Raw genomic sequence first — 49,645 nt, 5'->3', positions numbered from 1 at the left:
TCGTGCGCGTTTTCGTGTTTACCTCCCACCCCCCCCCACCCCCCCACAACCACCGACCCCCCCGCCCCCCCCCCACCCCCCCGCACCCCGGGCGGACTTTTTGGGGGCCCCGGCTCGCCGGGGACCAGGAATCCGGTCCCCGGTGAAGCGGTCGCCGGCAGACCGGGTTCCGGCGGACTGGGCCCCTTTAGTAACAAGATCAAGCAGCATCATTAAGTAGGTTCCGATGCCTTCGCTTCGCTCAGGCATCGGCGCGTACCAAGCTTCCCGAAACTCTGACCGTGGACGCGGCCGCGCCGCCGTGGACCATTGACCCGCGTCCTGCGGCGGCAGGGACGGCCTGAAGGGCCTCGTGCGAGCCCCGAACCGCCGGTTCAACAACATGCGGATGGAGGTCTGGGGCATGAAGCCGCCCATCGGCCCCGGGGGTGTAACGGATTCGGCGCCCTGACGTACTACAGGGTGCGAATGGCCCGCTGACTCCGACATTGCCCAGGGGAAAGCACTCCGGCCGTACCCCGGTCGGAGTGATGGCCCTGCTTCACCTCCCCGGTGCAGGGCCTCACCCCGGCAACGAGCTCCGGTACAGACTCCCCAACACCTATGTTCCCCGGGTGCCTCGTCTGGTCAGTGCCGGAACCCCGCGGTCTGGCCGATGGTCTGGGCATGAGCCCCGGCCAGGCCGCGACAGTAGATTCCCGCAGGCGGCACTTTCCCCGCCATGTCCCGCACGCAGCCTCCGTCTTCGCGCCTCCGCGTGGCCCCCTCTGTCCAGGAGTTGCAGCACGCCCGCCAGCCCGGCACCGTCTCCCGCGACGCCTCCAATGTCGCGGATATCCTGCTGCGCGCCCCCGTCGCCGCCCGCCGCCGTGCCTTCAAGCACGACATCAGCGCCCGCGAGCGCCCGTATGTCATGCGGGAAATCGAGCGGGCCACGGGCTCCATGTATGGCCTTTGGCGGGACAGTCCCTCGGGCTTCGTGGAGGACGTCCTGGGCGAGTCCATATGGAGCAAGCAGCGGGCCGTCCTCGATGCGATCGTCGACCACAAGCGCGTCGCCGTCCCAGCCGGTTTCGGCGTCGGGAAGACCCACCTCGCCGCGCGCGCCGCGGTCTGGTTCGTCAACGTCTACCCGGTCGGCACCGCCCTGTGTATCACCACCGCGACCCGCTTCCGCCAGGTGCAGCGTCAGCTCTGGCCCCATATCCGTAAGGTCGTCCCCCGTGCTGGCCTGCCAGGCCATTGCGACACCGTCCAGTACAAGATGCCGACACCGCAAGGGCACGACTTCGTCGCTGCGTACGGCTTCTCGGCGCCCGCGAACGACGAGGCCGCTATGCAGGGCATCCACATGGCCCACATCCTTCTCATCGTCGACGAGGCCGGCGGTATCGCCCCGACAATCGGCCACGGTACGAACAACCTCCTGACTGGCGGACATGCCGCGATGCTCGCCATCGGCAACCCCGCGATGGACGACCCGGCGAGTTGGTTCGAGGATCTGTGCGTCGAGGGCGACGATCCGGAGGAGCCGACCACCGTCACCCTGTCGATCTCCTCCCTGGACTCTCCGGCGATCACGGGAGAGCGGACGGCATACTGCACCGACTGCCCCGACAGCACCCACGACCGGCACACCCTCACCCGGCACATGCCGGACCAGGACTGGGTGGACCGCACGATCCGCTCGTACGGACCTGATCACCCATACGTCATCGCCAAGGTCTACGCGAAGTTCCCGAAGGGCGGCGGAGGCCTCGTCATCCCGCCCACCTGGGTCGAGGACGCCACGAACGAAGAAGACCCCGCCGGGCACGGCTGGCACCGCCTGTGCGACCTCAGGCTTCAGGAGGAGACCGCCACGCACACCGTGAAGCAAGGGGCCTGGGTACGCCTCGGCGTCGACGTCGCCGCGGACGGCGGCGATGAATTCACCATCGCCCGGTCCGTCGGCGACGTCATCGAGAACCGGCACGCCTCCGCAGGCTCCGCCAACGACAATCAGGTCAAGGTCGCCGAGCGGGTCCTGGAGGAGATCCACGCCGCGCAGCGCCTGGCCGACGCCCTCGGCTCCCCGCACCCCGTCCGCATCAAAGTCGACAAAAACGGCATCGGCCACGGCGTTACCAGCATGCTCGAGCGGTGGGGCGAGAACGGGCGGCACCGGGCGCAGATCGTCGGCGTCATGGTGTCCGAGAACCCATCCCAGGACGACCCGGGCGCGGTCATGCGGCCCTACCGCAAGCGCGACGAGATGTGGCTCGCTACCAGAAGCCTCCTGCAGCCCGACCCGTCCACGGGCCGCGGCCGCATCCGGTTCCGTATCGACAAGAAGTCCGCAGCCCAGCTCTCCACTCCGAAGCTGCTGTCGAACGCCGGCGGCTACTCCGTCGTCGAGTCAAAGAAGGCGATGAAGGCGCGCGGCATGAAGTCGCCGGACCGTGCGGAAGCTCTTCTGCTTGCCCTGTACGAGCCGGAGCCCCTGCACAAGCCACGTCGCCGTGGTCTCCTCAACTGAAGGATGACCGTATGACTCAGCGCTCCGACCTGAAAGACCTGCGGCATGCGCCGCGTGACGGTGTGTAACAAACACACCAGCGTTCGGCCTCAGAGCCGCAACAGCCGCTCAGTCTTCTGGCGACAAACAGGACGCTGCCCGCGTGGACAAGATTGAAGACCTCGCGGTCGCAGCCGCCGTCGCCGTCCTGACCTGGTGGCTGACCAACCTCTCCCGTAAGCGCGCCGATCGCGAAGCCGAGAGAAGCGCTCTCCAGATCCAGGCTGACGCCCTGGTCGTCGCCGTGGCGGACGTACGGGGCGCTGCCGCCTCCGCCCATATCCTGTACGAGGGCTGGCCTGAACGTGCCCGCTCCGGGCTCTTGGCTGCACTCGCCTGCGTCGGAGCAGCGGCCCGCACACGGGTTGCTGGCGGCCCTGACCGGCTGGCGTTCGTCGCTGGACTCGGGGCAGCGGCCCACCTCCTTGGCGCTGACCGACGAGCGAGCAAGCGGCACGCCGCCACCGTGCAAGGGCCGATACTGCGCCTCGCCACCGCCGCGGCCCCGCTGATCCGCCACCCCGACGATGGTGTGGCAACCGCCGCCGACGACCTGTTGTCCGCAGCATCAAGAGTGGAGGATGCGACCCGCCTGGATGCCGCCCTCGACCGATTCGGCCGAGAGGTCTCCCGAGCACTCCAGCCGATGAGGTCCCGCCTCCGGCCCCGGGTTCAGGATCCCCACGGCAACCGCGAATGAGCGCCGTCAGAGAACGGCGAAGGGCCGCCGGAACGCATGCTCCGGCGGCCCCTCATCGGCTGGACTAGGCCACCGGGTATGACCCGGACACCGTGATGATCTCCGCGTACTTCGCGCCCTCGGTATCGCCATAGAAATGGTTGACGTTCTGGAGGGCAGCACCGTTGGACGTGCCGGTCACGCGCAGCCGGTCGATCTGCGAGCCGTCCGACCCAGCGTAGATCTGCGCCTCGCCCGTCCAGACCCCGTGGTCGGCGTCGCGGCCGTCGAAGCTGAGCTGGAAGGTGTAGCGAACCCCTGCCGCGGCCGGTACGGGAAGGGTGAGACCGAATCCGGCGTTCGACGCCGCGTTCGTCTCCTCCTTCGCCACGATCATCGCGGTGAAGGCGCAGATGCCGTTCGAGATGGCGTAGCGGCCGGAGCCGACGGTCCCGTCGGTGCCGGCGACGTTGGTGAGATTCGGGTTCCAAGAAGTGGCAGTCATGCGCTTCCGTTCATTAGAGGAAGCTGCCCCAATCGGGGCAGCCGCCGAACAGTGCGCGCCCCGTGCCGTTACTGTCGCGTCCTCATGCATATGCCTTCTTGCCCTGGGATTTCGGTACCCAGCGGTACACCTGCTGGCCGTCCTCTTCGATGCCAAGGTGAGGCTCCGCATCTGGAGCTCGCCGATGCAGCGAGCCGGCTTGGAATCGCCGTTGAACGGACCGCCCGGTCAGCGAGTGGAGATGGCCAGCCACTGGACTCCACAGGGACCCCTGCCTGCTCCGGTCAGTGACTACGAGGTTGGGTGTTCGCCGAGCCAGTCCGACAGTTTGTGGGCGGAGCCGAGGACGTCGGGCCGATTCGTGCCGACGGCTGTGGCTCCCTTGTCCTCCCCCACAGCGATGCCGTCCTCCATGGAGTCGATCAGCGCGTACGCCTGCGACCAGAACTCGGGCTCCGTGCCCTTGTGCGCATTCATCGCCTTCCGCAAGGTGCGCGCGGGCTCCATGAGTCCCTGCATCTGCTTCCAGCACGTCCCCGGGTCCTTCTTGAGGCAGCCGCCGTCTGTATCGAACTTCATCACCGCGTTCTGGAACGTGGTAGTTGCGTTCTCCAGGCTCACCGTCCTCGCCTTCGCGGCGGGCTTCGTGGTGTCCTCTTCGCTTGAGCTGCTGCAGCCGGCCGCGGCCGCCACGGTCAGGACTAGCATGCCGACCGTCTGCCCCCATATGCGTCTCCCCATGACGGGGGATCATTCCACGAGCCGCAGACACGGACACGACAAGGCCCCGGCCGACTGGCCACGGCCCGCCCTCTGAAGCGTCCGCATCCCAGACTTCTTGCCGTAGCCTCGCGCGGCAGGCGATTGCCGAGGTCACTCGACCGTCTCGTTGTAGACGCGGATGATCTCGGCGGCCTTCTCCTTGCACGTGCCGCAGGCGTTGTGCTCAGAGCCGCATATCACCGCGGCGAGCAGGTCGACAGCGCCCAGAGAGGCGGCGTCAAGCAGGACGCGGCACTTCTTCTGACAGCAGTCACAGGCCTTGGTCTTCCCGGGGCGCGAGCCGCAGGCGATCAGCGCGAGTTGTTGCTCGATTTGGGCGTCGGTATCGGGGTTGATCAACGGTTGCAGTCCTTCAAGGCTCGCGACTTGTGGTGGGCGATGGTACGCAGGTCGCTGCCGACCTGCTCGTACGCGGTCATCAGCTGGCAGGCGGTGCAGCGGCGAGCCAGGTAGATCCGCGGAGGAGCGGTCTTCGACGCCGAGTCTCCCTGACGACCGCTGGTCAACTCGCCGTGCCCGGGGTCACCACACCACTCACACGACGGGTCGTAGTGGGAGATGACAGGGGCTGGTTTCCACGCCGACCAGGTGATCGGGCAGCCCGCGTGCTCGGCGGGCAGGGGCGCCTCAGCGTACGTCTGTTGGTCTGAGACGGCCCAGAGGTGGCGGCCGTGGCGGTCGGGTTCGGGCTCCGGCAGTGTCTCGGCGACGCCAGCGGGAATGAGCCGGGGCTGCTCGAGCTCCGGCTCCCCACGCAGAGACCGGAGGCAGACCGGGCAGATGCTCGACTCGGTAGCGGGCCCGTCCCAGGGCCGCACTCCCAGCGGCCGCTCGGCGTCCGGCTCGCATTCCAGGGGCACGGTAAACACTGGCACCGGCGGGGCCGTGATGCCTTCCTTCGCGATGTGTAGAAGAGGGCGGCCTGCGGCGCGCACGACCAGGCGGTCGGCCCACTCGGGTGCGACCGGGGCCTCGACAGCGAGGGCGCTCATCGGGCCCGAGCCACGAGAAGGGGCACGAGGCCGGTGGACTTTGGGCTCTGCCGGTATAGGTCCCGGCGGGCGGCGTGCACGCTGCGCCGGGTAAGGCACAGCACGCCAGGCGGAACGTGGCACGTCGTGCACGGCACGGAGTAGACGCCGTGCCGGAACCGGGCCGCGGTCTCGTGCGCAGCGTCGTGTGCGGCGTCAGCGGCCAGGGTGGAGATGACGACGGATAGGGCGGGTATCACGCGTGACCACCCTTTTGGTGGTGGCGGTCCCAGATCGGAGCCTCAGACATTCCGAGGTGGTCGTAGTGCGACAGGGAGAGTGGCTGTTCGGTGCTCATGGAGGGGCATCTCCTTGATCTGGCGAGGGCGGGCCAGCCGTCAATTCCTGTACGTCGGAGTGCCGATTCTTGTTACGATTTGCACGTTTCCGCTGGTCAGCTGCTGGCAGGTTCAATGGTGACGAGGGACGTACGGGCGAAATGAAAGCGGTGGTGACAGGGTTGCCCGCGGCGGGGATCGGGCCCATTTGCACCAACCCATGCCCTGAGAGCGAGGTCACCGCGTGGAAAATGCAGGTACGAGGGCTTCTGGTGGCCTCCGCCAGCAGGAGTTGCACTTCCCACCCCTTCTCAACGGGGCCGATTACCTCGTCAGCGTCGTCGACCACCTGACCAAGGACGAGGTGGGCCCCCGCGACCTCAAGTACGCGGTGCTTCACCTGCAGGCCGCCATCGAAGTCCTCCTCAAGGAGCGCCTCCACCGGGAGCACTGGGCCCTCGTGTTCTCCGACCCCGGCCAGGCCAACCTTCGGCGCTTCCATGAGGGCGACTTCGAGAGCTGCACAACCAAGCAGGCGGTGCAGCGACTTCGGAGCATCGTCGGCTGCGACATCACCGATGATGAACGCAGCGCACTGATCGCCCTGGCTGCAGACCGTAACGCGCTGCAGCACTACGGGCTGACCCAGAACGCCCACGCCGTCGAGGCGCGCGCCGGTCGAGTGCTGGACTTCCTTTACCGCTTCATCCACACGGAGTTGATCAACCCGACAATCGGCACAGCCGACGAGAGTCTGTCGGCTGAGCTCAACCTGGTGAGCAGAGGCGTGCGTTCCATCGACGCGTTCGTGAAACAGCGTATGCGGCGCCTACGTGGTGGCCTCAAGGGCTACGAACCCCGCACCATCGATTGCCCGGCGTGTGGCCAGAACGCGCTGGTCCTCGCCGCCTCGCAATTGCAGCATCGCTGCCTCTTCTGCGAGAAGATCAACCACCGCGCACCGATCATGCGATTCCACCTGAGGCGCGGCGAGAGAGGCTTCCGGAGAGAGTGCCCGAGATGCCATGACCACGCCCTCATCGACGGCATCCACGTAGCGAGCGAGACGGCGCCAGCACCGGTCTGCTTCACCTGCAACTGTGTGATCCCCGAGGCCCGCCACACACTCATCGATCACCCAGCAGAGCGGGACGTGTGATGGTCCTCGCGCCGACCGCACCATCCACTGAACTTGTCAGCGCATAGTCGGAAGACGCTGCGGTGGGCGCAAGTCGCGGTGCTGGAGGAGGTCGGATTCGAGGTCGCGCAGTATGCTCCGATCTAGGGCGGCGGTCGCCCCCGAATTCGGGATGCGCACGGCCCCCTTCCCCGGCCCCTATGCATTCAAGGGCATTCCGGCGTTACCAGAGCCACGGCACACCGCCCGAACTGTGGCTCGGGCCTCCCACCTGCGGGAGGCCCGAGTTGCGGCTGGTCAACAGGCTGGCGAATCCCGCTGCACGGTACTGGCCTTGAAACGCGCCGTGTAGGCCGAGAGGTGACGTGCTGCGAAGTGGTCCGCTCGCCAATCGTGAGGAAGCACTTCCTCGCCCGGCCAGATGTAAGCCCAACCCGTGGACTCCTCAGCGAGTGAGATTCGCCGGAGGTCGTATCGGGCGTCCTCGAAGTCGTCGAGGACCTTCCATTCGGCTTCGCTCAGGTCTTCAAGGAGAAGCCCGGTCGCAGTCCGCCCGGGGGCTGGGACAAGACCGGGGTAGACGCGGTGTTCGAGAGCCGCGGCTCTCCATCCCCGGGCCGTTGTGGGCTTACCAACCGGTATTCGGCCGATCAAGCCTTCCAAGACCGTAGGGAATTGCAGCGTCCCGTACACAAACAGGACATCAGGGCGAGCGGCTAGACGGTGCCGGTGACTGGTTGTCAGCGGGGCCTGGCTCTCGGTGGTGAGACAATGGTGCATAGCGTGCGTCTTTCTTGATCAGTTCGAGGGAAGGAACATCGCATCGTAGACGGGGCTTTCCGGTGCGTGCTTGATCTGTCCCATGATGCTGTAGCCCCAGCGTAGGTACGCATCGTGGGCTGGCTGGTTGTCGATGATGCACGTCAATGTCGTGGCGCTCTCCGCCCGCCCAGCAATGACCGTGTCGTGGATCTGCCGTCCAAGCCCGCGGCTCTGGCACTCGGGAAGGACCATCAGCTCGCGCAACCAGAAGACTTGGCGGTCATCGGCCAGCTTCCGTAGCTTCTTCGGCCTTTGATCACCGAGGGAGAGCCACCATGGCTTATCAGCCGGCAGTGTGGCGCCGTGCACGTATCCGACGATCTGTCCGTCTTGCCAAGCGGTCACTGTCTCGAACCCTTCGGAGCCGAAGGCGGCCACAAGGCGGTCGCGGAACATGTCGACCGAGAAGAACGGGTCACCGACATACGGGGGCTTGTCGTACACCCTGGCATACACGCTGATCAGCTCATCTGCGATGCCCTTGGCCGACGGCCCATCATGCCGCTGGAAATGCACATCCACGCTGAACGACTTCCCTTCTTTTTGGAGATCAGGCGATGCACTCGCTGATCTGCTCCAACAGGTCCCGTACCTCTCGGCTGCGATGGTGCGGGGCCAGCCCTCGATGGACGATCCTCAACTGCTGGGCAGTACGTGTCGAGGACATGCCGCTCTCGATCAGGCGCAAGGATTCTGTGGCGGCGTCCACGCTGTGGTTCAGGTCACCGTTCTCCAGTGCAGCGGCAGAGAGCCGCCCGAGGCACATGCCCCGGTTTCGGGAGTGCTCGATGTCTTGTAATTTCTCTGATCGCGCGAGGAGTTTTTGTGCGCGAGCACCTTGACCAAGATCAAGGCGGCACATGCCTTCAAGGCAGACCATTTCGGCCTCGTTAAGGAAGGTCGTCCAGTCCGGATCGCGGTCGTCGCGCCCGCGCTCCCATGCCTGCCAGGCGTCCCGAATGCTCTTCTCGCAGGAGATGGCGTCACCCAGAGTGGCGTGACCTTGCGCTTCCCTGATAGCTAGGAGAGCCGCGACGCGAGGAGGCGCAGCCCATTCCTTCGCGTGGGCCTGCGCAAGCCGGGAGAAACGTACGGCCTCCCTACCCTTATTGAGGTCAACGGCTTGTCGTGCCATGTTGCTGAGGGTGCGGCTCGCTAGTTTGTCATCGCCGGTGAAGTTGGCAGTATTCAGTGCTTCGGAGAAGTAATACCGGGCTTCAGCTTGCAGACCGGCGTCATAAGAGAACCAACCGAGGCTCGTAGTGAACATGCCAGCAAGGCCGTGGAGCTGTCGGCCAAGTGCGTCGTCATAAATGCCACGGTCAATCATCTGATGAACCCACATGAGATGAGCCCGTGTCGGGCGCCACAGCCGATTGGCCCCAAACCGCTGGTCTGTTGCATCCAAATCGTTGGCAGACTCACGAAGAAATTCAACTTCGGCCTCCTCAATGCGCCACTCCATCGCATGGGCCGGGCCAGTACCTGGGGGCGTGAGCCACGGAAGACTCTGCCCGACAGTGGGGCCCCCGGGGGCGGCGACCGGACGTGGCGAGGGAACCTCGACCACGGGTGTAGGAGGGAGCGCAGGCACCACCGCGAGGTCCGGCTGCTGCACGTCATGACCTGGGGTGAACCCGAGGGTGTCCACTGGTCGTTGAAAGTACTCCTCAAGGACCTTTCGCGCGGGGGGATGTGGCCACGGAGGATTTTTACCCTCCCACTTGCTGTACTGCCGGACGCTGACCTCCACGAGCGTGTCGAGCTTGCCGTCCGCATGCATACGGGCTGCACACTCCGCCAGCTTGCCGACGATCTCCTTCTGAGTGAGGTTTGCCGCCACGCGCAGTCGCTTCAGTGGGCTGCTGGCTGGCGTTGACTCGGCCATGGATGCCTCTCACGGTCGCTTTCCTGTGCCTCACCGTAGTGCTTGCCTGACGCGCAGGGGGAGTTGTCCTCCTGCAATCGGCCTGCCAAGGGGCAGAAGGGCGGGGAAAGGGCGGGGAAAGGGCGAGCCGAGGGCGGGTCAAGGGCGGCGAAGATTCCGGTTAAAAGACCTGGTCATAGCCGCCAATGTTCGCTGCACTAGGTGACCCGCCCAGCACGCACAGTGCGTGCTGGCAACAAGCGGTAGAGACCGGGAGTGCATGATGGCGACACCGATGGCGATGCCACCGATCGGGGCCGACATGCTCAGCGCCTGGCTCGCCAAGGCAGCGCCTCAACCAGACCTCGCCGCGGACCTATGGCGTCTCAACCCGACACTTCCCCGACGGCTTCGCTGCGGGGTCGTCTTCGACGTGATCCTTGGCAGCCAGGAACTCGTTGAGGCAGCCTTCCGACTCCTCGCGGAGTATGAGCAACCTCTGGGTCCGGCCGTCGCCTTCCCTCCACTGAGCGCCGCGGCGGTGTTCGTTCCGCGGGGCACCGATGCTCGGTGGCGTGAGCTGGTCGCTGCCACCCAGTGGCCGGAGCGGACACGTCGCCCTATATGCCTGGGACGGGGACACGCCCTCCAGGTACCCCCACCGGAGCCGGGGGCTTCCTCGACGTCCATGTGGCTGAGGGCCCCGGAAGTCCCGGACAGGTTCCCCCCACATCTGACCAGCCCAGTCCCGCTCGCCCGCTGCCTTGCTGATGCCCGTGCCACGCTCGATGAACAGAAACCGACATGCCGCCACGCCGGTGGCCGGACGGTACTGCGCAGCCCTTGGGGGGCTCGATGATGACGACTTCTGCGTGGCCTCCAAGGACCCGCGACCGCTCTGCCCTCATGTACGCCTACGCGGACCTGCTCAGGTGGCCCTTATTCATCGGCACAGAGCTGATGCGGCCAGGCGAAGTAGAAGCCCACTTCGTACACAATCCCAGCACCGTCGTGCTGACTGCCTGCGACGAGTTCGACGCGGTCTCCGTCCCGCGCATAGCCGCCACGGATGCACTCGTCAGACTCGACAGGAAGGGGAAGGCCGTGCCCTGCCTCCTGCACGGTGACACGGGCACCTTCTTGACCGCGCGCGGCACCGGACCGTATGCCTCCACGCTCCCCAACGTCCAGGTCAAGGTCGGCCGGGATGCGCGAATTATCCTCCCGCCGACCATAGGGGCCCGCTGGGACACTCCGCCTTGGCACCTCACCGAACGGGCCCCACTGGAACTGCCCAGCGCCCGTCTCCTCCACTCCTACCTTGGCGAGGGACTGCGTTTCTACGGTCTCGGCGAGACGGGGGCCAGGCCGTGATGGCGGCAAGCAGGAAACCCATGGAAACGGGAGCAGTTGGGCTGGTCAAGCGCGGCAGACCCCTGTGCTTCGCAGAGCTGCCCGACATATGCCGGGAGGTATTCGGCAAGGTGGGCTGGTATCCCCCATGGCCTGGCACATCGGTGCCGCTTCCCGACCGTGTCAACCAGACGCACGTCTGGTGAGGGCCGCCGCCCCTGCTCCAACTGCCAGGAAGGGAGGGGCGGCGGCAAAACCAGGCGTGACGTGAACCCTCTACTCCCTCTTCGGCACCTTCTTCCCGTTCCCCCGCGGAGTCACAAGGCCGCCGAAGAGGGGCTCTACTCGCAAAGCACATTCCGAAAGGATTGAACATGCGTCGGGACCAGCACCTTTCGTCTGTTGGTGGGATGCTGCCGGACTACTCCACTGCTGTCCTTCGGCGTCCACGACCGCGTCAGTACTTCGCGGGCACCGTGCGCGTGCCGTATATCGCTCCCTGGACGGGAGAAAACGCGCCACCGGCCACGATCACGACGCGACTCGGCCGCGGCGGAATGGGGATCGGCTACGCGGACGAATACGGCATTGCTGAGCGAAGGCGGGGCGCGCTGTGGATCCGGGTGCCGGTCAAGCCTGGGGCTGGTGCACCACTGCTCGACCGTGTGCACGCCTTGCGCCAGCGGCAGGCGATGAATTTCATGCTGTGTCAGTACTGCGGCCGGCCCACTGACGACCGACGCGATGGACGGCGTCTCTTCCTGCTGCACGCAGGGACCGGCAGGCCGATCACAGATGGAGAGAAGACCACCACGCCACCTGTCTGCGAAGGCTGCGCGGTCGAGGCACGGGGCCGTCCCTCGGCACGGAGGGGGTGCGTAGCGGTGTTGGTGGAGGAGGCCACGGCCTGGGGCGTGGCTGGTCTTGGGTACGCACCCGCGACCCTCAGGCCGGTGCCCGGCGAGCACGGCGAGCGGTTCACGTTCGTGGCCTACGGCGACCCGCGGCTTCGTTGGACACTCGCCTGCCGCGAAGTCGTCGCGCTCCACGGCTGCACGGTCGTGGACCTTGAAGACCTGAGGGAACGCACCGCCGCCTGAGCCGTCCATCCCCCGTGCCATCGAGCCCATACGTATCCGAAACGGGAAGGGTCATGGTGACCAGCCAACCGCGTAAATCGCCGGGCCGTTTGAGGTTGTCTGCTCGCGAGCGGGAAGCCCTCCAACTCACAGCGAGCGGTATGACACCGGCGGAAGCGGCCGCGGAAATGGGTGTGTGTACCTCCAGGGTGAACGACTGCCTGCGGTACGCCTCAGCGAAGCTCTGCTCACCCGAGCGGCCGGGTACCGTACATCGGGCCTACCTGCTGGAAGAAATCCGCCCGCCCGAGCACACAAACGACGGTGTGAACCTCGTGCTGAGTATGGGGCAGCTCGATGTTCTCCGCGGTTTGGCGGGAGGCCAGGATCCGGGATGGATCGCTGCGAACGGCGGAGTGTCCGCGGACATCGTGCGTAGGGATGTGCGCGAGCTAATGGCGCTGATGGACGCCAGAACCACGGTGCATCTTATTCGCCGTGGCTGGGAGCTCGGCCTGCTTGGACCGGCACGGGATGAAGTATCCAGGCCCGCGCCTGTCCGGAGTCCTGGGTGAAATCCGGGCAGGACTAGTGCGCGCAGCCACTCACAGGTAGTTCGCCCTCGACTCTTAGAAACTCGACTCAGCCGCTCATCCATCACCATCGTAGCCGGAGCTTCTTCGGCGACCGTCATTAAGTATGAGACAGCGTCTTTTAGGAATTCAGCCATGACTGCCAAGTTGGAAGGCATCCCTCGTGTGCCGCGAGGGAAGAGACTTCTCGGGAATGACCGTGAACGCGTCCGCGAGATCGTTAGCGTCGTCTATAAAAGCAACCCCAACGTGAGTATTCGGGATATAAGTGAGGCTACGGGACGCTCATTCGGGTTTATTCACGAGCTACTCATCGAAGCAGGTGTAGAGCTGCGCTCACGCGGCGGATCATACGCTTTGCAAAAAGGTGCTGGAGATTGAGAAAGTCGGCAAACCGAGAGCAATGCGGTCATGAGACCGAGGGCACTCCGCACGCTCGAATGGCTGGCCTGTCGAGGGGAGATGGTGACGATTACTGCTCCGAGTATGGTGCAGAGCCGAGTCGGTGTGCTCAACAAGGCTTGTGCGATTCTCGCTGTGCTGGAAGAGGGGCCGACGTGTCTGGGGACTGTGGTTTCAGAAACCGGCCTGAAGCGTTCCACGGTGCACCGACTGGTTCTCGCTATGGAGGAGCTGGGCCTGGTCGAAGTCGACCCGCAGGGGCAGTTCATCGTCGGTCCGAGGCTGATCCGTCTGGCAATGGCGGCGCAACGGGCGATTGCTGACCTTGAACTGCGGCAGGAACTCAGTGCACTGCGGGCCACAACCGGCGTGCGGTCCGTTCGCCTTGAACAGCGTTGCGGCGATCGGCGGATCTGCATCGCCGACGACCAGCAGCTCAAGTCGGCAGCCAGTGGGCGCAATCCATCCAGGGCGGTGGCGATGTGGGAAGACCCCGTCTCGCGTGTCTTCCTCGCGTGGCAGGGGCTCAGCCGGGGCCAGGCAGCGTGGAGCGATGCCGCTGCGTGCTCCGGTACAAGGCGCCGAGGCTGGGTGCAGGGTGTTGCCGACGAGGTTCTGGTGCTGGCGGTGGCGGTGGGAGACGGCGATGGGGGCCTGTCCGCTGTCCTGTCGCTATCCAGCCCCTTGCGGCGGACACGCCGCGAAGTCTCATACGGCCGCGAGGTGGTCACGGCCGCGATAGAGGCTGCTGCCCGCATCTCTGACCGCCTTCGTGTCCAGGAGTCGACCGGTCTGGTCAAGGGGCTGGAGGACCACACCCGGCGAGTCGGACCACAGTCCGTCGAATAGACCCCGCTCGGGGCACCGGTCGACACCGGTCCCGGTGCCTCGAGCGGTATCGCACTCCCGGCGCGGAATAGGTGGAGCACGACTATCGCGCTGGGTTCATTAAGAGATCAGGCACTCACAGAAGGAGAAGAAGTGACAGTTCTCGCCTCCGAACCGCTGGTGGAGCAGCAGGCGAACCTGATACGGCACCTGGCCGAGGTGCTCAAACAGCATGAGATCGGCGGGTCCTTCCGGCTCATGTTCGTGCCGTCGGAGCTGGAGATCTCCGAGGACGAGGTCCTGGTCCAGGACGTGAATCAGGAGAAGCGCGTGGTCGAGATTCGTCCTCGCGCCCTGACCGAACTCAGCACGAGCGACGTCCTTCACGCAACGCAGGTCATCGATCCCGCTGACGAATCGCTCACCGCCCGTGGCCCAGGACCTTTTGGGAAGGATTGCAAGGTGTCGCTCAGGCTGAATGGATCCAGGGGACACCTGTACGCGACTTAGGAGCATGGGGTCGGTGGACACTCATTCGTACCACGAAGTGGCATTCGGCTTCCTCGCCCGCCTTGGCGCGGTAATGTGGCCGAGGCTCACGGCAAGTCGGCCCGTACACGTCCAGCAGGTATTTGATGCTGCGTGGATCGAGAGCGTACCTCTGCCTTTGGCGGAACAGAAGGCGGCAGGTCAAACAGTTGCGCTAGTCGATGGCATGGACTTCCACCGTAAATTGGATCAGGAGGCGGTTGCCCGTGCTTATCGGGAGCGGCAACGTACTCGGGTCTATGAGAGCCTGGATGTCCGCAGTGACGGATGGTTCAGCCTCGTCACGCACCGACTGACCGTGTTGATAGGTCGCTGTGTGGTCTGTACCGCCTATGAGTCACATGCTGGAGACCGAAATCTCGGCGCACACGATGACGAATGGCTCGGCGTGATCACTCAAATGCACGGCGCGAAACGCTGGCTCGTCTGGCCGGAAACCACTGGTGCACCCGAGGAGATAGTCACCAGGGCTGGAGATGTACTGATCCTGCCCCAAGGGGTGAAGCATGAGGTGAGCACCCCAGAATCACCCGGCTATTCGGTGCATCTGGTGTTCGCCATTACAGACGAACCGGTGTGACATCCCAAAGGCAAGGTAGCTCCTAGTGCTCCGTGGGTGCCGATAGATAGGCCGCCCCGGCCGAGCCCCGGCTGGCCGGGGCGACCGACAGATGGCCCTCTCGCAGCCACCCTGACCGAGCGTCAGCAGCTCACTCAGCTGGCCAAATTCCTATATCGCTTCCGTAGGGAAAACCCGAATGGGCTGCGGGGCGGGCTTTCCACAGCAGATCACTACGAAGGGTGTGGGATGAAGACCTCATACGTCGTTCTCGCGGCCGCAGCAGTCGGCATTGCCCGGCTGGTGCAATCCGAGAGGCACAACCGGCAGCGGCTCGCCCTGCACGCCGAGGAGATGCACCAGGTGTGGATCTCCGAGGTGGCTTCCGATCCCGAGCTGAGGGCAATGTGGACGGCCCCCGGCGAGCCGCCCGCCGAAGAGTACTCCAAGCTTCTGCACTGCAACCGGCTGATCAGTTTCTTGTCGGTCAAGTACCGGGCGGGCCTGCTCGACACCGCCTCCTTAAGGATCCAGGCGCGGTGGGTGATGGAACGCGAGGTCGGCCGGACGTACTGGACGACGTTCGGAGCCTTCCGGGAGGAGGAGGCGATGGACCGGACCGATCGCACCTTCAACGCGATCATGGCCGACGAGCACGCCGCCCTCGTTGACGCGGACGCAGCCGCCACCTGACGGAATTCCCTGCGCTGCCGCACTGATAGCAGTGCGGCAGCGCTCCCAGGACTGGGGCTTCCTCCCGGTCGTGAGGACCACTCCCGTGCGTTGGAAGGTCCCCGGCCGTGCCTCTCGGAGGAGGCGGCGCATGAGCGCCCCGGCCGCGGCTCGTGGGGAAGCTGCGGTCGGCCCTCCATCCCCGTATCCGGTTCCACCAACCACCCGTCCGGGGCCACTGTCCCCGGCCGAATCACCCTGGACAGGTCGAGCGGCCGGGGACACGCATCACCCGGGCGGGCGAAACCAGCGAACAGCTTCCTGACCCCTTACCGGCCTCGCCCGCCCCACGAGACAACAGCAAACACACGATGAACCGACCGACAGCAGAAGACTGATTCTCACCCTTGTCCCCGGAACCGGATGGCGCGGCCGATGGGGCATCGACATCATCACGGGTTCACGTACACGCACTGCAAGGAGACCAGCACATGACCGAACTCCCCGACGAGAACCGCGCGACTGAGCTGCGGAACAAGGTCGTGGACCAGCTTGCCGAAGACGGCACGATCGCCTCACCTCGTGTCGACGCGGCCATGCGTAAGGTGCCCCGGCACCTGGCTGTGCCGGAAGCCTCTCTGGATGAGGCGTACAGCACCTACGACCCGGTCATCACCAAGCGCAGCGAGAACGGCACCCACATGAGTTCCGTGTCCGCCCCGCAGGTCCAGGCGATGCAGCTGGAACAAGCCGACATCCGCCCCGGCGACAACGTCGTGGAGTACGGCACGAACGGGCCCAACGCCGCCTACATCGCCGAGTTGGTGGGCGACTCGGGTCAGGTCACAACGGTCGACATCGACGCCGACGCCGTCGCCCGGGCCACGCGCTTCCTTGCCGAGACCGGCTACTCCCACGTTCGTGTCCTGACGGCTGACGCATCAGGCGGCGTGCCCGAGCACGCTCCGTACGACGCCATCGTGGTAACCATCGGGGCATGGGACATCGCCCCCGCCTGGCGCGATCAGCTGTCCGAGGGTGGCCGGCTCGTCGTTCCCCTGCGCATCCGGAGTCTGACACGCGCGTACGGCTTCGTCCGCCAGGGCGACCACCTGGTCAGCTCCAGCGCGCACGTGTGCGGCTTCGTCCCCATGCAGGGCGAGGACGCCCACGACGAGCAGCAGCTGCCCTTGGGCGATGGGGTCAGTCTTCGGTTCGACGACGGGCCTACCGTGGCCCCCTCCCCACTGGACGAAGTGCTGCGCACCGCGCGCGCGGAGACATGGACCGGGGTGACCGTCGGCCGCACCGAGAACATCGGCACGCTCCAGATGTACCTGGCGACCATGGCGCCCGGATTCTGCATCATGTCCGTCGACCCCGACTCGAACACCACCGTGGTCGAACCCAGCAACCGGGGCTTTTCCCCGGCCGCGGTCCATGGCCCGAACTTCGCCTACGTACTGGTGCGCCGGACGCCGGACGAGAAGAACGTCGAGTACGGCGTCCACGCCTTCGGCCCCGACGGCGCGTCGTTCGCCGACGAGATTGCCGACTGCATCCGCGCCTGGGGCAAGGAGCACCGTGGGGGCCCCGGCCCGCGCATCGCCATCTACCCGGCCGACACCCCTGATGACCAGATTCCCGGCGATCGGGTCATCGATAAGAAGCACAGCCGGATCTCAGTCACCTGGTCGGCCGCCTAGTACACGGTGCCGAGCCAGGACGTCATGCACCAACCCATCGAGAAAGGGAGAGTGATCACATGACCACTGCCATGCTGGTCGACAGGTCGCCCGTGCTGGCCGAGCCGCTGGTTGCGGAACTGCTCGACGACGACTTCGAGCTGGACGTGCGTGTCGTCATCGCCGAGCACCCGGGCCACAAGCTCATGTGCTCCACGAGCGACGGCTGCGGCAACACCTGCGCCAACGGCGCCAGCTCTTGCAACTCCTTCATCGAGGACCCTTCCTGACGGGTCCTCCCGCCGCCGGGGCGACAGCCAAATTCGGCTGTCGCCCTGGCGGCACACGTATGCGCGTCCCATACGAGCAGGAGAACCTGTGGCATACCGATCACCCATCGGCTACGAGTGGCAGCACGGCGTACTGCTACGCGCGTCCACTGCTGCCGATGCAATACCCCTGCCCGACCTGGACCTGTACGGCGACGACGCGGCCACAGCGGGCCGGGCATGGCTGGCCACGGTGTGGCGCGACCAGGTGCCCGACGCGCTAGCTGCCGCCAGCCCCATCCTGTTTCAGCAGGTCGCCGCAATCCTGGACGGCAAACACGCCGACGCCCGGCGTGTACGCCGAGCCGTCCTGTCGCTGGTCTCGTACCTGTTGCGCTGGAGCCACCGGCCCACACCGTTCGGTGTGTTCGCCGGGGTCGTCCCCGCGCAGGTCGGCCAGGCCACGCATGTGGCGTGGAGAGACAAGCAGCGGACCGTGCTCCGCGCAGACGCCGACTGGCTCACCGACGTCATCACCCGACTCGAACGGTCTCCCGGGCTGCTTGCCCGACTGGACGTCGTTGCCAACAACACGGGCCAACAGCGCGGGAACCGGCACGTGGTGCCCGGTCTGCCGTCCGACGCGCACGCAAAGCTCCTGGCCCCGGTCGAGGTGTCCATACGCCGCACCCGTCCTGTGGCCGCCGCCCTCACCGCGGCCGCAACGCCCGTACCGTACGGCTCCCTGCTGCGCGGCTTAGCTGAGCTGTTCCCGGCCGCCCGCCCGGATCAGCTCTCCAACCTTCTCCACGACCTTCTGTCCAAGCACATCCTGATCAGCAGCCTGTGGCCGCCGATGACGTGCACCGACACACTCGCTCACGTGTGCGATCAGCTGGAGAAAGCGGACGCCGCCAGCATCTCCGACATCGCAGACCTGGCGTCCCAGCTCGCGTCGATCCGTGACGGTGTGAACCATCCGGACACCGCTGCCCCGTGGACGCCCAGCGCCCGGCTGACGCAGAGCATGCAGCACGTGAGTGCCGCCGCCCGCGTGCCGCTGCTGGTGGACACCGTCCTGGATTGCGACGTCCAAATCCTCGAGCACCTAATGCGTGAAGCGGCCGAAGCCGCCACCGTCATGTACCGGCTGACGCCGCACCCGTACGGCTATCCGCAGTGGCAGGACTACCACCAACGGTTCCGTACCCGATACGGGGCCGGAGCGACGGTGCCCGTCCTGGACCTGGTGGCCGACAGCGGTCTCGGACTCCCCGCTGACTACCTCGGCGCGGATCGCACCCGCGCCCCACGCCAACTGGTCGAGCGGGACGAGACCATCCTCGCCCTGCTCCAGCAGGCCATGCTCGACGACAGCCCCGAGATCGTCCTCACCAAAGCGACGGTCTCCAAACTCGCGGCCGGCGACACCGAACTCTTCCTCCCGGTTCCGCGGGCGGAGGTCGCGGTGGAGATCCACGCCGCATCGCTGGACGCCATCCAGCGCGCCGACTACCGGTTGCTGATCACCGGGGCGCCCCGTCCGGGCAGCAGCATGCTCGGGCGCTTCGTCCATCTGTTGCCACCCGAGGCACAGTCCGCCCTTGCGTCCAGCTACGCGATTGCCAGCCCCGGAGCGATCCCCGCGCAGCTGTCGTTCCCTCCACGCCGCCGCCGCAACGAGAACGTCACCCGCACCATGCAGCTGCTGCCGCATGTCATCCCGCTGGGTGAGCACGCTACGCCCGGTCCGGGCGTCATCCCGCTGACCGACCTGGCAGTCACCGCAGACGCCCGTCAGTTCTACCTCGTGCAGATGTCCACAGGCCGCCGCATCGAGCCCCGCGTCCCGCACGCCCTGGAAGCCTCGGTCCACACACCGCCCCTCGCCCGGTTCCTGGCGGAGATCACCACCAGCCGCTGCGCCGTCTACAAGGCATTCAACTTCGGCGCCACCGCACGCCTGCCGTACTTGCCGCGCGTGCGCTACAAGCGGACCGTCCTCGCACCCGCACGGTGGCTGCTGGCTGCCGAAGACCTGCCCGGACGCAGTGTCCCGATGCCCGCTTGGGAGACCGCCCTCCACCGCTGGCGGGACAAGTTCCGCGTGCCCGACCGCGTAGCACTGGTCGAGTACGACCAGCAGCTGCCCATCGACCTGTCTCAGCGGTTGCACCGCACGGCGCTCCGGGCCCACCTGGACAGCACCCGCCGTATCGAGCTCCGCGAAACCCCCGGCCCGGAGGACCGCGCCTGGATCGGCCGCCCGCACGAACTGCTGATCCCCCTGAAGCTGACGAACCCCGCTCTCCTCCTCTCCAGCCCACCCGTATTCACGGCACCGGCCGCAACCACCAGGGCTCTGATGCCGGGGCGGTCGCCGATCCTGCACGCTCGACTCCACGCACACCCACAGCGCTTCGACGAGATCCTGACCGAACACCTGCCCGGCCTGCTCACCACGTTCACCGACCCGCCACTGTGGTGGTTCCGCCGTCACCGCGACACCACACGGCCCGACTCCGACCAGCACCTGGCGCTGTACCTGCACCTGCCGACTCCGGACGACTACGGCGCGGTCTCCGCCATCCTCCACGACTGGGCCGACGCCCTGCACGACCAGCGCCTGGCCTCACGCCTGGAACTGGCCACCTACCGCCCGCAGACCGGCCGCTACGGGCACGCCCCCGCCCTGGACGCCGCCCACCTGATGTTCGCCGCGGACTCAGCCGCCAGCGTGGCGCAGATCCGTGCCGCCGCGGATGACCCCGCCACCGGGCAGGCCCTGACCGCCGCGAGCATGTTCGACCTGACTGTGCAGTTCATCGGCAATGCGGACCAGGCCGCCGACTGGCTGATCCACACCCTGCCCCAGGAACACGGCCCCCTCACCCGCGACCGAACCGCGCTGGCCCTCGCACTGGCCGATCCCGAGCACACTGCCCTCCTGGCCCTACCCGGCGGCACCGATGTCGCCGCCGCTTGGCAGAACCGCGCTGCCGCCCTGACCGCCTACCGAGAGCAATTGGCCACCCAGCGCGCCCCCGAGAGCGTGCTCCGGTCACTACTCCACCAGCACTACATCCGGGCGCTGCCCGTCGACCCCGACCACGAACGCGTCACCGGCCGGCTCGCCCGAGCCTGCGCCCTCCGACACCGGGAGCGCCAGCCATGACCCCCACAACCAGCCCGGCCCTGCTAGCAAACGCCTTCGCCCGGCACCTGGCCGTCCCCGCCCCGCCGCCCGAAGACCAGCCCTGGGCAGCGCAGACCCTGGCCTCAGGCGCCACCGGAACCGCGCTCCTCCACATCGAGCGCGCCCGCTCCGGTCACGGCAACTGGCAGCAAGCACACGCCTGGATCAAGACAGCCGTCGCCACCGACATAAGCGCCGCCGACACCAGCGGCCTGTACCTGGGGGCGCCCGCTGTCGCATTCATGCTCGACTGCGCCGTCACCCCCGACGCGCCCAGATACCAAGACGCACTGTCAGCCGTGGACCGGCACGTCATCGAACTCGCCCACCGGAGGCTCGACGCGGCCCAGGCTCGCATGCACAGCGGGCGGCCAACCAACTTCCACGAGTACGACATCTTCTACGGGCTGACAGGTATCGGCGCCTACCTGCTGCGCCGGTCCCCATCTGGCTCCGCGATGGCCCGCGTCCTGGCCTACCTTGTGCAGCTGACCCACCCGATCCGGCACGGCGACCAAGGCGTTCTGCCCGGCTGGTGGGTCGGCCACCGGCCCGACCTCACCCCGTCCGCAGCCCCCGCCGGGCACGCCAACTTCGGTACAGCCCACGGCATCACCGGCCCACTGCTACTCCTGGCCCGTGCCCTGCACCAAGGCGTGAGCGTCGACGGTCACGAAGACGCCATCGACACCATCCTCCACTGGCTTGATGCATGGCGACAGGACGGGCCCGCCGGACCCTGGTGGCCCGAACACCTCCACCTCGGCGAACTCCGCGCTGGCCGTCCCGCCCAGAGCGGCCCGGCCCGGCCCAGCTGGTGCTATGGCACCCCCGGCATAGCCCGCGCCGGACAGCTCGCCGCCCTCGCCCGCCGCGACCCGGCACGCCAGCACTTGTACGAGGACGCCATGGCCCGCTGCCTGACCGACCCCGGCCAGCTGTCCACCATCGCCGACGCGGGCCTCTGTCACGGCTGGGCGGGCCTCTACCAGACCGCCTGGCGCGCGGCCCACGACGCCGCCATCCCGACCTTGCGCACTGCTCTGCCCAGCTTGGCCGCCGCCCTGACCCGGCACGCCCACCCGGGCCCCGATCCTGGCCTCCTGCAAGGTGATGCGGGCACCGCCCTCGCCCTGACCACCGCAGCCCACGACGCTGCGCCGACCTCGGGATGGGACGCATGTCTACTGATCGACTGAACCAACCCACCCGCCTGGATGCCACCCTGCATGCCGTGCTGGAGGTCCTGGCCGGTGCCAGCACCCACACCGCCGCTGCCCATGCCGGACTCGAACCCTCCGACCTGCATGCTGCCGTCGCCGTCTACCAGCAGGCCGGGCAGCACGCACTCGCCCAGCAGGCGGGGCCCCCGGAGTGGTGTCAGCTGTACGTCCAGTTCACCGACTGGGACAAGGCCGAACAGACCGCCGCTGACCACATCGTCCCCGTCCTGGACCTCGCCCAACGGGACAGACTGATCACGGGCTGGTGGTTCATACGGAAGCACCCATGCTGGAGGATGCGACTGCTCCCAGCTTGTGGCACACAGCTCCCCCCGATACTGAAGGACACGCTGGACGAACTCACCGCTGGCGGACGAGTCCGCCGCTGGTGGCCCGGCATCTACGAACCCGAAGCCGCCGCATTCGGCGGCGACACCAGCATGACCATCGCCCACACACTGTTCCACGCCGACAGCCGCGCCATCCTCACCACAACCCATGGCGAACTGGGCCGCCGGGAGTTGTCGCTGCTGCTGTGCGCCACCCTGATGCGCGCCGCCGGACTGGAGTGGTACGAACAGGGCGACGTCTGGCACCGCGTCACCCAGGAACGTCCCCTTCCCCCGGACGTACCGGAGGCCAAAGCCCACGCCATGGCCGGGAGCCTGCGGAAACTGCTCCTCGCCGACACCAGCCCCACCGGCCCCATGCTCCAGTCGGACCGCACGCTCAAGCCCGCCGCCGACTGGGTCAGCGCTTTCCGGCACGCGGGAAGAGAGCTCGGCACAGCAGCCCGGGACGGAACCCTCGACCGCGGACTGCGCGAAGTCATCTCCTACCACGTGATCTTCCACTGGAACCGGATCGGCCTGCACGCCCACGCCCAGAGCGTCCTCGCTCACGCGGCACGTACCGCGATCCTGAACCCCATCGACTCCACGGAAAGGCCGATGCCGTGACTGCGCCACACCCGCAGGCACAGCTTCACCGGCTCGTCCGGCGGTTCCCGCTGGTCAGCCGGCCCCACCTTGTCTACCCCAGCCTCGCCGCCCGGGTCGAAGAGGTACACACCTGTGCGGAGAAGTCAGCGCAGGACGGGCTACTCCTCGACCGGATCAATCTCTCGTGCGCCACCTGGAACCTGTCTGCACTGATCGCCTCTGACTGCGGTTTGACCGACCTGGCGACAGACTTGTGCCTGCGTCAGCTCCGCCTCTTCCAGGCAGCATGGCCCGTCACCGGGGACATCGCTATCGCCTGTCTCCAGCCGATCGTCAACCTCGTACGCCTGACCGCCCGAGCGGGAGACACGCGTGCTGCCTATCAGCAGCTGATGGGCGTGCACCGCGCCGTACACGACGGCGGCACCGTGACCGTCCACGGCCATCCCATCGACTTCACAGGCTTCACTACCAGGGCAACCCTGGACCACATCCAGCCCTGGCTACACACCCTCCTGCTGGAGGACGGCACCCGGCTCCTTGCCGCCACCGGCCAATGGCCCCAAGCGGCAGAGCACGCGACCACCTACGACAAGGCCCCCGAGCGGCTGCACGACAGCAGACAAGCGCACGTCATGGCAAGCCTGCACACCGACGACCCGGACACAGCCAACTCCCTGATCGACAAGGCCACGATCACCGAACCGTGGGAGAGAGCCGTCGCACAGATCCTCCGCCACTACGCCGACCACGTTGCGGGCCGCGCCACTGTAGATGGCTTCACCGCTATGGCGGACGCCGTGCGGGATGCCTTGGAGCCGACCCCGCCGCACCTACGCATGTTCCGGGTGAGGTTGGTCCTGGCGGCGATCGAACTGGCATCAGAAGGCTGCGAAGCCCAGGCACAACCCCTGCACAACGCGATCGTCCGCGACATCACACAGGCAGGCGACGCGTACGCTGCGCGCGAGATCCTGCGCCACCCCGTCCTATCAGCCAGCGGGCGCTCACGCCGTGAGCTGGAAGCGATCGTCCGCGACGGCGGCCTTGGTCAGCGGGCCCTGCCGGAGTCGGTGCTGTCCTCGATGCTGCAGGCCGTCAGCACAGCGGGAGCGAACCTCGTTCACTGCCTCGCCGAGGAAGGGGCGGCGTCGCCGCATGCGAGGCGGCCAGGCATCAGCTGAGGCAACTTCCCAATCTCGATGTCAAGCCGGAGTCTGGTACGGGTGGCTGGCTGACGAGGCATCGCCGGATTTCCCGTCGTGGCAGCGGTATTGGTCTCTACAGTTACCCCATGGCTTCTGATGACCTGCTCGGGATGATCCGGGATCTAATGGTGGTTGAGCGTCCGGCCGGAACGCATCTCTCGCAGTCGAGCACTCCCGGAGGAAGCAGCGCCCTCGTACGGAATGACGACAACGCGCTCGTCACACAGGCCGTGCTCTACCCGGCCGACGACGAACTCGGGGCGGTCAGAGCCGCAGGCATCAGGGTAGGCGTCGCTGTGGGGGTGACGGTCGGTATCGCGGCGACCGTCGCGGTGGGGGCCGTTGCTGTGAAGGTCGTGCCGCACGTCAAAAACAAGTTCAACGACCTCAAGTCGAAGCTGAACCGCGTGCCGGAGGACACCGTCGAGGCCGCCGATCAAGGGGCAAGGCCGAAGCAGTGCGATGGTGAACGGACCGCTCGCCGGATGCTCACAGAGCAGTCGGCGAGCAGCATCTGATCACTGCGGTTTGGCTCACGCGCCACGTCCCGGCTCGCGCACGGCCCTGCTCATCAGCTTGATCCAGCCGTTGCCGCACGAGATGGTGCGGCTTGGAACGACGCCTGCGATGCCAGTGTTGATGTCCACGGCCTCGACACCGCCGACATGCGCTGCTCGGCTGACGGTGGCCAGTCGGCCTTCATCTGGGGACATGCTGGCGGCAGCGTGAACGCGTTCGAGCAGGTCACGGTGACGGACGCCCATGCCCATGCGCACCGCCGCGGTCCGCAATTCGAATTCGTCCGAGTCGCGTCTGGTGCGAGATTCCCGCACTGGACGCCACCGGGCGCCCTGGGGCCAGGGTGTAACAGAACACTGCCGTGCACGTTCCGGCAGTGAAGGGAATTGCGCTTTACGCAATCCCCCGCAGTGATCCGGAGGAACGGTGAAAACCGCGACGACTTCCCTTTTGCCCCCCATCGACCGCTCTCACCTGCAGGAGAACCTGTTCTCCTGGCTCGATCCTGAGACAGCCCCCGAGCCGAACGCGGCTCCGGCCGGCGTGCCCGAGCCCGAGCAGAAGACCGCTCCCCCCTCGATACCGCCGACCACCGAGGAAGAGGCACCGGGCCTCTCCCACGTCTGGGTCGTCGCCGCCGAAATCGAGGTCACACCGAAGGTCGCGAGCGTCGCCGACTACCGCGGCAGCTTCAAAACGGCCGAAGGCCAGCGTGTTGACGCACTCGAGGTGTACTGCCGGGCCTGCCGCCGCCCGTACGACATGGTCAAGGGCGACGACTGTGCCGCGAAGATCGACAACACGCACTTGATCGGCGGAGACCAAAGCAAGCGGGCCAAGCGCAAGATCCCAACGCCCCCCGCAAACGCGCGGCTCATCCCCGGAGGCACGATCAACCGGCGTGGTATCGACGCCTACGTATCAGGGGTGTCCCGCCCGAAGCGCTGAGCACGCGACAGTAACGCCGCCCACATTCAGGGTGCACGGCGTGACTACTCAGCGAACCTCCTGGGCACTTGCTCGCGAAGCCGCCGGCCTGTGCCTCACCGCCTTCGGCTTGCTCGGTGTCCTCCTGTCGCTTGGTGCACTCCACTGGGCTGCAGGCCTGTCCGCCACCATGGTCGGGATCCTCACCACGGGGCTGCTGATCGTCCCCAAGGCGAACGCCTCCCGCCAATCCCATATCCTCCGCGCCACCGTCTGCGCCGTCGGATATGGCGGGCTGACCGGCTGTGCGTTCGCGCTATGTGCGCCCATTGGCTGGACCGGTGTCGCCCTCGCAGTGACCGCGGCCGGCCTATGGCTGATCACCGACCGCGAGGGTGCCTGATGCCCCGCCAGTTCCTCCCCACTCTCCGCAGCCTGCTCGCGCCTAGGGCATCCGGCCCGCAATCACCCCCACCTGCGGAGACGAAAGACCTCCTAGCTGGCGGCGTCTACACGTCGATGTCGTTCGCCGGTGTCACAAACGTATGGGGCACCCCTGGCCACGCGGACGGCTGGGACCTCGAGCGCGTCATCATCGAGGGCTATGAGCGGTCCATCTGGACCTTCAAGAGCGTCGAGGCGATCAGCAAGCACGCCTCCACCCTGCCGGTGCAGATAGGCCGTGGCGGAGACGAGCGACAGTTCGAGGAGACCCTCGAGGACCACCCGCTCCTGCGGCTGCTGAACAAGAAGGCCAACCCACTCGAGACCGGCGACGTCTTCAAGAAGCGGCTGAGCGCCCAGTTGCTGCTCAGCAAGAAGGGCGTGTTCATCGAGAAGACGTTCAGCCGCGGCGGTGTCCTGACCAGGCTCGATCTGCTGCCCCCAGACCGCGTCCAGATCATCCCGGACGACCGGAACGCGGACTACGTGAAGCACTTCGAGTTCACGAACTACGCCGGCCAGATCCGTGAGCTGAAGCCGAAGAACGTCATCTGGCTCAGGGATCCCCATCCCACTGATCCGTTCTGCGGTATTACCCCGATAGAGGCCGCAGGGCTGTCGGTCAACTTGGACGTGATGGCGCGGACCTACAACATCAGCTTTATCGAAAACGACGGCAGGCCCGGCGGCATCGTTGGCATCGACCTGGACGGCGTCGACGCCAACGAGGTCGAGCGGATCCAGAAGCGGCTCGCCCCAGGCGCGCACAATGCTGGGCAGCTCACCCTCGTCGGAACAGGGCCTGGTGGCGTGAGCTACGTGGATACCTCTGCTCGGCCGCGAGAGATGGCCTACGAAACGCTGGCCAGCACCACGAAGCAGGAAATCCTCTCCGCGTTCGGCGTGTACGAGAGCGTCATTGGCAACGCCTCCGAGCGGACGTTCAACAACGCCGACCGCGAGGAGTGGAACTTCTGGGCGCATACTGCGCTCCCTCACCTCAACCTGATCGCGTCGGCATTCGACCCAGACCTGTCCGACGACTGGGTGATCCGGTTCGACACCTCCCGCATCGCCGCCCTCGAGTTCCCCCGCCGTCAAGCGCGCGAGGAGGCCCGCAAGGAGTTCGAGGCGGGCCTGATCACGATCGACGAGTACCGCGAGATCGCCAACCGTCGCCCCTTCAACACGCCGCAGTCCCGTGCACTATGGATCAGCCCGCAGAAGGCACCCGTCCCGGCCAACGACCAGGACGCGGCCGCACTCGGCCTAGCCCCGGAGCCGGGCGCCGGCGGCGAATCCGACACTGACGCGAACGCGGCACTGCCCGCGACCGGTGGCGACGAGTCCGCTGCCGCGGCGGTCGTCGAGGCTCGCACTACCGAACCGGCTCCGACCGCTGCGGACGATATCGCCGCGGCCCGCGGACAGGCGCCACTCGAGCTGCCCGCCGGTGCGGCGGCTGCTGCTGACGACGTCGCTGCGGCCCGCGCAAGGGTCACCGAGGCGGCCTCAGGGGACGCGGCCGACGACATCGCGCGCGCCCGCTCCAACAACACGCAGCCCGAGTCCGGACCCGCTACCGAGGACGTCGAGACCGCGCGGGCACAGCTCGAGGTCAAGGCACTTCCGACTGGTGGCTTCGAGATAGCCGACTCCGACTTCGACACCCTGTCTAAGGCTGTGGCCGCAGTCCTCACCTCGCTCCTGGCACGCCAGGAAGGCGTCATCGTCGCACGGCTCCGCGCCCCGAAGACCCGCAAGTACACGCGGTTCTGGACGCCGCAAGATGAGAATGACATCCGCAGCGGCGACGCACATATCGACCAGGACCGCGTCGTCAGCGCCAGCCGCTGGGCGGAAGAGACCACCAACGCCCTCGCCCCGATCTTGCAGCAGGCCACGACCGCCACTGCCCGTAAGCTGAGCCAAGCCCTCACCGGCGCCAATACGGTGCCCCCGGCCGCGGTCGCTGCCGCACTCGTCACCACTATGTACGCCGGCGAAGCCGTCACCGCGTTCCTCGGCGAACTGGTCGACGTGCTGCGGAATGCTCAGGACAACGGGTCGAATCTCGACCTTGAGACCCTCATACACAAGGTGGGCGATTTCTACCGCTCAGCGGTGCCCACTCTCATTGCCCGGGTCGCCGAGACGTGCGCCGTCTCGACCATCAACGGGGCCGCGGACGCCACGGCGGAAAGCGCCGGACCCGGAGTCGCCCGGACATGGGTCACCCGCCAGGACGCCCGCGTACGGACCGCGCACAAGGTCCTGCACGGCAAGATCCTGCCGGTCGGCACCCCGTACGAGGTCAACGGCTTCCAGCTCCGCTATCCCGGCGATCCCTTCGCCCCCATCGCCCTCACGATCAACTGCCGTTGCCGTCTCCACTATGACACCGACCCCAAGGACTAGCCCCACATGTGGCCCGCCATCTGGACCGTCTGGACTCTGATCTTCTTCACCGCCGAGGGCATCGCCCTGGCCAACAAGCGCGACGGCGACACCCTGTCGGAGAACTTCCGGCGCCTCTTCCGCACCCGCACAAGCAAGGTCGGCCGGGCGATATTCGCTGTGGGCTGGTTCGGCTTCGCGGGATGGTTCGCGATCCACATCCTCACCGAAACCATGTAGAGGCCGGACCCAGCGTCGCTTCCCGATTTGGCAGGGCGAGACGGTAACCACCTGCGGTGTGCATGGTCCGCGGCATGCTGAATCGCCCCGCTGCTGCGCACGCTGAGTTGCAGAACCTGAGTGACGGCCTCGAGGCCAAGGCCATCCGCCGTAAGTGGAACCCCGCCCTGCACCCGCGCGACAGCAAGGGCCGCTTCATCGAGACGGGCGGAGTCGTCAGGCTGTGGGGCGGCAAGCTCGCGCGCGTCGTCCGCGCCCTCCCCAACGACCGCATCCTCGTCCAGGACAAGAGCGGCCCCGGCGAATACAAGGGGCGCAGGCACACCACCAGTGCCAAGTGGGTGTCCATGGTCGCCCGCCCCGATGGTTCCGCGCCCACCGAGGACGAGGACAAGGTCGTCGCGGAGGACGAGAAGCGTCTCAAGGACCCACGCCGAGGGAACGGTGTGGCCAAGGACGACGACGGCGACCCCGATACTCCCGGTGATGCACATGACAACGACGATCAGGGCCGCCCCATTGGTGACGACGACGGTGACGGCCCGGACAACGATGACGACCAAGACGAGCCGGCCGACGGCAAGCACCCCATCAACGCGGATGCCCTGCCAAACAAGCGGCACGCGGCTGGCTCCCGCTTCAAGGACACCGCTGCTGTCCGTCGGCATTTCACCGAGCTCGCTGAGCGCTCCGGGCAGAAACGGAAGATGGCGCAGTTCCTGCGGTCCGTTGCGGGCGACGACGACCTGCGGACTACCCGGGACGGCCGCCTGGCGATCCTTCCCGACGACTCCACCGGCCGCTGGTACCTGACGGCCGTTGGCACCGGCCAGCGCATGGACGCCGCTGGCGACTTCGCCAGCCCGCAGGAAGCTGCACGGTTCGCGGAGCACCTCGGCCGAACCGCTTCCTCCTCTGACGCCACGGCCGCCGGGGGGTTCGACTTCTCCGACCCGGAGCTCGACAGCGTCGCGTCCGTCTGGCTATCCGCCAAGGGCGAGAACATCCAGGCAGCCATCAGTCGGGCCCGCTCGGAGTTCACCAACAGCCAGCCCGCAGCGAAGAAGACCACAGCGCCGAAGAAGAACGCGGCCGCGGCGATGGCTCCGGCGCAGCCGCGATTCAAGACCCTCACGGACGTCCGTACCCACTGGACGAGCCGCAACGGCGCAGCCCCTCCCGAGGACCAGGAGCGCCTCGATGCCCTGGTCGCCGACAAGCGGCTCAAGCTCGCAGGGAATGGTCAGTTCGTCATCGCCCGGACGCCGGACGGGCAGCAGTACCAGCTCATCACCACCGGCACCGGCGCGCCCGTCGGTCCGCCGTTCCCCCGGCAGCGCAACGCCCAGGACCTCGCCGACAGAATTGTCGCAGCCGGCATCGTGGACAGGAACGGCAAGCCGCTGGACCTGTCCGACCCGGACGCTACGGTCACCGGCTGGCGCTCCAAGGACAATCAGTCGTTCGCCGAAGTGGTCGACCGGGTGCTGGGCCGCTCCGGCAATGAACCCGCCCCAGACGCCGACCCGAAGCCGACGCCCGAGGCAGCCACCCCCCAGGACCGGTCGGGCCCCACGGTCAGCCGTGATGCCCTCAAGCCCGGTGACCGTGTCAAGGTCACAGTCAACGGCCGAGACATCGAGTGGCCGGTGAGCACCCGCGACCAGGTCAAGCCGACTACCGTCACCGTCGAGGGCACCGTCGCGACTACCTACCAGCCGGGCTCGGGAACCACCGGTGCCCCTCTGGTGGACGTCACGCTGACCGGCCCGGACGGCAAGGTGATGGTGTCCGACGACACCGCGCGTGTCCTGCGGATGCCGAGCCAGGTCGAGGTGTCCGGAAGCGCTGGCGGTTTCGCGCCCGAGGAGATGCGTGCCGATCGCGTCCGGGTGGGCGATGTCGTCGCGCGCGGCGAGTTCGGGCACGTCGTCACACGGGTGGACCGATACAAGAAGGGCCGTACCTTCACCACCCGCAACCTCGGGGGCCTCGGTGAGATCGACCAGTTCGGCACGCGCCGCAGCGACATGCTGGACGTCGTACCGAAGGCCCGACGCCAGCCGGAGGACGTACAGCGCGACATCCCCAACCGCACTCAGCAGCATGCCAGCAGCACAGACGCCAGGCGGGCCGCGGCCGGCATCCTCAGCGACTGGGAGCGCGTCAACGCACTGGCCGGGCAGCAGTGGCCCGATGGGGCACCAGAGCAGATCCAGGCCCTCGCGCAGCACATGCAGAACGTCACGGACGCACCGAAGGGCACCGAGGGCTACCAAGCCAATGCCCAGGCCATGAGGGACGCCCTCACGGCCGTCGACGACCTGGAAACCGACGGCATCGACTCGGATCTGTTGAAGGCGCTCTACCAGCTCGAGGAAAACCTCGATGCGAATGCCGCCCGGTTCGACGCCGACGCCCGCGCGATCACCGAGAACAAACGGAAGCGGGAGGCCGCCGCGCAGGAGCAGCAGCGCGTGCGGGAGCTGACCTCCCGACCGCCGGTGACGAACCTGGACGACGAGCAGCTCCGCGCCGAGTACGACGAGCTGACCTCCACCAACCGCAGTAACCACGCCACGGCGCAGGCCGCGTTCGAGAGCCGGTTGGAGGAGGTCGAGCGCGAACGCCGCAAGCGCGACAGGCAGGATCTCGCCGAACGCCCAGCCCCGAACCTCCTCGAGACCGAGCAGCTCCGGGCGGAGCAGGCCGAACTTGCGCGAGCCCTCTCGTCGTACGAGGCCGACGACGTCGCCAAAGTACACCGACAGCGCATGGCCGCAGTCGAGGCCGAACTATCACGACGCGACGGCGGAGAGCCCGCGCCTGACGCCCCAGAGAACGCCGCCCGGAAGGTCAACAGCGGCCGCGACTCCGCCGATACTGGCGCGTCTGGCGAACCGCTGAGGTATGCGTGGGACCGGCCCGAGCGGTTCGTCACCCTGACGATGCCGGAGGCCCTGGTCGACTTCCTGTACGTCGAAGAGACCGCGGCCATGGAGGATCCGGACACGCGGAAGGCCCTCACCGAGGCCAAGAGGGGGCGCAGCGGCACACTCAAGGTGACCGGCCCGATCGAGGTGCACCGCGCTCTCCTGGACTGGGCGTGGACGCTGGCAGGCGGCGAAGGGATGGAGTCCGATCCTGCTGAGGTTCGGGCCTACGGGAACTACGCCAAGCGCATTGACGAGGCAGCCGCCGACCTGCGCCGCCGCCCGCAGACGGACGGCAATACCCAGGACGGGGGGAAGCCGAAAGCCCCGAACACCAGTGCCTCCGGAAGTGGAAACGCGCCGTCGGCCGGCGTCCCGACCACGCCCAAGCCCGGCCCCGGTGTCGCCGACAGCGGCACCGTCAAGCTAAGCCCCGACGAAGTGTCCGCCCAGCTCGACGCCGTCCACCCGGGAGGCTCCAAGGCCCCGTCCTCCATGGACGACGGGGAACTCCGCGACGAAATCGTCTCCCTGATGGAGCGGGAGATGGAGAACGGCGGAGAGCTGATTGGCGTCGACCGTACGCGCCTGCGGGTCCTCGAGGCGGAAGAGGCCCGCCGCGCGGGCCGCGCGCCGAAGCGGGAGCAGCCGAAGCCGCCCGCAGAGGAACCCGGAGGTCTGTTCGACGTCGGCCAGCCGGACGCCCCGTCGCCGATGTTCGCCGACCCGGATAACCCGCTGGACCGGCCGGACGACGAGTTCGGCACCCCGGACATGTTCGCCGCTGCCGAGGGCCGCGACACCAGCAAGCTGCGCGCCCCACAGACGCGCGCGCCCATGGACTTCGAGGTCGGGGACCGGTTCGTCGACGCCGACGGGCGCACGTACACCGTGGCGGAGAAGCCGATACGCACCGGCCGCGGCCGCGTCCGCGTCGTCTCCGAAGGCGGTCAGGAGCACTACCTCAACCCGGACAACGAGCTGCGAGTGTTGTACCCGGACGAGGCCGCGCCCGAGGTACCGGCCGCAGACGCGCCTGAAGGCGACGCTCCCACCGCGGACGCTCCCGAGGGCGAGTCCCCGGCTGCGGACGCGCCCAAAAGCGATGACGCCAACACGGCTCACGTAGATGAGCCTTCTGCCCCGCAGCCGGAGGGCGACGCGGGCGACGCCGGCCCGGTTGGGGACCGCGAGCCCGCCGACATGAGCGCCGACGAACTCGCCGACGAGATCGACGACCTCGAGGACGTCACCAGGGCACTCCGGGAGTCCACCGACCCGCTGGAACTGGCGTACCGGCTGCGCGCGGAGCGCCGACTGTGGGCTCTGCAGCGAGAGGAAGCCGACCACTGGAGGCGGGAACCTGAGTACGACGCCGAGGGGAACCTGGTCGAGCCGTCCCGCGGGAGCATCCTGCTCGACCGGGTGGGCGGCTACGGGCTGAACCAGGACGAAGCCCGTGGAGCCGTCTCCAGCGTGGCCGAGTTGCCGCCCGCCAAGCCTGGCGGCTACTCCGACGATGAGTGGGAGAAGATCGAGGCCAAGGCGTCCACTGCGGAGACGTACCCGCCCACCGATGAGCAGCAAGTCATTATCGAGGGCGCGGCCAGGCGCGGCCTGGACATGCGGGTCATGGCGCTCGCCGGTACCGGCAAGTCCACGACGCTCAAAATGCTGTCGCATCGCATGCCGACGAAGGAGATCCTTTACCTGGCCTTCAACCGGTCTGTGGCCGACGAGGCGATCGAGGCGCAGCAGCGAGGCGAGTACGGGAAGAACCTCACCCCGACCACGGCCAATGCGTACGCGAACAGCATGGTGGACCGCGCCCTGCTGGACCGGTTGAAATGGCCGCGCCTCAACGACCAGCAGCTCGCCGACCGCATGCGGTGGTACACCCGGGTCCAGACCAGCGGCGACTCGCTGTCCCCGCGCCATGCCGCGTACTACGCCAACAAGCTGCTTTCCGAGTGGGTCAAGTCTGAGGACAACGAGTTCGCTGCACGCCACCTGCCCGAGGAACTCCGAAACAGGGAGGCCGTGTTCGAGGCGGTCAAGCCGCTTGCCGAGCAGATGTGGGCCAACATCAACGACCCGAAGGCGAACGACAGGGACCGAGACCTTCCGCTGTCGTTTGACCACACGGTGAAGATGTGGGCGCGGTCCGGCAGGGTGCCGGACACGGACGTGCTGTTCTGGGACGAAGCGCAGGACGTGAATCCCGTCATGGAGGGCATCGTCCGCAACATCCGCGCCGCCGGCGTTCAGGTCGTGGCGGTCGGCGATTCCAACCAGGCCATCTATGGGTTCCGGGGGGCGACGGACGCTTTGGGGCGGCTGCCCGCAGACGCCACCGCCACCCTCACCCAGACGTTCCGGTTCGGTGACGCTGTCGCCGACGCCGGAAACAAGTTCCTGCGGCTGGTCGGCACGCGGATGCGGTTGAAGGGCTGGGACCGCAAGAACTCACGCATCGCCGAGATCCACCCGGGCGATGAGACCATGCTCATCGCCCGTACGAACGCTGGCGTTGTTCTCGGTGCAGTCGAGGGACTGCAGGCCGGCCGGAAGGTAGCCGTCTCCGGCGGACTCAACGACCTGCGGAAGTTCCTGGAAGCCGCCGAGGCGCTGCGTGACGGCAAGCGCACCACGCACCAGGAGCTGGCGCGGTTCAACGGCATGGACTGGGACACCATCCGCGAGGAGGTCTCTGCCGACAAGGACCTCAAGCAGCTCGACAGCATGTTCAAGCTGATGGAACGCCACAGTGAGCAACTCGACGCGCTGCTGGCCGCGGTGCGCATGCCGCGCCCGCTGGTGGAGGATGACGGCAAGCGCCTGTGGGTCAAGTTGGCTTTCGGTGACCGCAACTTCGAGAGCACGAAGGAATGGCTCAAGCGCCAAGGGTTCGGATACGACGGCATCAGCAAGCGGTGGGGCTACCCGCCGCCGAGGAAGGGGGACCACGCCCCTGAGCAGGAACGCACCCAGGTCCTGCAGAAGGTCGAGCGGTACATCGCTGACCGGTACACCGCCCCTCCGAGCAGCACCGGCGGACAGATCGTCGACCAGGCCGCGCCGCACGATCTCCTGGTCGCTACCGCTCACAAGGCCAAGGGCCTGGAGTCGGAACGCGTCCGTATAGCCGGAGACTTCTTCACACCGAAGGAGACACCCGAGGGCGGCATCGACTGGGACACCATCCCCGACGACGAAGAGCTGCGATTGGCGTACGTCGCAGTCACCCGCGCAACGGACGTCCTCGACATGGGCTCCCTGGGATGGGTCGTCGACGCCACCCGGGGCGACGACCCGATGAAGGAGCCGGACGGCGTCTACACCAGTGCCTGGAAGATCAGCGACTTCCAGACCGGAAACAGCATCTCCTTTTGGTCCGAGGACGGGGAGAACCTGATCAAGGGGACCGTCTCCGCGATCGACGGTGTGGAGTTGCGTGTTCGCACTGAGAACGGCCGCACCACGACGATCACGCCAAGCCAGGTCGCGCGTCGCGAAGGACAGGGGGAGCCTCGCTTGCCTGTGGCCAGCCCCGAGGAACTGGACGCGGCCCTGCGTAACGGCCGGTTCGTCCCACCACAGCCCGAGAGCACGGTTCGCCTTTCGCAGGATGAAGTGCGCGGCACGCTCGCCCGCATCCGTCCTGAGCCTGCTGATGCTCATGACGACGGCGGCAACGACGAGGAGTCCACAGCACGCATGGTCGCGGATGGGCTTCCGGAGCTCCCGCCGCTACCGAAGCTGACCGGCCTGTCCCGGCAGAACAAGGACGACGTACGGCGCATCCGCGGGGACTACGACAAGATCCGGAAGTCTCTGGACGGGGTCCTCGCCGGGGACCCGCCGACCCGCGACGCGCGGGAGGACCTACGCCGCGTCCGAGAGCAGCTCGACTACGTCGCCGGCCGGCTGACGCGGGACCTGCTGCCGGAATCCGACCAGGCGCAGTCCGTGCGCACCAGCTTGTACAACCTGGGCCAGTACTTGGACCAGGCGCTCGCTGCCCTGCCAAAGCGTGACCCGCAGCCGCTCGGGGAGGGCCCCCACGGCGGCACGCTGTTCTACCCGTGGGACATCCGTGAGGGGGACCTGGTCAGCTTCGACGCGGAGAACCCTGCCGACCGGGAGCGGGGCCTCGCCCCGTACTACGGGACCTTCCAGGGACGCGCGTCCGCAGCGTCCGGGGAGCAGGGCCGCACGCTGGTCACCTACCAGAACCTGCGCTGGAACAACGACCGGCAGAGGTGGGAGAACCAAGGTATCCAGCACACCGTCACCATGCCGCCCCGCGGCCTGGTGGAGCGGCTCACCCCGGAGCAGTGGGACGCCTGGCGCCGCTCGAAGCAGTCCCGCACCGACGACACGCCCACGAACCCCCCCGAGGTCCCGCCCGCTCCGATCGGAGAGGCGTCGCCAGCGAACATGGCCGACGTGGAGATCGCGGCAGAGCTGGAAGCCCTCGAGGCATGGCGGCAGCGGCACGTCATGCGGGGCGGCGAAGGCCCGTCCCTGCCCCAACGGGATCTCTTCCCGGCCACGATCCGCATCGGCAACCGCCGCGGTGCCCTCCTTGACGAGAACCGCAAGCGCATCATCGACCGCGATGCGAAGGAGCGGCGGGAGAAGGAGGCGCGGGAGCGGGCGGAGCTGCTCGAGCGGGCGGAGATCGGCGCACGGAACGGAGACGGCTTGTACCCAGTGGCCGTCGACGGCACGCCTGATGTGGGCACCGTCAGCCGGGTCGTTCGCTCGTGGAAGTACACAAACGCCTACGGTGAGCAGTCCCCGCGGACCTACAAGAGCCGTGCCGACGCGGTGGCTGCGCTCGTCCGCAACTACGACATCCGCCGGCAGAACAGCGAGCGGCTTGCCCTGCAGGACCAGGCCCGTAGCGAGACCCCGGAAGGGTGGGTCCTCGGCGACCGCGACGACGTCGCCGAGAACGACATCATCCGGGTGCCGATCACCCGGCAAGACGCGGACGGCCGTCCGTACCCCGTGGGATGGAGGCAGCCGGTCCGCGTGAACAGCGTGAGCCGGAACGACAACGGGACGATGGTCCTGCCCGTCTCCAACCCCGACGGCTCACGGTCGGATATCAGCCCCGTCTTCCTGAGCCGCCCCGACGACACATTCGCCTGGGCCAGCGACCGTACGCGGCCGGAGCCGACGCCAGCATGGCAGCACGAACTCGGCGTCCGCATGGGCGACATCAGCGACGACATCGCCACCCTGCGGAATCACTCCGCAGGGATCGACGACCAGGACCGCATGCAGCGCCTCCAGGAACTGATCCAGCGCGTCGAGGAAGGCAACAGCGGGGACCTGCAGGCCGACCTCCGCCGCATCCGCGACGAGGCCGCGTGGATCGAGGAGGAGTTCTCGAACCCGGATCTCCCCTACGAGTCCCGGACCTACAAGTCGTGGGCCACGGCCGCACATAGGAAGGCACAGTGGGCCCTCGACCACCCTGATTTCCAGACCGACCGACCCGACAGCGGCTCTGACGCCGACCGAGCGAACACCGACGACCGTGCCGCGCGGGCGCAGGGCCTGTTCAGCGAGGGCATGAATGCCGTCGGTGGCGAGTCACTCCCGGAAATGCAGGAGTTGCGCGACCGCCTGGACCGTGCAGGCACCGCCGATGACCCGGACGAGGAATTCCGCAGCATCGCCGCCCGTCTGAACGCGCTCGCCGAGCAGTACGAGCTCGCAGGCCCGCAGGGTGAGCAAGCGGCCGATCGGTTCCGCCGCGCGGCGCGCGGCGCCACTGGTGAGGACGGCGGTGTGGCCACCGACGGCGGCGGCACAGACGCGATTGCTGCGTCAGCGGCTGTTCCGAACACCCCCCGCTTCCCCAGCGTCGACGAGATCCGTGACCGGTGGCGGCGCGGTGAGCTGGATGAGCCGAGTCACCCCTCGGCGGTCCCGGAGGAGCAGTCCCGGGACCGCTATGCGGACGATCCCACTCTGGAGATGTCCGAGGGTGGTCGCCTGACAATCCTGCAAGCCATTTCGAATGGTGGGGCGGGCTGGAGAGTCATGGCTCCCGGGTCGATGGAGGAGGTCGCCAGGGCCTTCGACCGCGACGAGGCGCTTGCCTATGCGCGCGTGTTGGAAGGCATCCGGGACGCAGACGGCCGCCCCTTCCCATGGGACGCGCCCGACGCGGCAAACCGCGCCTTGTCCTTCCGCGGTCCTAACGGGGAATCACTCGGGGAATCGGTTGCCCAGCAGATCATCGACCGTGGCGACAGCGAAGGCCTGCACAGGCTCTGGCAGGAGAAAGCGCAGCAGTACCACGACCGGGAACGCCACCTTGACTCGTACTACGACGCTTGGCGTGCCCAGCAGGAGGCGGAAGGCTACACGATCCCTGTCGACGTGAGGGATGCCCAGGTTGGCGACGACATCACTGCGCTCAACCAGGGCGCTTTCTTCCGCCCTGCCACTCAGCGCGGACGACTCGCGAGACAGTTGGAGGCATCGCAGGCCAACAACACGGGCTCGTGGCCTTTCACGGTCGGTTCGGACTACTCGGCACGCACCGAAGACAGAGTCATGGAGACCGACCTCGTCCGAGGGGAGACCACAAGAACCCCGTTTGACTGGTTCTACGTCCGGAACACCCCAGACCGGCCCCTGGCCTTCCGCCGGCCCCGGCCCGGCGAGGAGGAGCAGCAGGATGGCGAGAGGCGCCAGCAACGACGTGAGGCCGTTGCTGGACCCGTCGAACCGGGCAGCGGCAACGACGACCAGCGCAACGACAGCACCGACGACCAGAACGAGGTACGCGGGAACACCCCGGAGAACGGGGACGACCAACAGCAGAACGACGACGCCCGGGGAGATGACGAGGAGGAGCGCCGACGGCGACGCGACGGTGACGTCGACGGCGGAGTGGCCGACCCCAATGGAGAGCCTGACGGCGGGGGCGCGGGCCCGCCCGACACCAGCGGCAACCACACTGGCGGCTCGAGCGGCAACGGCGACGGGCCCGGCAATTCCGACGACGCTCAGGATGAGCCGAGGCGGAACGAAGACGAAGACGATGAGGAGCGGCGCAGGCGTCGGCGTCAACGCCGTGACCGCACGGGAGGCAGCAGCGGTCCGGACGAGCCCGGCCTGCCGCGCCTGAACCTGCCGGACTTCAACCTGCCGGATGCCACCGGTGACGATGGCGACGGCGAAAGCGGTGCGCGCGACCGTGACGGCGGCCGCTCCCGCTCCCGCCACCGCGACGTGGACTCCTTGCGGAACGCCTGGAAGTCCGGCAAGGACCTCAATCCGGACGAGGACACTCCCGAGCGACGCGCGCTCCTGGCGCAGGCCGCAGACCGTGAGGGCCTCGTCCTGTCGCCCGAGAGCGGACTGGTCACATGGCCGGAACCGCAGGACGACGGCAGCACCGTGTGGCGCTTCGCCCAAGTACGCAACGGCACGAACGTTCCCGGCATCACCCTGACCACCAACGACCCCGACGAGGCGCGCGCACTCGCAGGACGGTTCGAGGAAATCACCGACCGCAACGGCGACCCTTTCGACTGGCATCAGGCGTGGGGCCCGAGCAGCGTGGCTGTATGGCGAGACGGGGAAGGCCGCACCCTGCCGCAGGCACTCCGCGCTGTTCAAGACGACTACGAACAAGAGCGCAGCGGCGCCTTCACCCTGCCCAATGACCTCACCACGTTGGCGGACCACGAGCTTGAGGACGCGTACCGCCAAGGCCTCGGCCCGGCGGACGAGATCCGCGTGATGGAGGAGATGGACCGCCGCGACGGCTACGTCGACGAGCGGATCCGCGCCGCTGTGCCGGACACGCCGCCGGCGGACGCCGAAGAAGCGGAGCGCCGCGGTCGCGCCATGGACGAGGCCCTTGGTTTCGGTGACACAGACGTCACGCGCCCCGCTCCGGCCACCCCCGGCCGTCTGCATCGCGAGTTCAGTGCCCTCGACGAGGAGCGGTTCCAGGCAGCCATGCAGGCCACCGGGGGCCGTCTCTTCAATGCCGAGTCCGAGGATTCCGGAGTTGATCCTCGCGACCTCTTCTCCGGCCGCAAGGTCACCGCCGCGCGGAGCCGGAAGCTCGCGTCGCGCGAGTTGAATGACTGGTGGCAGGAGAACGGCGGCCGCCTGACGTACTCCACGTACCGCCAGCGTGAGCAGGATCGTGTGCTGCGCGATGAGTTCGCCCTCATCGACGATGCCCGCTACCGCGCCGCGATCGACGCCACGAACGGGTACTTCTTCAAGCACGAGTACAAGTACGGCGGCACCAACTTCGACGAGCGGGAACTGTTCTCCGGTGGCAGCCTCTCAGCGCGCGACCGGTGGAGGCAGTACGCCAGCGAGGAACTGCAGGAGTGGTTCGACGCCAACGGCGGGCGTTTTACCTTCGCCCAGTTCAAACAGCAGCGCCGCGACGGCGAGCGCCGGGACCAAGACGAGTTCAAGGAGGAGCAGCGTCGCGCGGCTGAGGCCGGGGGAGCTGAGGATACGGCCCTCATCACAGCCGGCGATGTCGCACCGGCGCCGCCATTCAACTCTGCAGATGTTGAGAGCGAGGAGGACGCCGCGTTCCGGTTCGGCGGGCACGACCGGATGAAGCAGTTCGCCGACCAGGCAGAGGTGCGGCCCTCCGGGAACGGCGAGACCGAGTCCGTGTGGCTCGACAGCCGGCAGATCGGAAGCATCTCCAATCCCTACCGTTCCACCCCCGACCGCGAACCGGTGTGGGACGCCCGGCCGTTCTTCGGTTTAGACCACAGCAGGAACAGCCGTTCCCAGAGCCGTGACACGGCCATCGCCAACCTCGTCGTCCGTGCCCTGCGGGATGGCCCCGCGAACCCCACGAACCCCAGCGAAGACGTGTGGGACACCGTGACGGCGCACCTGGGAGGCACGACGCGAGAGCTGCCGGAGCTGCCTGAGTCCCTCCGCGACGACCCTGAGGCGCGCGCCCGGTACGGGCGGCTGTCTGGCACGGTCGATGCCTTCCGTGACCAGCGGTCGCTCAGCGGGAACCTGCGGGACGATCTGACTCAGGGACGCGACGACTTCGCATGGCTGCGGGACGCTCTGAACGACCTGGGCAGCCTGGACGAGCCGAAGCGGAACAACCAACAGCGCCAGGAACTCTCCGACCTAGACGCCCGCGCCTTCTGGGCAGGCCAAATCCTCGAAGGCCTCGGCGGCTCGGACAGCGACCTGGACCGGCCCCGTGCCGACGACGAACCGCAGGGCGACAGCGACGTACCGTCCCCTGCGGGACCGACGCCGGACGAGCCCGTGAACAGTCCGGAGAACACCGCCCGTCCGTCGCCAGAACCCGAGCCGGAGCCGGATCCGAACCCGATCGGCGGCCAGCCCGCGCACTGGGCCCGCGTCGAGGACTTGAGGCCCGGCGACATGGTCCGCATGAACGGCACAACCAAGAATGGCCGACCGGTCCAGCGTGCCGGGTACGTCTACACCGCGCCTGAGCGAGTGGAGATCACCCGACGCGGCCGAACCGAGCAGTCGTGGCGCACCTGGGTCACTGAAAACCCGGACGGCACCGGCGCGGCCGGCAACGTCTACACGACGATCAACGCCACCGCAGCGCGCGCTGAGGCCCCGGACGATGTCGTGCCCGGGTCTCCGGCCACCGGTGCCCAGGCCGCCCTCCGGTCCGGTGATCTGCCCGATCAGATCCCGGTGGACCGCAGCGGCCACGGCCTGTTCCCAGGCAGCACTGTCACCGGCTCCAACGACCGTGAGGGCACCGTCACCGGTGCCACCAACACCACCGTGGCGGTGCGCTGGTCCGACGGAAGCGATGAGAGCGCAATCTCGCCGACCTCGCTCACCCTCACCAACAGCCAGCGCCCCGACGGCTGGACCGCAGACGGCCAGCGAGTGACTCCACGGAGCATCGTCAGTGACACCAACGGCGCGCTCCTCGGACCCGTCGACGACGTCGACGGCGACAACGTCACCATCTCCACGGCTGAGGGGACGGTCACCCGCAACGCCGGCGACCTCCGCATCACCGGCGAAGTCCGGGACGACGTCCCTGCCACAGCCCCGGTGACCGGCATCGACCATCCGGCCGCCGCGGACCTCAAGGAGGGGGACGTCGTGGTCCTGGACCTCGATGACACGCTCGCCACCGTTACCATCACCAGCCCGCCCAGCCGGGACGGGGACCGCGTCACCCTCCAGTACACCGACACCACCACCGGCGAGATGGGCGAGATCAACGTCGATGCCCGCGCGGTCCTCTCGCGCGCTCAGGGCGCAGACGGAGATGCCCCTGACCTCGGCGTCGACGACGCCCCCGAGCCAGACGACGAGCTCATCGTCCACCCGACCCCCCACGTCGTGGATCCTGTGACCGGACCGACCGTCGACCCGGAGCTCGACCTGAGCGACCGCAACGTCATCGGTGACCACGCTGACGGGCCGGACGACGCCCCGGACGCCCACCAGGCTGCGGTCAGGATCACCGCGGACCTCCCCGTCACCCCGGAGCAGGCGTCGGCGCTCGCCGCTCAACTGCGCAGGGCCTCAGACCCATCGACACCCGAGGGACGTGCCGCCCTGCGGGCAGCGGACCAACTCGACCGCGCGGCCGGCCGGACGCCGCCCCCGGGTCTCGACCGGCCCCGCCCGTCGAACGCTGCTCAGATCAGCGAGGGCGATCTGGTGGCCATGGCCGACGAGCGCCGGGGCGACCGAGTCCGTGTCTTCCGCGTCATCGACGCAGAAGACGGACCCGGGGGCGTGCGGAGCTTCCTCCTCGAGGACGAGAACCAGCAGTGGCGGCGCCGAGTCGTCCACGGGGCCATGCCCGTATGGCAGCTCCCCGAGGCCGAGCCGGACCCTGTCATCCCGCCCGACGCTGACGATACCGACCCTGTCCCGGACGCCCCCAACGTGCTCGCCGCCCCGAGCATTCCGAGCCCGCCGGAGACGCCGACGGTCCCGGTTGTCCGCGCCCGCCCGGGGAACCTGCGCATCGGCGATGTCATCGACGCACCCGTCAGCCGGACCGGCTACCAGTTCAACGGTCATCGACGGTTGACGATCATCAGCGCGCCGCAGCATAACGGCTGGTGGATGCAGCTCACCGGCATGGACGAGGGCGGCAACATCCACGACTTCGGTCTGCACAGCGGCCGCGCCGTGAACGTCTACGACCGGAATCGGCCTACCCCGGCTCTGCCGCCCATCGGCACGCCCCGCAACCCCAACCAGGCGCCGCAGTCCGACATCGACCGGATCGTCAGCGACCACGCCCGCAACCTCGCCGCCCGCATCATTGACGAGGCCACCGCCGGAACGGAACCACCCGGCGATATCCACGCCCTACGCGAGCAGATCGCGCAGCGCCTCACCGACGAGGCCTTGCGTGATACCCGTCGAGGAACCCGCCGCGACGGGGCCGCGGCCCTCGACGCCGCAGGCATAACCGGCCGCGACCGGGTCGCTGCCCAGCGGTCTCTCCGCGAAACCCGCGACCGAGCCCACACGGACACCGTGCGGGCCGCCCTGCGCACCATCAACGACCTCTCGCCGCTCCCCGACGAAAGCAACGAGGATCTGGCGGCCCGCGCGCGGGACCTGCTCCGCCTTATCCCGGACCAGGTCGCCGGCCGATGGTCGATGAGGAACTCCGATGCCGACCCGGACATCACCCGGACGGTCGCAGGCCACGCCGACGATGCAGTGAATGCGCTTCTGCAGCAGCTCCATGTCGCGGGCATGGACCCTGGCGACGCCGCGCAGATCGCCCGCATCATCACCCAGCAGCTCGCCGGGTCCCGGCAGGCCACCGCCCGCCGGATCGCGGCCCGGGTCGCCGCGGCGTCCCCCGACGCCGGCCGGCAGCCGGGCCTCCTCGCCCGGATCGTCGCTCTCCTGATCCGCATGGCCAAGCGCCTCGCGGAGTTGGTGAAGGCGGGCGCCCGGAAGATCGCCGAGAAGTACCGGAGCTCGCGCGAGCGCCTGCGTCGCCTGCGGGCATTCCTGGGCCGCATGGTCCGGCGCGTCCGGCAGTGGCCGGAGTCGCGGCGCCTGGCGCGTCTGCACCGCGCGGTGAACCTGCCCGACGCGCACGGCGACTCGCTGGCCGCGCGGATCTCCCACTGGGCCGGACTCATGCCGGAGCCGGGGCGGTTCGGGCAGTCGCAGCGTCGTGTCACCTTCTGGCGCCCGACGACCTGGGGACGGCTCGCCGCGGGCCGACTCCCGGACCGGTCGGACCGCATCCAGTGGACGCCGGACCGGGCAGCCGACGGCGGCCCCGGCCTGACCACGCTCCGCCACATGGCCGCGCTGCGGGCGGCCGGCAACGACGTCGACCAGGACGTGACCCGTCGTCTGTCCGCCGCTCTCGGCGACGACTTCGGGGACGACCCGCACGCCACGCTGCAGCACGCGGACGACTACGTGGCCAGCAGCGAACGGCGCCTGGTCAACCTGCAGGCTGCCCGCAGCAGCGCGACCATCCCGGACGACGAAGACCTCGAGGTCGAGATGACCGCGGCCCGCGCCGAACTCGCGGATGCGCGCCGGGAGTACTCGGACCTGCGGACCCGGTACGCCGCTGCGGTGCCGGACGCCGTGGCCGCGGCCCTGGCCGACGTCCGCGACATGGGACCGGAGGGCAACAACGCTCTCGTGTTCGGCCCGGACACCAACCCGGATGCCGAGCGCGCCGTACGGGGCGTACAGCGCCTCATCCCGCGGGCGTGGCTCAACACGGAGGCGCGCCGCCTGACGGCCGTGGACGGCGACCAGGGCCGTTACGAGCCCCAGGGGCAGCGGATCACGGTCGCCGACCTGGCCGACGGAGGAATGGGCACCGCCGGGTATGCCCTGGCGCAGCACTTCGCCCGGCACCTCGGCGACTTGGATGCCGCGCAGAGGGCGTTCTGGTTCAGCAGGACGCGCACCGGTCGGCCCGGCGCCCGCCGCGTGCGGCCGAGCACCCTGGACCGGCTCCTGCGGCGGCAGCAGACGCAACGGGAGACCGGTGACACCCTCGCGCGGTCCGTTCAGGCGATGTTCAGTGGCGATTGGTACCAGGACGACGACTTGCGCGCGTTCCTCTTGGGCCTGATGGCCACCAGGTAAGGGGGCAGGAAGTGTTCACCGTGACCGGCTCGTTCGAAGACAGGGCGACCTACACCGTGCGGATCACAGGACGGGTCGACCGCCCAGTGATCGGCTCGCACCGCGCCGCTGCCCTGGTGGAGCTCCACATCGGTGAGACCATCGCTTTGGGGCCGACCGGTCCTATGAGGGCCGTTGCAGGGGACGACGGGGCGTCCATCCTCGCGGTGCTCCGTGAGTACACAGACGTCATAGAGGTGAGCGGAAGCGGGTCAAGGCAGGTACGCGTGTCCGAGAAGTGATCCAGGGCTTGCCCAAATTGAGCTAGAACGATCTTGGTTCGAGGTGGAGCGGGACGGTGGAAGCGACATAAGCCGCCCCGCGACACATCCTCCGCCCATGACCAGATACGGATTCGCCATCAAGGCTCTCCCCGCAGGCAGCAAAGTGCCCGGGGACGACGAAGACGACGAGAACGAACAGACTGCGGCCACCCGGTCGCCATCCGGAAAGGCCTCGATCGAAGGCGTCAACCCCAATACGCCCGACAGCGAGTCCTCCGAGGACTTGCCGGACGACCTCCCCGAAAATCCCGCAGTGGAGACCAACTCCGCCGCAGCGGAGGACCTCGAGCAGCCCCCGGTCGCAGACGCGACGCCCGATGGAGAGAGCGGCAACGAGGACCCCGGAGAAGTCCCAGCGCAAGCCGATGACGCGCGTCCCTGGGCTGGCGACATGTACGACGAGGGTGACGAGACCGACCCGGAAGATGCCTACTGCGCGTATGTCGGCAGCGCTGGAGAGCAGGCTTGGCTTGACCGAGCGCCGGACGGCACACTAACCGGGTGGGTGCGCGACACTACGGGTCAGGTATGGCGATACACCTCCCCGGACGCATGGGCGACCGACGTCGACGGGGCGCAGATGAGCCGAACGCACGGACCCGAAGGGGGAGACGACACGACCGTCCCGGAGACGGCGAGCGCCCCGGTCCAGGCAGAAGGCCGCGGCGCTCAGGACCCGCTGTTCGCGAGCCAGTAAGGAGAGCCGAGAGTGCAACTCGATCGCCAGACTTTCCAGGACCGGCTCAACGAGGGCAAGGCCGCATACGAGGCGGGAGAGCCCTCCGATGCGTGCCCGTACGACATGTATGGCAATGCAGAGGAGCAGTTCGGATACCGCTACTGGAACCGGGGCTGGTCCATGGCTCGCTCCGAAGCTGAGTCGCGGCCGCAGCCGCCTGCGGCCAGTACAGGACAGTAGGCAGACACACCCGGCACGGTGCCCGGCGGCCCACTGCCCACCGCCGGAGGTTCCCCGCCGTGCCGAGCGCTGCTCCACCCACCAGAACCACACGCCCTAGCACCATCCAGCGAGGCACGAGCCGGGCAATCTACGCCGTCACCAATGTGATCGACGAGGTCAACGACCTCATCATGCCCGGCGCCTTCGCTCGCACCCTCGCCTCACGTCCTGCCAAGGCGGTGTGGCATCACGGCTGGAAAGACCCCGTCGGTGTCGTCTTCGAGTGCGAGGAGTGGCTGCCTGGCGACCCTCGATTGTCGGAGGTGCCCGGCGACTGGCCCGCCGAGGCCGGCGCCCTCGTTGCCACCGTGCAGTACAACCTCCGCACCCGCCAGGGCCGCGACGCCTACGAGCAGGTCAAACAGTGGCATGAGCACAAGCAGGCCGCGTTCTCCATTGGCTATCGCGTACCGACGGAGGCCGCGACCATGCGCAGCGACGGAGTGCGAGTCATCCACCACCTGGACCTGTACGAGGTCTCGCCCGTCCTGCACGGCGCGCACCCGCTGACCCGCTCGCTCGAGGTGAAGTCCGCGGCCGGCGGCGACGGCCTCGAGTACAAGGCCACGCCCTCCCACGTCGAGATCGACGTCGTCGCCCTGACGGCGGGCAAGGACGTCAAGGTCGCGGGCCTAGCGGTGAAGGCAGCCGACACCGGCCGCGTGCTGATGATCCAGCGGGCCCTAGACGATGACGACCCGGCCGCAGGCACTTGGGAGTTCCCTGGCGGGCATCTGGAGGACGGAGAGGATTCCCTCGCCGCAGCGATGCGCGAGTGGAGCGAGGAGACCGGCTCGACCCTGCCCGGCACCACCAGCGTCGTCGGCTCCTGGACTGCCCCGAACGGCATCTACCGCGGCTTTGTAGCAGTCGTTCCCACCGAAGCCACGATGCCGATTAACACGCCGCACGACGAACGCCGCGTCGCCAACCCGGACGACCCCAAGGGCGACACGACCGAGGTCACCGCCTGGTGGCCGATCAGTTCTCTCCCCGACATGCCCCTCCTGCGGCCGGAGTGCCGCGAGACCCCGTGGGAGCTCCTGGCTGGTGCTGCCCTCCCGCAGGGCCCGGCACCGACGCCACTCCGCCCCCTCCCCCAGGACGTCCTCAACGACATCCTCGACGCCCTGCGAACACCCCGCAGCGCCATAACTGAGAAGAAGTCCGCGCGCGCCGCCGTACGGGCCGCCCGTGCCCTGCCACGCATCGAGCACAAGTCCGCTCGCTCCATGGTCACCGAAGCCAAGAGCCGAGTCCCCACCCCGCTGGAGGCCCCTGTGATGTCGCCCACGCCCCTGCCCGAGTCGCAGGAACAGTTCCGCTCTCGCCTAGCCGACACCGTCCGCGAGCTCCTCGACCAAGACGGCGGCACCTGGACGTACGTCGAAGGCACCTACCCGGACCACGTCATCGTGTCCGTACACAGCGCGGACGAGCGGCGCAACACCCCCTACGCGATCCCGTACACAGTCACGGCTGCGGGTGACATCACCCTGGATAAGCCGCAGCCGGTCGAACTCGCCACCATCGTCGTGCCAGAGAGCACCGCAGCCGCCCGCGCCGCCACCGAAGCCGAGGACATCGACGCCCGCGTCGTGCAACCCACCGTCGGAGCACTCGCCGACGCCACGGCCCGCGTCAGCAACTCCACGGCCGACCCGGAGCAGCTCAAGGACGTCCGCGACAAGGTGCGGGGCCTGATTGCCGCCCTATCCACGAAGGGCCTCCACGTCGACGAGGACGCGCCGCCCATCGCGGACCGCTCCGCCGGTGGGACCCCGCTCGGACTCGACCTGTGGGACGAAGACACCTTCGACGACGGCACCGACCCCGAAGGCGAAGGGGACCAGGACGACGAGGGCGATGAGCGGACCCAAGACCCAGCCGGCACCGTCCGTCTGGATGCCGAGGAGGTGAAGGCCACACTCGCCCTGATGCGGAGCTGAGTTGCACACCGGCATCCGGCCGATCCCCGCGGCCCCCGCCCCGCAGATAACAAGACCGCAGATCAAACCCCTTGCGATGCCCAATCTTGACGTCCCGAGCGGGCAGCGCGCGACGTTAACGCCCCTCTCCCTTTTCCATTCCGCCTCGCGTTGAGGCGTCCCGGTGCTGGCCGGGCGAGCGACGCACGTCAACCGCACCCAGCATCAGGGAGAGCAACTCCAATGCCCACCAGCCGTATCGAGGAACTACAGAAGGCACTTCAGCTCAAGTCCGTCGAGGCCGAGCGCATCAGCCAGACGTTCAGGGTTGAGGACGGCGGCCAGTTCGTCGTCTCCAGCGACCAGGCGAAGGCCTTCAAGAAGGTGTCCACCGAGGCCGCAGAGATCAAGAGCCTCATCGAAGCCGAGCAGGGCCTGACCGAAATCAAGCAATACCTCGACACCCCGGAAAACGCGCCAGCCGCGGCCACCCACTACGGCCAGCGCCCCGGTATCGAGGAGAAGTCCCTCGGTGACCTGTTCTGTGAGTCCGCCTCCTACCAGAACGCCACGCAGGCCGGTTTCCGTGACAAGCCATACATCCGCGCCGACATCGAAGGGAAGTCGATCTTCTCACTGTCCGCGGGCACCGTGACCCACCAGGTCCTCGGCAGCGTGCAGAACCTGGGCATCGCTGAGCGCCCGTTCCGGAAGTTCCGCATCCGGGACCTCTTCCCGAAGTCCACCACCAAGAATGCCGTCCTGTACGGCGCGCGAGAGACCGGCTGGACAAACAACGCCCGCCAGGTCAAGGAGCGGTATGCCGCAGACGGCACCTCGCCAGCCACCGGCGCGGACACCGACACCTGGGGCCGCGCGCCGCGGTCGAAGCTGACACTGACCCCGGTGATGTACCCGACAGCCGAGGTCGCGCACCTACTCGACGCGCACAAGAACATCCTGTCCGACGAGCCGCGACTCAAGACCTTCATCAACACCCGCATGGTGGAAGGCGTCAAGTACGCGGAGGACTGGGACCTCTTGCATAGCGTCGGCGACGGCCAGTCCATCACCGGCATCTACAACACGCCGGGCGTCCAGCAGTACACCGGCCTGGCGACCGACCATTACAGCGTGCAGATCCGGCGCAGCATCACCAAGGCTCTGCTGGCCGAGTACGACCCGACCGGCATCGTCCTGTCACCCACGATGTGGGAACACGTCGAGGTCGAGGAGGACAAGAACGGCGCCTTCCGCGTCGCCATCGCCGTCGCCATCGGCGCCGAGAAGAAGGTGTGGAGGTTGAACGTGGTCGAAACGACCGCGATGGCCGACACCGACTTCCTCATCGGTGCGTTCGGTCTCGGCGCGCAGCTCCACGACCGCGAGGCGGTCAGCGTGACCGTCTCTTCGGAGAACGGCACAAACTACGAGCAGGGCCTCATCACCTTCCGCGCCGACGAGAGGCTCGCCTTGGAAGTGCCGCGTCCGGAGTCGTTCGTGATCGGAACCTGGACCGAGCCGGCCGCAGCCTGATCCACGCCGGAGTGAGGGGTGCACCCGGGCCACGGGTGGACCCCCACCCCCCTAACACCCACACCACCTCGGAGGGGGCGGGG

At 67.8% G+C, this 49,645-nt stretch carries 35 protein-coding genes; 27 read left to right on the top strand and 8 right to left on the bottom strand.

Translation table 11 applies throughout. The features are described from left to right. Positions 1-757 precede the first annotated feature (757 nt). Complete coding sequence (locus ACFXB5_RS12455; protein ID WP_385206018.1) at positions 758-2,518, top strand: hypothetical protein; 1,761 nt, start codon at positions 758-760, stop codon at positions 2,516-2,518. A gap of 142 nt (positions 2,519-2,660) precedes the next feature. After that, on the top strand, positions 2,661-3,257 hold the full coding sequence (locus ACFXB5_RS12450) for a hypothetical protein (protein ID WP_385206015.1): 597 nt from the start codon (positions 2,661-2,663) through the stop codon (positions 3,255-3,257). 64 nt (positions 3,258-3,321) lie between these two features. Here ACFXB5_RS12450 and ACFXB5_RS12445 read toward each other — a convergent pair whose 3' ends face one another. The 4 genes from ACFXB5_RS12445 to ACFXB5_RS12430 form a co-directional block, all read right to left on the bottom strand. Continuing rightward, positions 3,322-3,741 (bottom strand): hypothetical protein, encoded by a 420-nt coding sequence (locus tag ACFXB5_RS12445; protein WP_385206014.1) that lies wholly within the window; start codon positions 3,739-3,741, stop codon positions 3,322-3,324. A gap of 291 nt (positions 3,742-4,032) precedes the next feature. After that, positions 4,033-4,482 carry a hypothetical protein gene (locus tag ACFXB5_RS12440; RefSeq protein WP_385206011.1) on the bottom strand — a complete coding sequence of 150 codons (450 nt, stop codon included), beginning with the start codon at positions 4,480-4,482 and terminating at the stop codon, positions 4,033-4,035. A gap of 132 nt (positions 4,483-4,614) precedes the next feature. Beyond that, positions 4,615-4,863 (bottom strand): hypothetical protein, encoded by a 249-nt coding sequence (locus ACFXB5_RS12435; RefSeq protein ID WP_385206009.1) that lies wholly within the window; start codon positions 4,861-4,863, stop codon positions 4,615-4,617. Next, positions 4,860-5,516: a hypothetical protein gene (locus ACFXB5_RS12430; protein ID WP_385206007.1), complete on the bottom strand. Its 657-nt coding sequence runs from the start codon at positions 5,514-5,516 to the stop codon at positions 4,860-4,862. The genes ACFXB5_RS12435 and ACFXB5_RS12430 overlap by 4 nt, the downstream gene beginning before the upstream one ends. Before the next feature lie 561 nt (positions 5,517-6,077). On the opposite strand from ACFXB5_RS12430, the gene ACFXB5_RS12425 reads away from it, so the two are divergent. After that, complete coding sequence (locus ACFXB5_RS12425; protein WP_385206004.1) at positions 6,078-6,992, top strand: hypothetical protein; 915 nt, start codon at positions 6,078-6,080, stop codon at positions 6,990-6,992. Positions 6,993-7,268: 276 nt separating this feature from the next. Here ACFXB5_RS12425 and ACFXB5_RS12420 read toward each other — a convergent pair whose 3' ends face one another. From ACFXB5_RS12420 to ACFXB5_RS12410, 3 genes are read right to left on the bottom strand one after another with little or no spacing between them, the layout of a single operon-like run. Continuing rightward, positions 7,269-7,751 carry a gamma-glutamylcyclotransferase family protein gene (locus tag ACFXB5_RS12420; RefSeq protein ID WP_385206001.1) on the bottom strand — a complete coding sequence of 161 codons (483 nt, stop codon included), beginning with the start codon at positions 7,749-7,751 and terminating at the stop codon, positions 7,269-7,271. Between the two features lie 18 nt (positions 7,752-7,769). Beyond that, positions 7,770-8,315, bottom strand: a complete 546-nt coding sequence (locus tag ACFXB5_RS12415; protein WP_385205998.1) for a GNAT family N-acetyltransferase — start codon at positions 8,313-8,315, stop codon at positions 7,770-7,772. Positions 8,316-8,343: 28 nt separating this feature from the next. Then, on the bottom strand, positions 8,344-9,681 hold the full coding sequence (locus tag ACFXB5_RS12410; RefSeq protein ID WP_385205995.1) for a hypothetical protein: 1,338 nt from the start codon (positions 9,679-9,681) through the stop codon (positions 8,344-8,346). Positions 9,682-10,566: 885 nt separating this feature from the next. Between ACFXB5_RS12410 and ACFXB5_RS12405 the strand changes: the two genes are divergently transcribed. The 14 genes from ACFXB5_RS12405 (at position 10,567) to ACFXB5_RS12340 (ending at position 24,735) form a co-directional block, all read left to right on the top strand. Further along, the gene (locus tag ACFXB5_RS12405; RefSeq protein WP_385205992.1) at positions 10,567-11,034 is read left to right on the top strand and encodes a hypothetical protein; all 468 of its coding nucleotides are present in this window, start codon (positions 10,567-10,569) and stop codon (positions 11,032-11,034) included. Between the two features lie 353 nt (positions 11,035-11,387). Beyond that, positions 11,388-12,113 carry a hypothetical protein gene (locus tag ACFXB5_RS12400; protein WP_385205990.1) on the top strand — a complete coding sequence of 242 codons (726 nt, stop codon included), beginning with the start codon at positions 11,388-11,390 and terminating at the stop codon, positions 12,111-12,113. A 707-nt stretch (positions 12,114-12,820) separates the two neighbouring features. Then, positions 12,821-13,066, top strand: a complete 246-nt coding sequence (locus tag ACFXB5_RS12395; RefSeq protein WP_385205987.1) for a helix-turn-helix domain-containing protein — start codon at positions 12,821-12,823, stop codon at positions 13,064-13,066. A 105-nt stretch (positions 13,067-13,171) separates the two neighbouring features. Next, entirely contained in the window at positions 13,172-13,936 is a 765-nt protein-coding gene (locus ACFXB5_RS12390) for a helix-turn-helix domain-containing protein (RefSeq protein ID WP_385205984.1), read from the top strand. 132 nt (positions 13,937-14,068) lie between these two features. Continuing rightward, on the top strand, positions 14,069-14,425 hold the full coding sequence (locus ACFXB5_RS12385) for a hypothetical protein (RefSeq protein WP_385205983.1): 357 nt from the start codon (positions 14,069-14,071) through the stop codon (positions 14,423-14,425). A gap of 13 nt (positions 14,426-14,438) precedes the next feature. Further along, positions 14,439-15,044 carry a JmjC domain-containing protein gene (locus ACFXB5_RS12380; protein ID WP_385205980.1) on the top strand — a complete coding sequence of 202 codons (606 nt, stop codon included), beginning with the start codon at positions 14,439-14,441 and terminating at the stop codon, positions 15,042-15,044. Between the two features lie 228 nt (positions 15,045-15,272). Next, complete coding sequence (locus ACFXB5_RS12375) at positions 15,273-15,716, top strand: DUF6082 family protein (RefSeq protein ID WP_385205976.1); 444 nt, start codon at positions 15,273-15,275, stop codon at positions 15,714-15,716. A 470-nt stretch (positions 15,717-16,186) separates the two neighbouring features. Further along, complete coding sequence (gene fxlM / locus ACFXB5_RS12370; protein WP_385205973.1) at positions 16,187-17,401, top strand: methyltransferase, FxLD system; 1,215 nt, start codon at positions 16,187-16,189, stop codon at positions 17,399-17,401. 59 nt (positions 17,402-17,460) lie between these two features. Further along, a complete protein-coding gene (locus ACFXB5_RS12365) occupies positions 17,461-17,670 on the top strand; it encodes an FxLD family lanthipeptide (protein WP_385205971.1) in 210 nt (69 codons plus the stop codon). Positions 17,671-17,758: 88 nt separating this feature from the next. Next, positions 17,759-20,824 carry a lantibiotic dehydratase gene (locus tag ACFXB5_RS12360; RefSeq protein WP_385205968.1) on the top strand — a complete coding sequence of 1,022 codons (3,066 nt, stop codon included), beginning with the start codon at positions 17,759-17,761 and terminating at the stop codon, positions 20,822-20,824. Then, positions 20,821-22,044 (top strand): lanthionine synthetase C family protein, encoded by a 1,224-nt coding sequence (locus ACFXB5_RS12355; protein ID WP_385205965.1) that lies wholly within the window; start codon positions 20,821-20,823, stop codon positions 22,042-22,044. Before ACFXB5_RS12360 ends, ACFXB5_RS12355 begins: the two co-directional genes overlap by 4 nt. Next, on the top strand, positions 22,026-23,027 hold the full coding sequence (locus ACFXB5_RS12350) for a thiopeptide-type bacteriocin biosynthesis protein (protein ID WP_385205962.1): 1,002 nt from the start codon (positions 22,026-22,028) through the stop codon (positions 23,025-23,027). The genes ACFXB5_RS12355 and ACFXB5_RS12350 overlap by 19 nt, the downstream gene beginning before the upstream one ends. Beyond that, positions 23,024-24,193 (top strand): hypothetical protein, encoded by a 1,170-nt coding sequence (locus ACFXB5_RS12345; RefSeq protein WP_385205959.1) that lies wholly within the window; start codon positions 23,024-23,026, stop codon positions 24,191-24,193. The genes ACFXB5_RS12350 and ACFXB5_RS12345 overlap by 4 nt, the downstream gene beginning before the upstream one ends. Before the next feature lie 110 nt (positions 24,194-24,303). Beyond that, on the top strand, positions 24,304-24,735 hold the full coding sequence (locus ACFXB5_RS12340) for a hypothetical protein (RefSeq protein ID WP_385205957.1): 432 nt from the start codon (positions 24,304-24,306) through the stop codon (positions 24,733-24,735). A gap of 15 nt (positions 24,736-24,750) precedes the next feature. Here ACFXB5_RS12340 and ACFXB5_RS12335 read toward each other — a convergent pair whose 3' ends face one another. Next, complete coding sequence (locus ACFXB5_RS12335) at positions 24,751-25,050, bottom strand: hypothetical protein (RefSeq protein ID WP_385205955.1); 300 nt, start codon at positions 25,048-25,050, stop codon at positions 24,751-24,753. A gap of 112 nt (positions 25,051-25,162) precedes the next feature. Between ACFXB5_RS12335 and ACFXB5_RS12330 the strand changes: the two genes are divergently transcribed. From ACFXB5_RS12330 to ACFXB5_RS12285, 10 genes are all read left to right on the top strand, one after another. Beyond that, on the top strand, positions 25,163-25,684 hold the full coding sequence (locus ACFXB5_RS12330) for a hypothetical protein (protein WP_385205952.1): 522 nt from the start codon (positions 25,163-25,165) through the stop codon (positions 25,682-25,684). Positions 25,685-25,724: 40 nt separating this feature from the next. Then, positions 25,725-26,066, top strand: a complete 342-nt coding sequence (locus ACFXB5_RS12325) for a hypothetical protein (protein WP_385205949.1) — start codon at positions 25,725-25,727, stop codon at positions 26,064-26,066. Between the two features lie 116 nt (positions 26,067-26,182). After that, positions 26,183-28,525 (top strand): phage portal protein, encoded by a 2,343-nt coding sequence (locus ACFXB5_RS12320; protein ID WP_385205946.1) that lies wholly within the window; start codon positions 26,183-26,185, stop codon positions 28,523-28,525. 6 nt (positions 28,526-28,531) lie between these two features. Then, positions 28,532-28,744, top strand: coding sequence for a hypothetical protein (locus ACFXB5_RS12315; RefSeq protein ID WP_385205943.1), 213 nt, complete (start codon positions 28,532-28,534; stop codon positions 28,742-28,744). A gap of 74 nt (positions 28,745-28,818) precedes the next feature. Beyond that, entirely contained in the window at positions 28,819-44,814 is a 15,996-nt protein-coding gene (locus ACFXB5_RS12310; RefSeq protein ID WP_385205940.1) for a UvrD-helicase domain-containing protein, read from the top strand. 11 nt (positions 44,815-44,825) lie between these two features. Next, positions 44,826-45,095 carry a hypothetical protein gene (locus ACFXB5_RS12305; protein ID WP_385205937.1) on the top strand — a complete coding sequence of 90 codons (270 nt, stop codon included), beginning with the start codon at positions 44,826-44,828 and terminating at the stop codon, positions 45,093-45,095. 97 nt (positions 45,096-45,192) lie between these two features. Continuing rightward, positions 45,193-45,834: a hypothetical protein gene (locus ACFXB5_RS12300; protein ID WP_385205935.1), complete on the top strand. Its 642-nt coding sequence runs from the start codon at positions 45,193-45,195 to the stop codon at positions 45,832-45,834. A 12-nt stretch (positions 45,835-45,846) separates the two neighbouring features. After that, positions 45,847-46,056 (top strand): hypothetical protein, encoded by a 210-nt coding sequence (locus ACFXB5_RS12295; protein WP_385205932.1) that lies wholly within the window; start codon positions 45,847-45,849, stop codon positions 46,054-46,056. A 146-nt stretch (positions 46,057-46,202) separates the two neighbouring features. Next, a complete protein-coding gene (locus ACFXB5_RS12290; RefSeq protein WP_385205929.1) occupies positions 46,203-48,047 on the top strand; it encodes an NUDIX domain-containing protein in 1,845 nt (614 codons plus the stop codon). A 222-nt stretch (positions 48,048-48,269) separates the two neighbouring features. Beyond that, complete coding sequence (locus ACFXB5_RS12285; protein ID WP_385205926.1) at positions 48,270-49,562, top strand: phage major capsid protein; 1,293 nt, start codon at positions 48,270-48,272, stop codon at positions 49,560-49,562. Positions 49,563-49,645 lie beyond the last annotated feature (83 nt).

Source organism: Streptomyces sp. NPDC059455 (assembly GCF_042750115.1).
In the GTDB taxonomy this organism is placed as follows: domain Bacteria; phylum Actinomycetota; class Actinomycetes; order Streptomycetales; family Streptomycetaceae; genus Streptomyces; species Streptomyces endocoffeicus.
This window is presented reverse-complemented; position numbering and strand designations above follow the sequence as displayed.

What these genes read in the sequence shown, in the direction of transcription:
- ACFXB5_RS12310 (WP_385205940.1), top strand. Translation starts at nt 28,819, where the DNA reads ATGCTGAATCGCCCCGCTGCTGCGCACGCTGAGTTGCAGAACCTGAGT.
- ACFXB5_RS12440 (WP_385206011.1), bottom strand. Translation starts at nt 4,482, where the DNA reads ATGGGGAGACGCATATGGGGGCAGACGGTCGGCATGCTAGTCCTGACC.
- ACFXB5_RS12420 (WP_385206001.1), bottom strand. Translation starts at nt 7,751, where the DNA reads ATGCACCATTGTCTCACCACCGAGAGCCAGGCCCCGCTGACAACCAGT.
- ACFXB5_RS12340 (WP_385205957.1), top strand. Translation starts at nt 24,304, where the DNA reads ATGGCTTCTGATGACCTGCTCGGGATGATCCGGGATCTAATGGTGGTT.
- ACFXB5_RS12405 (WP_385205992.1), top strand. Translation starts at nt 10,567, where the DNA reads ATGTACGCCTACGCGGACCTGCTCAGGTGGCCCTTATTCATCGGCACA.
- fxlM (WP_385205973.1), top strand. Translation starts at nt 16,187, where the DNA reads ATGACCGAACTCCCCGACGAGAACCGCGCGACTGAGCTGCGGAACAAG.
- ACFXB5_RS12350 (WP_385205962.1), top strand. Translation starts at nt 22,026, where the DNA reads ATGTCTACTGATCGACTGAACCAACCCACCCGCCTGGATGCCACCCTG.
- ACFXB5_RS12445 (WP_385206014.1), bottom strand. Translation starts at nt 3,741, where the DNA reads ATGACTGCCACTTCTTGGAACCCGAATCTCACCAACGTCGCCGGCACC.
- ACFXB5_RS12365 (WP_385205971.1), top strand. Translation starts at nt 17,461, where the DNA reads ATGACCACTGCCATGCTGGTCGACAGGTCGCCCGTGCTGGCCGAGCCG.
- ACFXB5_RS12400 (WP_385205990.1), top strand. Translation starts at nt 11,388, where the DNA reads ATGCGTCGGGACCAGCACCTTTCGTCTGTTGGTGGGATGCTGCCGGAC.
- ACFXB5_RS12315 (WP_385205943.1), top strand. Translation starts at nt 28,532, where the DNA reads ATGTGGCCCGCCATCTGGACCGTCTGGACTCTGATCTTCTTCACCGCC.
- ACFXB5_RS12395 (WP_385205987.1), top strand. Translation starts at nt 12,821, where the DNA reads ATGACTGCCAAGTTGGAAGGCATCCCTCGTGTGCCGCGAGGGAAGAGA.
- ACFXB5_RS12410 (WP_385205995.1), bottom strand. Translation starts at nt 9,681, where the DNA reads ATGGCCGAGTCAACGCCAGCCAGCAGCCCACTGAAGCGACTGCGCGTG.
- ACFXB5_RS12300 (WP_385205935.1), top strand. Translation starts at nt 45,193, where the DNA reads ATGACCAGATACGGATTCGCCATCAAGGCTCTCCCCGCAGGCAGCAAA.
- ACFXB5_RS12390 (WP_385205984.1), top strand. Translation starts at nt 13,172, where the DNA reads ATGGTGCAGAGCCGAGTCGGTGTGCTCAACAAGGCTTGTGCGATTCTC.
- ACFXB5_RS12430 (WP_385206007.1), bottom strand. Translation starts at nt 5,516, where the DNA reads ATGAGCGCCCTCGCTGTCGAGGCCCCGGTCGCACCCGAGTGGGCCGAC.
- ACFXB5_RS12320 (WP_385205946.1), top strand. Translation starts at nt 26,183, where the DNA reads ATGTCGTTCGCCGGTGTCACAAACGTATGGGGCACCCCTGGCCACGCG.
- ACFXB5_RS12285 (WP_385205926.1), top strand. Translation starts at nt 48,270, where the DNA reads ATGCCCACCAGCCGTATCGAGGAACTACAGAAGGCACTTCAGCTCAAG.
- ACFXB5_RS12355 (WP_385205965.1), top strand. Translation starts at nt 20,821, where the DNA reads ATGACCCCCACAACCAGCCCGGCCCTGCTAGCAAACGCCTTCGCCCGG.
- ACFXB5_RS12375 (WP_385205976.1), top strand. Translation starts at nt 15,273, where the DNA reads ATGAAGACCTCATACGTCGTTCTCGCGGCCGCAGCAGTCGGCATTGCC.